The sequence below is a fragment of the Paenibacillus curdlanolyticus YK9 genome (genome assembly GCF_000179615.1).
Classification (GTDB): Bacteria; Bacillota; Bacilli; order Paenibacillales; family Paenibacillaceae; genus Paenibacillus_T; species Paenibacillus_T curdlanolyticus.
Genome location: NZ_AEDD01000012.1, coordinates 115,343 through 171,307, shown reverse-complemented (window position 1 = coordinate 171,307; position 55,965 = coordinate 115,343). Strand labels below are relative to the sequence as shown.

The 55,965-nt window shown below is 54.9% G+C and carries 57 protein-coding genes and 1 riboswitch (2 of these 58 only partly in view); of the genes, 47 read left to right on the top strand and 10 right to left on the bottom strand.

Annotated elements, in window-relative coordinates:
* Both PAECUDRAFT_RS20725 and PAECUDRAFT_RS20720 read left to right on the top strand, forming a co-directional pair.
* Positions 1 to 120, top strand: partial view of a DMT family transporter gene (locus tag PAECUDRAFT_RS20725; RefSeq protein ID WP_006040108.1) — the 3' portion only. Its footprint begins 300 nt before the window's first position; only the last 120 of its 420 coding nucleotides appear in the window; its start codon lies beyond the left edge, outside the window; its stop codon occupies positions 118 to 120.
* A complete protein-coding gene (locus tag PAECUDRAFT_RS20720; RefSeq protein WP_006040107.1) occupies positions 120 to 446 on the top strand; it encodes a DMT family transporter in 327 nt (108 codons plus the stop codon). The genes PAECUDRAFT_RS20725 and PAECUDRAFT_RS20720 overlap by 1 nt, the downstream gene beginning before the upstream one ends.
* On the opposite strand, the gene PAECUDRAFT_RS20715 is transcribed toward PAECUDRAFT_RS20720, so the two are convergent.
* On the bottom strand, positions 443 to 1,285 hold the full coding sequence (locus PAECUDRAFT_RS20715) for a MerR family transcriptional regulator (RefSeq protein WP_006040106.1): 843 nt from the start codon (positions 1,283 to 1,285) through the stop codon (positions 443 to 445). The genes PAECUDRAFT_RS20720 and PAECUDRAFT_RS20715 overlap by 4 nt on opposite strands.
* 159 nt (positions 1,286 to 1,444) lie before the next feature.
* Between PAECUDRAFT_RS20715 and PAECUDRAFT_RS20710 the strand changes: the two genes are divergently transcribed.
* Complete coding sequence (locus PAECUDRAFT_RS20710; RefSeq protein WP_006040105.1) at positions 1,445 to 2,827, top strand: APC family permease; 1,383 nt, start codon at positions 1,445 to 1,447, stop codon at positions 2,825 to 2,827.
* Positions 2,828 to 2,934: 107 nt separating this feature from the next.
* Here PAECUDRAFT_RS20710 and PAECUDRAFT_RS20705 read toward each other — a convergent pair whose 3' ends face one another.
* Entirely contained in the window at positions 2,935 to 3,588 is a 654-nt protein-coding gene (locus PAECUDRAFT_RS20705; RefSeq protein ID WP_006040104.1) for a DsbA family oxidoreductase, read from the bottom strand.
* Between the two features lie 249 nt (positions 3,589 to 3,837).
* Positions 3,838 to 4,101: a hypothetical protein gene (locus PAECUDRAFT_RS20700; RefSeq protein ID WP_006040103.1), complete on the bottom strand. Its 264-nt coding sequence runs from the start codon at positions 4,099 to 4,101 to the stop codon at positions 3,838 to 3,840.
* Positions 4,102 to 4,283: 182 nt separating this feature from the next.
* On the opposite strand from PAECUDRAFT_RS20700, the gene PAECUDRAFT_RS20695 reads away from it, so the two are divergent.
* The 5 genes from PAECUDRAFT_RS20695 (at position 4,284) to PAECUDRAFT_RS20675 (ending at position 9,875) form a co-directional block, all read left to right on the top strand.
* Positions 4,284 to 5,150 (top strand): DUF72 domain-containing protein, encoded by an 867-nt coding sequence (locus PAECUDRAFT_RS20695; protein WP_006040102.1) that lies wholly within the window; start codon positions 4,284 to 4,286, stop codon positions 5,148 to 5,150.
* 78 nt (positions 5,151 to 5,228) lie between these two features.
* Complete coding sequence (locus tag PAECUDRAFT_RS20690) at positions 5,229 to 6,059, top strand: aldo/keto reductase (RefSeq protein WP_006040101.1); 831 nt, start codon at positions 5,229 to 5,231, stop codon at positions 6,057 to 6,059.
* Positions 6,060 to 6,209: 150 nt separating this feature from the next.
* Positions 6,210 to 6,638, top strand: a complete 429-nt coding sequence (locus tag PAECUDRAFT_RS20685; protein ID WP_006040100.1) for an RrF2 family transcriptional regulator — start codon at positions 6,210 to 6,212, stop codon at positions 6,636 to 6,638.
* Positions 6,639 to 6,704: 66 nt separating this feature from the next.
* Complete coding sequence (trxA, locus tag PAECUDRAFT_RS20680; RefSeq protein ID WP_006040099.1) at positions 6,705 to 7,016, top strand: thioredoxin; 312 nt, start codon at positions 6,705 to 6,707, stop codon at positions 7,014 to 7,016.
* Between the two features lie 465 nt (positions 7,017 to 7,481).
* The gene (locus PAECUDRAFT_RS20675) at positions 7,482 to 9,875 is read left to right on the top strand and encodes an S-layer homology domain-containing protein (protein ID WP_006040098.1); all 2,394 of its coding nucleotides are present in this window, start codon (positions 7,482 to 7,484) and stop codon (positions 9,873 to 9,875) included.
* 103 nt (positions 9,876 to 9,978) lie between these two features.
* On the opposite strand, the gene PAECUDRAFT_RS26185 is transcribed toward PAECUDRAFT_RS20675, so the two are convergent.
* Positions 9,979 to 10,122, bottom strand: coding sequence for a hypothetical protein (locus tag PAECUDRAFT_RS26185; protein WP_006040097.1), 144 nt, complete (start codon positions 10,120 to 10,122; stop codon positions 9,979 to 9,981).
* Between the two features lie 90 nt (positions 10,123 to 10,212).
* On the opposite strand from PAECUDRAFT_RS26185, the gene PAECUDRAFT_RS20670 reads away from it, so the two are divergent.
* The 26 genes from PAECUDRAFT_RS20670 to PAECUDRAFT_RS20545 all read left to right on the top strand — a co-directional run bounded on the left by PAECUDRAFT_RS20670 (position 10,213) and on the right by PAECUDRAFT_RS20545 (position 35,118).
* The gene (locus PAECUDRAFT_RS20670) at positions 10,213 to 11,175 is read left to right on the top strand and encodes a DUF6612 family protein (protein ID WP_006040096.1); all 963 of its coding nucleotides are present in this window, start codon (positions 10,213 to 10,215) and stop codon (positions 11,173 to 11,175) included.
* Between the two features lie 77 nt (positions 11,176 to 11,252).
* A complete protein-coding gene (gene ychF, locus PAECUDRAFT_RS20665) occupies positions 11,253 to 12,353 on the top strand; it encodes a redox-regulated ATPase YchF (RefSeq protein ID WP_006040095.1) in 1,101 nt (366 codons plus the stop codon).
* 198 nt (positions 12,354 to 12,551) lie between these two features.
* A complete protein-coding gene (locus PAECUDRAFT_RS20660; protein WP_006040094.1) occupies positions 12,552 to 14,297 on the top strand; it encodes a methyl-accepting chemotaxis protein in 1,746 nt (581 codons plus the stop codon).
* 136 nt (positions 14,298 to 14,433) lie between these two features.
* Positions 14,434 to 15,510, top strand: a complete 1,077-nt coding sequence (gene prfA, locus PAECUDRAFT_RS20655; protein ID WP_006040093.1) for a peptide chain release factor 1 — start codon at positions 14,434 to 14,436, stop codon at positions 15,508 to 15,510.
* 62 nt (positions 15,511 to 15,572) lie between these two features.
* The gene (locus PAECUDRAFT_RS20650; protein WP_006040092.1) at positions 15,573 to 16,706 is read left to right on the top strand and encodes a N5-glutamine methyltransferase family protein; all 1,134 of its coding nucleotides are present in this window, start codon (positions 15,573 to 15,575) and stop codon (positions 16,704 to 16,706) included.
* Between the two features lie 637 nt (positions 16,707 to 17,343).
* Positions 17,344 to 18,186 carry a stage II sporulation protein R gene (spoIIR, locus tag PAECUDRAFT_RS20645; RefSeq protein ID WP_006040090.1) on the top strand — a complete coding sequence of 281 codons (843 nt, stop codon included), beginning with the start codon at positions 17,344 to 17,346 and terminating at the stop codon, positions 18,184 to 18,186.
* A 115-nt stretch (positions 18,187 to 18,301) separates the two neighbouring features.
* A complete protein-coding gene (locus tag PAECUDRAFT_RS20640; protein WP_006040089.1) occupies positions 18,302 to 19,459 on the top strand; it encodes an L-threonylcarbamoyladenylate synthase in 1,158 nt (385 codons plus the stop codon).
* A 79-nt stretch (positions 19,460 to 19,538) separates the two neighbouring features.
* The gene (locus tag PAECUDRAFT_RS20635; protein ID WP_006040088.1) at positions 19,539 to 20,099 is read left to right on the top strand and encodes a manganese efflux pump MntP; all 561 of its coding nucleotides are present in this window, start codon (positions 19,539 to 19,541) and stop codon (positions 20,097 to 20,099) included.
* A 22-nt stretch (positions 20,100 to 20,121) separates the two neighbouring features.
* Positions 20,122 to 20,712, top strand: coding sequence for a low molecular weight protein arginine phosphatase (locus PAECUDRAFT_RS20630; RefSeq protein ID WP_006040087.1), 591 nt, complete (start codon positions 20,122 to 20,124; stop codon positions 20,710 to 20,712).
* Between the two features lie 71 nt (positions 20,713 to 20,783).
* Positions 20,784 to 20,863: riboswitch (ZMP/ZTP riboswitch) on the top strand.
* A 125-nt stretch (positions 20,864 to 20,988) separates the two neighbouring features.
* Positions 20,989 to 21,447 carry a ribose 5-phosphate isomerase B gene (gene rpiB / locus PAECUDRAFT_RS20625; protein ID WP_006040086.1) on the top strand — a complete coding sequence of 153 codons (459 nt, stop codon included), beginning with the start codon at positions 20,989 to 20,991 and terminating at the stop codon, positions 21,445 to 21,447.
* A 26-nt stretch (positions 21,448 to 21,473) separates the two neighbouring features.
* A complete protein-coding gene (locus tag PAECUDRAFT_RS20620) occupies positions 21,474 to 22,079 on the top strand; it encodes a TIGR01440 family protein (protein WP_006040085.1) in 606 nt (201 codons plus the stop codon).
* Between the two features lie 104 nt (positions 22,080 to 22,183).
* On the top strand, positions 22,184 to 23,431 hold the full coding sequence (locus PAECUDRAFT_RS20615; RefSeq protein ID WP_006040084.1) for a serine hydroxymethyltransferase: 1,248 nt from the start codon (positions 22,184 to 22,186) through the stop codon (positions 23,429 to 23,431).
* A 136-nt stretch (positions 23,432 to 23,567) separates the two neighbouring features.
* Positions 23,568 to 24,641, top strand: a complete 1,074-nt coding sequence (locus PAECUDRAFT_RS20610; RefSeq protein ID WP_006040083.1) for a glycine-rich domain-containing protein — start codon at positions 23,568 to 23,570, stop codon at positions 24,639 to 24,641.
* A 132-nt stretch (positions 24,642 to 24,773) separates the two neighbouring features.
* Positions 24,774 to 25,403: a uracil phosphoribosyltransferase gene (gene upp, locus PAECUDRAFT_RS20605; protein WP_006040082.1), complete on the top strand. Its 630-nt coding sequence runs from the start codon at positions 24,774 to 24,776 to the stop codon at positions 25,401 to 25,403.
* A gap of 45 nt (positions 25,404 to 25,448) precedes the next feature.
* Positions 25,449 to 26,597 (top strand): non-hydrolyzing UDP-N-acetylglucosamine 2-epimerase, encoded by a 1,149-nt coding sequence (gene wecB, locus PAECUDRAFT_RS20600; protein ID WP_006040081.1) that lies wholly within the window; start codon positions 25,449 to 25,451, stop codon positions 26,595 to 26,597.
* A gap of 188 nt (positions 26,598 to 26,785) precedes the next feature.
* Positions 26,786 to 27,061, top strand: a complete 276-nt coding sequence (locus PAECUDRAFT_RS20595) for an AtpZ/AtpI family protein (RefSeq protein ID WP_006040080.1) — start codon at positions 26,786 to 26,788, stop codon at positions 27,059 to 27,061.
* Positions 27,058 to 27,471: an ATP synthase subunit I gene (locus tag PAECUDRAFT_RS20590; RefSeq protein WP_006040079.1), complete on the top strand. Its 414-nt coding sequence runs from the start codon at positions 27,058 to 27,060 to the stop codon at positions 27,469 to 27,471. The genes PAECUDRAFT_RS20595 and PAECUDRAFT_RS20590 overlap by 4 nt, the downstream gene beginning before the upstream one ends.
* Positions 27,471 to 28,229 (top strand): F0F1 ATP synthase subunit A, encoded by a 759-nt coding sequence (gene atpB / locus PAECUDRAFT_RS20585; protein WP_006040078.1) that lies wholly within the window; start codon positions 27,471 to 27,473, stop codon positions 28,227 to 28,229. The genes PAECUDRAFT_RS20590 and atpB overlap by 1 nt, the downstream gene beginning before the upstream one ends.
* 108 nt (positions 28,230 to 28,337) lie before the next feature.
* A complete protein-coding gene (gene atpE, locus PAECUDRAFT_RS20580; protein ID WP_006040077.1) occupies positions 28,338 to 28,562 on the top strand; it encodes a F0F1 ATP synthase subunit C in 225 nt (74 codons plus the stop codon).
* A 170-nt stretch (positions 28,563 to 28,732) separates the two neighbouring features.
* On the top strand, positions 28,733 to 29,215 hold the full coding sequence (gene atpF, locus PAECUDRAFT_RS20575) for a F0F1 ATP synthase subunit B (RefSeq protein ID WP_006040076.1): 483 nt from the start codon (positions 28,733 to 28,735) through the stop codon (positions 29,213 to 29,215).
* Positions 29,212 to 29,760 carry a F0F1 ATP synthase subunit delta gene (locus tag PAECUDRAFT_RS20570; RefSeq protein ID WP_006040075.1) on the top strand — a complete coding sequence of 183 codons (549 nt, stop codon included), beginning with the start codon at positions 29,212 to 29,214 and terminating at the stop codon, positions 29,758 to 29,760. Before atpF ends, PAECUDRAFT_RS20570 begins: the two co-directional genes overlap by 4 nt.
* A gap of 15 nt (positions 29,761 to 29,775) precedes the next feature.
* The gene (gene atpA, locus PAECUDRAFT_RS20565) at positions 29,776 to 31,290 is read left to right on the top strand and encodes a F0F1 ATP synthase subunit alpha (protein WP_006040074.1); all 1,515 of its coding nucleotides are present in this window, start codon (positions 29,776 to 29,778) and stop codon (positions 31,288 to 31,290) included.
* An 88-nt stretch (positions 31,291 to 31,378) separates the two neighbouring features.
* Positions 31,379 to 32,242 carry an ATP synthase F1 subunit gamma gene (gene atpG, locus PAECUDRAFT_RS20560; RefSeq protein WP_006040073.1) on the top strand — a complete coding sequence of 288 codons (864 nt, stop codon included), beginning with the start codon at positions 31,379 to 31,381 and terminating at the stop codon, positions 32,240 to 32,242.
* 95 nt (positions 32,243 to 32,337) lie between these two features.
* Complete coding sequence (atpD, locus tag PAECUDRAFT_RS20555; RefSeq protein ID WP_006040072.1) at positions 32,338 to 33,744, top strand: F0F1 ATP synthase subunit beta; 1,407 nt, start codon at positions 32,338 to 32,340, stop codon at positions 33,742 to 33,744.
* Positions 33,745 to 33,767: 23 nt separating this feature from the next.
* Positions 33,768 to 34,163 carry a F0F1 ATP synthase subunit epsilon gene (locus PAECUDRAFT_RS20550; RefSeq protein WP_006040071.1) on the top strand — a complete coding sequence of 132 codons (396 nt, stop codon included), beginning with the start codon at positions 33,768 to 33,770 and terminating at the stop codon, positions 34,161 to 34,163.
* Positions 34,164 to 34,323: 160 nt separating this feature from the next.
* On the top strand, positions 34,324 to 35,118 hold the full coding sequence (locus tag PAECUDRAFT_RS20545; RefSeq protein WP_006040070.1) for a tyrosine-protein phosphatase: 795 nt from the start codon (positions 34,324 to 34,326) through the stop codon (positions 35,116 to 35,118).
* A gap of 60 nt (positions 35,119 to 35,178) precedes the next feature.
* Here the strand turns inward: PAECUDRAFT_RS20545 and PAECUDRAFT_RS20540 are convergent, their stop codons facing one another.
* The 6 genes from PAECUDRAFT_RS20540 to PAECUDRAFT_RS20515 all read right to left on the bottom strand — a co-directional run bounded on the left by PAECUDRAFT_RS20540 (position 35,179) and on the right by PAECUDRAFT_RS20515 (position 42,010).
* On the bottom strand, positions 35,179 to 36,321 hold the full coding sequence (locus PAECUDRAFT_RS20540) for a GerAB/ArcD/ProY family transporter (RefSeq protein ID WP_006040069.1): 1,143 nt from the start codon (positions 36,319 to 36,321) through the stop codon (positions 35,179 to 35,181).
* Complete coding sequence (locus PAECUDRAFT_RS20535; RefSeq protein WP_006040068.1) at positions 36,308 to 37,450, bottom strand: GerAB/ArcD/ProY family transporter; 1,143 nt, start codon at positions 37,448 to 37,450, stop codon at positions 36,308 to 36,310. The genes PAECUDRAFT_RS20540 and PAECUDRAFT_RS20535 overlap by 14 nt, the downstream gene beginning before the upstream one ends.
* Positions 37,451 to 37,484: 34 nt before the next feature.
* A complete protein-coding gene (locus PAECUDRAFT_RS20530) occupies positions 37,485 to 37,712 on the bottom strand; it encodes a hypothetical protein (protein WP_006040067.1) in 228 nt (75 codons plus the stop codon).
* Positions 37,709 to 38,824 carry a GerAB/ArcD/ProY family transporter gene (locus tag PAECUDRAFT_RS20525; protein WP_006040066.1) on the bottom strand — a complete coding sequence of 372 codons (1,116 nt, stop codon included), beginning with the start codon at positions 38,822 to 38,824 and terminating at the stop codon, positions 37,709 to 37,711. Before PAECUDRAFT_RS20525 ends, PAECUDRAFT_RS20530 begins: the two co-directional genes overlap by 4 nt.
* A 257-nt stretch (positions 38,825 to 39,081) precedes the next feature.
* Complete coding sequence (locus PAECUDRAFT_RS20520; protein WP_006040064.1) at positions 39,082 to 40,245, bottom strand: Ger(x)C family spore germination protein; 1,164 nt, start codon at positions 40,243 to 40,245, stop codon at positions 39,082 to 39,084.
* A gap of 1 nt (position 40,246) precedes the next feature.
* Complete coding sequence (locus PAECUDRAFT_RS20515; protein WP_006040063.1) at positions 40,247 to 42,010, bottom strand: spore germination protein; 1,764 nt, start codon at positions 42,008 to 42,010, stop codon at positions 40,247 to 40,249.
* 123 nt (positions 42,011 to 42,133) lie between these two features.
* Between PAECUDRAFT_RS20515 and PAECUDRAFT_RS20510 the strand changes: the two genes are divergently transcribed.
* The 13 genes from PAECUDRAFT_RS20510 to PAECUDRAFT_RS20450 all read left to right on the top strand — a co-directional run.
* Positions 42,134 to 42,607, top strand: a complete 474-nt coding sequence (locus PAECUDRAFT_RS20510) for a Dps family protein (RefSeq protein ID WP_006040062.1) — start codon at positions 42,134 to 42,136, stop codon at positions 42,605 to 42,607.
* Between the two features lie 321 nt (positions 42,608 to 42,928).
* Positions 42,929 to 43,300, top strand: a complete 372-nt coding sequence (locus PAECUDRAFT_RS20505; protein WP_006040061.1) for an NADH-quinone oxidoreductase subunit A — start codon at positions 42,929 to 42,931, stop codon at positions 43,298 to 43,300.
* On the top strand, positions 43,285 to 43,797 hold the full coding sequence (locus PAECUDRAFT_RS20500; protein WP_006040060.1) for a NuoB/complex I 20 kDa subunit family protein: 513 nt from the start codon (positions 43,285 to 43,287) through the stop codon (positions 43,795 to 43,797). Before PAECUDRAFT_RS20505 ends, PAECUDRAFT_RS20500 begins: the two co-directional genes overlap by 16 nt.
* Positions 43,798 to 43,800: 3 nt before the next feature.
* Positions 43,801 to 44,382, top strand: a complete 582-nt coding sequence (locus PAECUDRAFT_RS20495) for an NADH-quinone oxidoreductase subunit C (protein ID WP_006040059.1) — start codon at positions 43,801 to 43,803, stop codon at positions 44,380 to 44,382.
* A gap of 2 nt (positions 44,383 to 44,384) precedes the next feature.
* Positions 44,385 to 45,491, top strand: a complete 1,107-nt coding sequence (locus PAECUDRAFT_RS20490) for an NADH-quinone oxidoreductase subunit D (RefSeq protein WP_006040058.1) — start codon at positions 44,385 to 44,387, stop codon at positions 45,489 to 45,491.
* Positions 45,491 to 46,504 carry an NADH-quinone oxidoreductase subunit NuoH gene (gene nuoH, locus PAECUDRAFT_RS20485; RefSeq protein ID WP_006040057.1) on the top strand — a complete coding sequence of 338 codons (1,014 nt, stop codon included), beginning with the start codon at positions 45,491 to 45,493 and terminating at the stop codon, positions 46,502 to 46,504. The genes PAECUDRAFT_RS20490 and nuoH overlap by 1 nt, the downstream gene beginning before the upstream one ends.
* 39 nt (positions 46,505 to 46,543) lie before the next feature.
* A complete protein-coding gene (gene nuoI, locus PAECUDRAFT_RS20480) occupies positions 46,544 to 46,993 on the top strand; it encodes an NADH-quinone oxidoreductase subunit NuoI (protein WP_006040056.1) in 450 nt (149 codons plus the stop codon).
* Positions 46,994 to 47,515, top strand: a complete 522-nt coding sequence (locus PAECUDRAFT_RS20475; RefSeq protein WP_006040055.1) for an NADH-quinone oxidoreductase subunit J — start codon at positions 46,994 to 46,996, stop codon at positions 47,513 to 47,515.
* 1 nt (position 47,516) lies between these two features.
* On the top strand, positions 47,517 to 47,819 hold the full coding sequence (gene nuoK / locus PAECUDRAFT_RS20470) for an NADH-quinone oxidoreductase subunit NuoK (protein WP_006040054.1): 303 nt from the start codon (positions 47,517 to 47,519) through the stop codon (positions 47,817 to 47,819).
* 7 nt (positions 47,820 to 47,826) lie between these two features.
* Positions 47,827 to 49,686, top strand: coding sequence for an NADH-quinone oxidoreductase subunit L (gene nuoL, locus PAECUDRAFT_RS20465; protein ID WP_006040053.1), 1,860 nt, complete (start codon positions 47,827 to 47,829; stop codon positions 49,684 to 49,686).
* Positions 49,683 to 51,308 (top strand): complex I subunit 4 family protein, encoded by a 1,626-nt coding sequence (locus PAECUDRAFT_RS20460; RefSeq protein WP_006040052.1) that lies wholly within the window; start codon positions 49,683 to 49,685, stop codon positions 51,306 to 51,308. The genes nuoL and PAECUDRAFT_RS20460 overlap by 4 nt, the downstream gene beginning before the upstream one ends.
* Before the next feature lie 4 nt (positions 51,309 to 51,312).
* Positions 51,313 to 52,953, top strand: a complete 1,641-nt coding sequence (locus PAECUDRAFT_RS20455; protein WP_006040051.1) for an NADH-quinone oxidoreductase subunit N — start codon at positions 51,313 to 51,315, stop codon at positions 52,951 to 52,953.
* 456 nt (positions 52,954 to 53,409) lie between these two features.
* Positions 53,410 to 55,965: the 5' portion of a S8 family peptidase gene (locus tag PAECUDRAFT_RS20450; RefSeq protein WP_006040050.1), read on the top strand. The gene runs 354 nt beyond the window's last position; the window shows 2,556 of its 2,910 coding nt (coding positions 1-2,556); its start codon is at positions 53,410 to 53,412; the stop codon falls past the right edge of the window.

The following is a 55,965-nucleotide window of genomic DNA, read 5'->3' as shown; positions in this document are numbered from 1 at the left end:
AAGGTTGTGGCCAAGGAGAAGCAGCCGCAAGAGCAGTCTGTACAGCAGCGGTCTGAGGTTGAACGGCAGCAAGAGCATGAGCATGAGCATGAGCATGAGCAAGTGAAGGAGGTGCAGTGATGGCTTGGTTGTTTTTGATTATATCCGGTCTTGGCGAAGTTAGCGGCGTGACGTTCACGAAGCTGTCGGACGGCTTCCGCAAGTGGCAGGGGACGGTCGGTGCGATCCTATCGGGCATCGTCAGCTTCTACTGCTTATCGCGCGCCTTGCAAGAAATCCCGATCAGTACGGCGTATGGCATATGGACCGGGATTGGCTCGGCTGGCAGTGTCGTGCTGGGGATGGTGCTGTTCCGTGAATCCAAGGACTGGCGCAAGCTTGTGTTTATCGGCATGATTATCGTCGGCGTTATCGGTTTGAAAATGGTTGGCGGTGCAGCGCACTAATCGAGCGGCTGTCCGATAGGGATTTGGATTTCGAACATGGCTTCGCTCGGCTGATCTGTAATCGTAATGTCAATTTGCACGACCTGCAGCGCATCGCCAGCGATCTGGTAACCGTTCTGCTCGATATAATCGCATAAGGTCTCTAGCCCTTCGGTTCGTTCCCAGAACTCGCCGATGCAGCGGAGACAGGCATATGAGCCGCCCGGGGCGAGATAGACTGACCCTTCGGGCGGCTTTGCTGCGTCCTTGTAGGAAACAAACAGCGTGGAGGGTTGATCGAATTGCCGCAGGGCCAGATGCTCGCGGCGAATGAGTACGCCTAGCCGATTGCTTGCGAGAATAGGCGCACGCTCTGATAAGTTATTCTCAAGATCTAATATACCGTAGCACAGCTCCAGGTTGTTGCGGACCGGTCGCTCCAGCGTTAGCAGCGCGCGTTCGGGAAATTCGCGCAGGACGACTTGCTGAGGCTGGTGTTGCTGCTCAGCACGAGTAACCTCCTCGAGGAATGCGATCTTCTCGCGCACGTTCCGTTCGAGCTCTACCCACTCCTTAAGCTTCGTTTGAAGCTCCTCGTGCTTGCTTTTCAGCATTGCCAGTGACTTACTCACATGCCGATCGCGGAAAAACAGCTTAACCTCGTCGGTGTTCATGCCAAGCTGGCGCAGCTCCTTGATGGTCCCTAATATTTCGAATTGAAAGATCGAGTAGTAACGATAGCCGGTAGATGGGTCGGTATGAGCTGGCTTGAACAAGTCGATTCGATCGTAATGGCGGAGCGTTTCGGTTGTCAGACGGCGTAGGCGTGCCATTTCGCTAATTGTAAGCTTTTCTTTCATGAGTGAGCCTCAACCTCGCTTTTATCCGCAGACTTTATGTTATATAACCTAACATATATATTGACTTTTGTGTAGCACAAAGGTTTATATTGAGGTTAAATTTATTTCGGAAGCTTCTATGGCATGTAACATGACGTAGATTTAGAGGGGGAATCGAGCGTGCAGAGTTCAGGAGAGTTGAGGGGAACGAGAAAGCTGTCGCTGCTGCAATTGGTTTTTCTAGGCATGGCGTGGACGATGCCGTTGATCGTATTCGCAAACTATGGCATTGCAAGCGAGGCGGCGCATGGTTATTTGCCTACCGCGTATGCGATCGCGCTTCTTGCGATGTCCTTCACCGCCTATAGCTACGGCAGAATGGCGAAGCAGCTGCCTCATGCGGGCTCTGCTTACGGCTATGCCGCGAAGACGTTCCGTCCGGAAGCGGGCTTTATGGTCGGCTGGGCGCTGCTGCTGGATTACTTATTTAATCCGATCGTGTGCTGTATTCTGTTCAGCTTGTATTTGGAAGCGTTATTCCCTGCTGTGCCGTTCTTCTTATGGGTAGCGGCATTCGTGGCGCTTGTCTGCGTGATCAACTACTTCGGCATCCAGCTCTCGGCAGCCGTCAGCAAATATTCCGTGATCATTCAGCTAGCCATTATCGGCATCTTCTGCGCAGGCAGCTTCTATCATATTCTCGCTGGCGTAAATGCCGATGGAGTGGGCGGCTTCACCATGCAGCCATTTTTCGGTGATGAATTGACGCTTCCGTCACTGCTGGCGGGCGCCTCGCTGCTCTGCTTCTCGTTCCTCGGGTTCGATACGGTTAGCATCATGTCGGAGGAAGCGGATAAGCCCCAACGGAACATTCCGCGCGCCATGCTCATCATCATCGTTGTATGCGGCGTAGTAGACATAACGGTTACCTATTTAGGGCAGCTGGTGCTGCCGGGCTACAGCTATGAGGATCCGGATACGGCCTCGCTGGCGTTGGCTTTGCTTGTTGGGGGCGGATTGCTTAAAGCTGTGTTCGTCGGTTCGATGATCGGAGCGATGTTTACAGGGGCGGTTTCCAGCGTGGCAAGCGTTTCTCGCCTGCTGTATATTATGGGGCGCGATGGCGTGCTTCCGCGGCGGATTTTCGGCTATCTGCATCCGAAGCATCAGACGCCGGTGCGCAATGTGCTGCTCGTCGGAGCGATCTGCCTGCTGGCTGCGGTTCTGCCGCTCGGCACGACCATTTCATTCGTTAACTTTGGCGCCTTGCTGGCATTCGGTTGTGTGAACCTGTGTGTCATCAAATACGAGTTTGTTAATCTGCGGCGTAGCGGATGGCAAGCTTGGCTTGCGAGCGGGCTATTGCCAGGGGCCGGTTTTATCGCAATCGGATGGCTATTCAGCAACTTGAACGGTCGGGCTGTGTTTTTGGGATTAGGCTGGTTAGCGATTGGCGCAATTATGATGGGGCTGCAAAAATATCGCGAAGCGCCGAAGGGCGGTACGGTTGCTAACAACTCAACCATTCGCGGTGAAGGAGGAGCAAGCAAAGTTGGCGCATGAACGGTTAATCATGAAGATAACGAAACGCCTCTGGGACGCAGCTTCCGAAATAACGGATGCCGCCCAGGGGCGTTTTGTTTAGGTTGCTGCTTCTATTGGGCTTGCTGCTAACGCTCGCCAGCCGACGGATCGAAAGCGAGCCGGCTGAGCAGCGCGGCGAAATCCACTTTGGGATAGGCGCCGGATAACGCGTATTTGCCGTCAAAGACGAAGAACGGCACGCCGGTTACGCCGATTCGTTCGGCGCGCTGCAGGTCAGCGGCAACGTCTTCCTCGCCGTCGCCGAGAAGCAGCTTCGCGGCCAGCTCATCGGTGTCTTCTATGCCGATACCGTCTGCGATTCGCATGAGATGCTCGATGCTGCCGATATCAATTCCCTCTTCAAAATAAGCCTTAAACAGCGCATCCACAGCGGCAGTCTGCTGCTGCAGCGGCGTAAGGGCGATCATGCGATGGGCGAGCCGTGTGCTCGGATAGATGGAGATGCGGTCGAATTGCATCGTTAGGCCGACAGCCGCTGCGGCTTGGGTTACTTGAGCGGTTGCGCGCTCCGATGGGGCGGAGCCGCCCATTTTACGGTTAATCCAGTCTTGGAAGGGCGATCCCTGTTCCGGTACACTGGGGTCTAACAGAAAGGCGCGATATGTAAGAGTGGGTTGAATGCCATGCTCGGCAGTCCAATCGGCCAGCGCGTCGAACAGATTTTTTTTGCCTATACGGCACCATGGACATACGTAATCGCTATAAATCTCGATGTGCATGCAAGTCAGTCTCCTTGTCTGTGCGGGTAGTCCGATAGTCGGCGGATTATGCGATTCATTGTGTGCTTAGTATCCCATATTAAGCGTCGGACCACAAATAAAGGCTTCGCCCGCGCAGCGGCTTTTATGGACATGAGAAAAAGAGCGACCGCCGATCTGACTGGCGACGCTCGAAGAGGCGGGTGGAGCTTGTAAGACCAGATGCCAAGGTTTATGGCAAGTAGGTGTAAATGTCCTAGTCGGACGCGGCTACACTTCCGCTTGAAACGATTGCACCAGACGCCTCGCCCGGTCCTCATCCCGCTTATGCACAAGCAGTCGTCGGAGGTTGGCATCGCCGGACAGCTTGGTTTTCACGCCCTGCGACTTTAGGTAAGCGTATAAACGGTCGACGAGGTCGACCCGCGTGCCTCCTTCGGTCAGAATGACGGTCCAGCGCGAACTTGAAGAAGCAATTGTAGCGATGATTGCGGCTATAACGATCACGAAGAGCGCGCTCCACAGCCATAACATCGGACATGCACCACCTTTTGAGCATTAATGGATGACGTTCTGGTTCATTGTATTCGCCACCCGCTTGTTCACATGCCATGAAAATGCGTCAAAATAAGCGTATTTGCAAACTTGTATCCCGGTATTGGTTTCCTGTAAAGTCAAGGGATGGACGATAGTCGCTCAATAAGGAGCTGACGGATATGATTCGAATTGGATTGGCGGGCTGGGGCGATCAAGACAAGCTGTATGGTACGCCTGAGGCGGCTCGTCAGAAGCTGGTGACCTATGGAAAGCTGTTTTCGGTAGTGGAGGTGGATAGCTCCTACTATGCCGTTCAGCCGGTACGCAATATGGAAAAATGGACGAGCGAAACGCCGGAGGGCTTCTCCTTCGTGGTCAAAGCCTACCAAGGGATGACGGGGCATACACGAGGGCGCATTCCGTTTCCGAATGAGGGAGCGATGTTTCGTGCGTTCCGCGAATCGCTGGCACCGATGCAGGAGAAGGGCAAGCTGGCAGGCGCCTTATTTCAGTACCCGCCGTGGTTTGATTGCACGCGTGAGCATGTGCGGCTGCTGCGCGAAGCTCGGGTGCGGATGGGGGACGTGCCGTGCATGTTGGAGTTTCGCCATCGGAGCTGGTTCGAAGCGGATATGCGGGAGCGAACACTCGATTATATGAGGCGAGACGGCTGGATGCATAGCGTCTGCGACGAGCCGCAGGTGGGGGATGGATGCGTGCCGATTGTAGAGGCGGTGACGGATGAGAAGCTGACGTTAGTCCGATTCCATGGCCGGCATGCGGCGGGTTGGCATTCATCGGGCCAGCCGAATTGGCGCGACGTACGGTATTTGTATCGATATAGCGAGGAGGAGCTGTCGAAGTGGGCGAAGCGTCTGAGACGCTTGGAAGAGCAGACGGGCGAGCTGCTCGTTATCTTCAATAATAATTCGGGCGGCGATGCCGCTGATAATGCGAGGCAGCTGATGGCGATGCTGGGGCAGCCTGTTCCGCCGCTGCCGGAGCTCCCGCCGCCTGCGGGGGAGCAGCTGAGCTTGTTCGATTGATTTTAGGCGATTAAATATGGGTAAATAATGAAGAACGTTTTTTGAAGGGCATGTTCATAAGAAAAGGAGACGATGACGATGAGCGTGGCGAAGCATATTGCGGATACGGTTGAACTGGCGAACGGCGTAACAATGCCGTGGTTAGGGCTCGGCGTGTGGCAGGCTGCAGATGGGGCGGAGGTTGAAACGGCTGTTCGAGCGGCAATCGAAGCGGGATACCGAAGCATTGACACGGCAGCGGTATACGGGAACGAAGAAGGCGTAGGGCGCGCGATCCGGGAGACCGGCGTGAAGCGGGACGAGCTGTTCATCACGACGAAGGTTTGGAATGCGGACCAGGGCTATGAGTCGACGCTGCAAGCGTTCGAGACGAGCCGCCGCAAGCTAGGGCTGGATGTTATCGATCTCTATCTCGTGCATTGGCCCGTTACCGGCAAATATAAAGAAACGTATCGCGCGCTAGAAAAGCTATACCGTGACGGCAGCATCCGCGCGATTGGCGTAAGCAACTTTTTGGAGCCGCAGCTTCATGACCTGTTGGGCGAATGCGAAGTGAAACCGATGGTGAATCAAGTGGAGTTTCACCCGCTGCTTACGCAGCCTTCGCTCTATTCGCTGTGCAAGGAGCATGGCATTCGACTAGAAGCATGGAGTCCGCTTATGCAAGGGAATCTCGATCTGCCGCTGCTGCGGCAGTTGGCGGACAAATACGGCAAGTCGCCTGCCCAAATCGTGTTGCGATGGGATTTGCAGCGCGGCGTCATTACGATTCCTAAATCGGTCACGCCTGCGCGCATTGCGGAGAATGCGAATGTGTTTGACTTTAACTTGTCGGATGCGGATGTTGCGGCGCTTGATGCGTTGGATGAGGGACGGCGGTTTGGTCCTGACCCGATGACGTTCGTCTAGGCAAAGCGGCTGTTGGCATCGGCTATTCGATTAACAGAATGTTCATGGGATAGGAACTTGCGACGAGCTGCAAAATAAGGGAAGCCGCCTGCTTGACACGGTGAACTGTAACTGATATTATTACAGTACAAAGCGGGGTGGCAACCGGCAATGAACAGTGAATTTACGATAGCCGTACACAGCTTGGTTTACCTGGCCTACGTGCCGGAACGAATGGCTTCAAGTGAAGCGCTCGCCGACAATGTCGGCACGCATCCAGCTCGCATTCGCAAAGTGATGAGCGTCCTTCGCAAGTCGGGCTACGTCGCAACGCGGGAAGGCGCGGGCGGCGGTTACCGGCTCACGGCTGAGCCCAATGAGGTTTCGCTTGGCGATATTTATCGCGTAATGGCGCAAGGCTCATTGATGCCAAGCTGGTGCTCGGGCGACCCGGAGATGGATTGCGTCGTCGGCTCGAACATGAAGCAAGTGATGTTCGGCATTTTCTGCACTGCGGAGAAGCGGCTTGAGACTCACTTTAATGCGATTACGATTCGGGATGTGCTTGGGCAAATTCATGATTGTGTAGACTGTGAGTAAGCAATCAGCAGCGGTATGAAGGGGTTCACCCATCCCATACAATTTAGTGGAGAGGAATGATCCGACATGGCAGTAGCATTGACTAAGGAAAATTTCACGCAAAGCATTGAGAGCGGCGTATCGCTCGTAGACTTCTGGGCGCCTTGGTGCGGACCTTGCAAAATGCAGCTTCCAATCGTTGAGGAGCTCGCAGGCGAGCTTGCAGGCCAAGCAACGATTGCAAAAATCAACGTTGACGAGCAACCGGAGCTCGCTTCCCAATTCGGCGTAATGAGCATCCCTACGCTGATTCTGTTCAAAGACGGCCAACCGATCGACAAGCTCGTTGGTCTGCAAAGCAAAGACGCTCTGAAAACGAAAATCCAAAACAACCTGTAAGGTTGAGCGGATAAGCGAGAAAAAGGCGGTGCAGAAGATTGTTTCTGCGCCGCCTTTTTGTATTTGAGAGCGAGAATAGGGCAGAAAAAAGTGCGCTATGCGGGAGTTTGATGCACACGAGCGGGAATAGGGCAGAAAAAAGTGCGCTATGCGGGAGTTTGATGCGCACGAGCGGGAATAGGGCAGAAAAAAGTGCGCTATGCGGGAGTTTGGTGCGTACGAGCGAGAATAGGGCAGAAAAAAGTGCGCTATGCGGGAGTTTGATGCGCACGAGCGGGAATAGGGCAGAACATTCTGCCCTATTTTGGTGTGCATCCTATTCGGCGTCCATGCCAAAGTTTTAAAGCTGCAAGAAAATTTACCCTCCGCAAGAAACCTTTTGATTGGAGGCTGCGTTTAAAGAAGCAGAAGAGTTGAACAGCATCGAATAAACGCCATTCCAAACGTTTTAGGAGGGTTACACGCATGACAATGAAAAAGAACAAAAAGCCACGCGTCTCCAGCGCATCGCGCAAACTAATTGCGCTCGCGACTATGGTAGCGCTTACGGCTTCGCTGCCAACGGCGGCTTTTGCCGATAAAGCCGTTAATCCAAGCGTGGTCAGCGGCGCGCCGAGCACGGCAGCGGCCACATCCAGCGACTCCGCAGCATCTCAGCCGGCAAGCGGCGATGATGCATCGGTCAAAGCAGAGATTACGAAAGCAAAGGCGATTGAGCTGGCTCGCAAGTATTTGTCCATCCCAGACGCTTATACGCTTCAAAGCTCGCGTCTATCGACGAATATGCAAGAAAACGGACTTTATATCGTATGGAACCTGTCGTTCATTAATAAGGTGAATGGCAAAGTGAAGGGGACGATTGAGGCCGGGCTAGATGGCACGACGGGCGAGCTGCTCTCGTACTACTCGAGTACGGACAATTCGAATGCAAAGCCTTCTTACCCGCCGAAGGTAAATCGCGAGAAAGCGACGGGGGTCGCATTAGCGTTTCTTAACAAAATCGCGCCCGATTACGTGAAGCAAGTTGAGTTGGATGCCTATGTTGGCGTAGGCACGAAGCCGCCGCTATCTGGCCAAGTGGTTCACTCGCTCCGTTATGACCGTATCGTGAACGGCGTGCCTTATGTTCAAAACTACATCGATTTTCAAATCGACGGTGAAGGCCATATTTTAAGCTATCAGCTCAATTGGGAGCGGGTCGTGAATTTTGAGAAAGCGAAGCCGGCGTTCGCCCTCGACGAGGCCACTGCCAAAATCTCTGCACTCGCCAAGCCGGTTTTATCGTACACGGTTCCATACCAAAGCAAGTCGCGCAAGCCGGTGCTGGTCTACAACATGCCGGCCTTAGCAATCTCTGCTGTAACGGGGGGACCGATCGATTCGCAGCAAGTGAAGCAAACCGAAACGCAGGTTAGCGCGAAGCCATCGGGCACGAAGCCGGTTGCGGGCAAGGAAGTGCTGACGAAGGAGCAGGCATCCGACAGAGTGAAGGCGGCGTTCGATGTGCCCGCTAATGCGAAGCTGAACAGCTCGGATTTCAGCGAGTACACAGACGAGAATGGCAAGGCGCGTGCCAGCTGGCAGCTTGCTTACTCGCTCGACCAAGAGAAGGAGGTTGGGCAATCGGCTTGGGCAGAGGTTGATGCTTGGACAGGCGAGGTGCGCACCTACAATGCGTACAATTCCTCTACGCGAACAGGCGCAGGCATTACGTATGACCAGGCAAAGGCGAAAGCCATTAAGGTGCTGCAGGAACGCGTCTCTTGGAAAGCGGACCAGTATTATTTGGTCGAAGGAGATCCTTCTCGTTATACGGACAAAAAGCCGGAGGAGATTGGCGAGTTTTATTTTAGTGCGGTGCGTAAGGTGCATGGCGCAGTTGCGGAAGATGAGAATTTGCAAGTATCGATTAGTGCATTTAACGGGTCTGTAACTAGCTACTGGTCATATTCCGGAGGTTATGATTATCCGGCTCAGGCGCCGTCTGTCATCGGGGATGCCAAGGCGATTGCGGCGTGGATGAATTTTTATCGCGTGGAGCTGACGTATCAATCGAACTATTCGTATTACTGGAACGGCCAACCAATCCCTGTGGAAAAATACAGAGTGATGCTCGCTTCGGGGGAGGCTAAGCCTTCCGAGATCGAGACCAAAGGAGAGGCGAAGCTCGTTTACCGACTCGTCCCGCGTTATGTCATGGACCAATCGGTTACGCTCGATGCGCAGACCGGGAAGTGGATTAGCGCCGAGGATGGCACAGCGGCAACGCTTGAGCGTCCTATGGCGACCGATATTGACGGGCACTGGGCTCAGCGTGAGCTAGAGCTGATGGTTGCGTATAAAGCGCTTGATCTCAAGGATGGCAAAGTAAATCCGAATGCGGTCATTACACGCGGCGAAATGATCAAAATGCTCGTGCTGGCGATGAATCAAGGCTCGCAGCCGATGTATGGCGCAGCGGACGAGAAGACGGAAGCGTCCTTCGCTGATGTGGCGGCGAACTCGCAATACTTTGCTTACGTCGAGACGGCATTAGGCCAGCAGCTCATCGACATCGGGGACGGCACGTTCGACCCTAACGGCAAAGTGGACCGTGAGGAGATGGCGGAGTTGATCGTTCGCGCACTGGGCTTCAACGCGCTGGCGGAGCATAACGATCTGTTCAAGGTCACGTTCAAGGATGCTTCGAAAACCAAGCAGCGGGGCCAAGCGGCGATTGCTGTAGGGTTAGGCATTATGTCGCTGCAAAATGGAAATTTCTTGCCGGAAAAGCAAGTGACGAGAGCTGAAGCGGCTGCGGCATTCTTCCGCTTCCTGCAAGCGCGCGCTGATCTGCAAGAGGCGCCGCTGCGCAATTAGATTTGCAGCACGATTCGTATTCCAAAGCCCGCCAAGCCGATTGCGAATCGGATGGCGGGCTTTATTTTGCTCATAAATGGGTAAGTAGGCTATGGGAGGCAGGCTAGTCGGATTTTTTCTTCTTGCCGCTGTAGTTCGTAACGGATTTTGCATCTTCAATCGTATCATTGACGAAGGCCATATCTTGATTTTTGGCTTTCATGTGGGTAGTGCCTTTGTAATTGCCCTTATGCGACTGATTTTCCATGTGGCTACACCTCCTTGAGACGTAGTATCCCCTGCCGCGGGCGGGACATTCTAGAGGTACGGCATTCAAGAGCGGGGAGTGAGTGAAACAATGGATAAATTGGACCAACGACGAAATCATCAAATAAAAGGTATGCGAGCGCTGCTAGCTGTGGTGCTGCTTCTGGCGGGCATTGTTCTGCTGGCTGCGTGCTCGTCAGAGCAACCGGCGCAACAGGACAAGCGGGCCGTGCCGTCTGCAAGCAAAGCGGAGGAATCGGTCGCAGCATCCGAGGCCGCTGCGATTCGCGAGGAGCTGGCACAATCGGCGCAGGCTGCTTCAAATCCGGCAGGGTGGGCGATCACGCTGAAGCTGGACCAGCAGCTGGACGAGAATGGACAGCCCTCCAAGATGAATATGACATCCGAGGGTCCTGTTCGGCGGGAGCCGCTGCAGTTGAAGCAGACGATCATTTCGGAGTACGGGGGAGAAACGTCTAAGATGGAAACCATTTTAACCCCGGACGGCTATTACATGCATGACATGACGAGCGACGATTGGACGCGCATGGCCAAATCGGTCATTCCGCAAGTAAAGGAAACGCTGTCGGATTATCAAATCATGCCGTCTGAGCCGATTGAGCGGCTGGCTACCGCGTCTGAGAAGCTGCAACGCACGACAACGGCAGATGGCGGCCAGATCCAGTATGTATACACAGGAGACGGCAAGGATGCGGGCGCGCGCGCGTTGATTGACGATATTTTGCGTGGCACGTTCGGCGGCAGCGCCATGACGCAAGAGGTTGTGGACAGCATCGCGGTCGAACAGTTCGAATATAAGCAGTCGATTGATGCACAAACGAAGCTTCCCGCGAAAGTGGGCCTGAAGCTGGAGCTGACGATTGAGCTGCAAGCAGGGCATCGTTCCAAGCTGAGCGAAACGCTGGACGTATCGTACAGCAAGTGGAATGAAAGCACGGCAATAACGGTGCCGGACAGCGCCAAGCAGGCAGAGGAGGTCACGCCGCCGACGCCGGAGCAGCTGGAAGAAGTGGATCGGCTGTTGGGACAATAGGCGATATGCTTTCCATGTGCGCAAGGTTCGGGTATAATGACCATTATTGATAAGACAGTTAGGAGTTGTTATGCGTCATGGCGCTTTCTTGTGGAATAGTCGGACTGCCGAACGTCGGCAAATCGACGCTGTTTAACGCAATCACGCAAGCCGGTGCGGAATCGGCGAACTATCCATTCTGCACAATCGACCCGAACGTCGGCGTTGTCGAAGTGCCGGATGAGCGGCTGATTAAGCTGACGGAGCTTGTTACACCGAACAAGACCGTACCGACTGCTTTTGAATTCGTAGATATTGCCGGCCTCGTGGCAGGCGCAAGTAAAGGCGAGGGCCTGGGCAACAAGTTCCTCGCGCATATCCGTGAAGTGGATGCGATCGTGCATGTCGTTCGCTGCTTCGTGGACGAGAACATTACGCACGTAGCGGGCAAAGTCGATCCGCTGGGCGACATTCAGACGATTAACCTTGAGCTGATTTTGTCCGACATCGATTCCGTTGACCGCCGTATCGACCGTTCCCGCAAGAATATGAAGGGCGGAGACAAGAAATACGCGCAGGAAATCGAAGTGCTGGAGCGTCTGAAAGAAGCGCTGTACAACGATCAGCCAGCTCGCAGCGTCGAGCTTAGCGACGATGAGCGCCAATTGATTCGTGACCTGCATTTGCTGACGATTAAGCCCGTGCTGTATGCAGCTAACGTGAGCGAGGCGGAAGTGGCGAATGCTGATGAGAACCCTTACGTGAATATCGTGCGTGAATTTGCTGCAGCGGAAGGCGCGGCAGTCGTGCCGATCAGCGCGAAGGTAGAGTCCGAGATCGCAGAGCTCGAGGGCGAAGACAAGGCGATGTTCCTTGAGGAGCTGGGACTGCAGGAATCCGGCTTGAACCGACTGATCAATGCGGCGTACAAGCTGCTTGGCCTGTACACGTATTTCACAGCAGGCGTTCAAGAGGTTCGGGCATGGACGATTCGCAAAGGCATGAAAGCGCCGCAAGCGGCGGGCGTTATCCATACTGATTTCGAGCGTGGTTTCATTCGCGCCGAAGTTGTTTCGTATAACGATCTGGTTGCAGCGGGCTCGATGAATGCGGCCAAGGAGAAGGGGCAGCTTCGTCTGGAGGGCAAGGAATATGTTGTGCAAGACGGCGACGTTATGCACTTCCGCTTTAATGTATAGTTGAATCCTTCCAAATAAGAGACGCTTCCGGCAGTCCTGCTGCCGGGGCGTCTTTTTTTGAAAAAATAAGGCGCTTCGCTAATAGATGGCGTGCTGTCGGCCGTTAACATAAGAAAAAGGTCATTTGCGATTGAAGCATAAAGCGTGAATTTAACGAAATTCATTCATGTGACCGCGTGAACAGAGAGGATGAACATCATGAGATTGTGGCGCAACATGAGTCTGGTATGGAAAAGCTCGTTAGTCGTGTCTGTATTAATTATTGTCATTGTGAGCGTGATGACGATGGAGAGCAGCATGCGGTGGCGGAAGGATTACATGAGCGATATGAAAGAAAAGGGCAGGCTGCTGAGCACGCAGCTCGCCGCCGAGAGCGCAGAGGTGCAGCTGGCGGCCGATCGATTGTACAAGGGCGAGAATGACGGCAAAGATCCGGCCTCCGTCGCGATGCAGCGCCGGCTCGTTGCGATGGCGGGCCAAGCCAACGTAGAGCATGCGTATTTGCTGCTTCCGGAGGTGGAGAAGGATGCGCAAGGAAGTACGATGACCTACTTGCTTAGCGATAATTTTACCGGGACGGATGGCAGGCTGGGCGATGTATATCCAATTACTGAACATTTTGAAAGGGCTATTGAGCAGGCGAATAAGTATGGGGAAGCACTGTCGGACGCCTATGCGAACAAGAATGGCACTTACCGAACGTATTTGACGCCGATCGTCAGTTCTGACGGAGATCGGATCGCTTGGTTCGGGATCGATTATTCGGAGTCAAAGATGCAGCAAGAGCTGAATGCTAGCCTGAGGGGCGAGCTTCTGATTGCGGTGGGGACGGAAGCGGCAGGCATCTTGGTCATCGTACTGTTCCTGCTGCGCATGCTCGCGCCATTGAAGAAGCTGACGAAGCTGTCAGAGCAAGCGGCGGGCGGCGATTTGACCGTTTCTGCGCAAGTGCTCTCCCGCAATGAGATTGGCAGATTGTCCGGCTCATTCAACGATATGATTGCTAGCCTTAATCAACTAACCAAGCATGTGCAGGCGTTATCGAGCGATGTAAGCGGCAATGCGAATGCCGTGAATGCGAATGCCGGGGAGTCGTCGGAGCAGACGAGACTGGTAGCGGAGGCGGTTCGAGAGGTTGCTGAAGGCTCGGCCCAGCAGCTGCAAAGCTCGCAGGAAAGCCAGCGTGCGATGACGGAGATGGCGATCGGGATTCAACGGATCGCGGAATCGTCCTCTGTCGTATCCGAGCTTGCGGTAGAGACGTCGGACAAAGCGAAGGATGGCGGCCAATTGATCGAAGGCACGGTCGTTCAGATGAGAGCGATCGAATCGGATCTGCTGGAAACGAACGCCGCAATGAATGAGCTGCAAGAGGAGACGGCCCGCATTCGCGAAGCGATGGAGCTGATTAGCGACGTGGCGGCGCAAACCCATTTGCTTGCGTTGAATGCATCGATCGAGGCAGCTCGCGCAGGCGAGCAAGGGCGCGGCTTTGCAGTAGTTGCGCAGGAAATTCGGAAGCTAGCGGAACGGACTGGCGAATCTTCTCTGCAGGTCAGTGACATGCTAGGCAGTATCGTGTTGCGTACGAATTCGACGGCGTATGCGATAAGCCGTTCGCTGGAAGAGGCGCGGCATGGCTCGGGCGTAGCGGCAGAAGCAGGCCAATCGTTCCTGTCCATCGCAGATGGCATTCGCACGCTGGTGGATCAGATCCAAGAGGTGTCGGCTTCGACTGAGCAAATGTCAGCGGGCAGCGAACAAATCGCCGCTTCGCTGGATGAATTGGAGCGGATTGCGGAACGTTCCTCGGATCATGCATCCTCGGCAGCGGATGCCGCAGAGCGCCAGCTGTCGTTAATGCGGAAGGTTGAGGCGGCTTCGCAATCGATGAAAGCATCGGCTGAGGAGCTGCTGATGGCTGTCGGAACGTTCAAAGTGTAGAGGAATTACGCAAATTGGGCGTGAATCCGGTCGTTTCCATGGGCAAACTAGTTTATACAGTGGCACTCCTGTGTTATAATTACCGGATGAATACAAGGTTGCGGCTTTTGCCGAACCTTATAGGGGTGAAGATACGGTGTTAGACCGTTTATCAGTATTAGCCGACCGTTACGAGAAATTGAGCGAGCTTCTGTGCGACCCAGACGTTGCTGGTGATCCGAAGCGACTGCGTGAATATTCGAAGGAACAGTCCAGTCTGCAAGAAGCATACGAAGCTTTTACGGAATATAAGCAGGTTTGCGAGCAGCTGGATGATGCCAAGCTGATGCTTGGCGAGAAACTGGACGACGAGATGCGCGAGATGGTCAAAATGGAGATCGGCGAGCTGGATGAACGCAAGACGGCGCTCGACGAACGCATTCGCATTTTGCTCCTGCCTAAGGACCCGAATGATGACAAGAACGTTATCGTCGAGATCCGCGGCGCGGCTGGCGGCGATGAGGCTGCTTTGTTCGCGTATGACCTGTACCGGATGTACAACAAATATGCGGATAGCCAAGGCTGGCGCGTAGAGCTGATGGATATGAACGAGAGCGATCTCGGCGGCTTCAAGGAAGTCGTGTTCATGATCATCGGCAAGGGCGCTTACAGCAAGCTGAAGTTCGAGAGCGGTGCTCATCGCGTGCAGCGAATTCCAGCAACGGAGTCGGGCGGCCGCATTCATACGTCCACTTCGACGGTTGCGGTTATGCCGGAGATTGAGGAAGTGGATATCGAGATTCATGACAAGGATATCCGTATCGATACGTTCTGCTCCAGCGGCGCTGGCGGCCAGTCCGTTAATACGACGAAATCCGCTGTCCGCGTATTGCATGTGCCGACAGGCATCATGGCGACCTGCCAAGACGGCAAATCGCAGAACGAGAACAAAGCGAAGGCGCTGCAAGTGCTTCGCGCTCGGATCTATGAGATTCACCGTCAAGAAGAGGAAGCGAAATATGCTGGCGAGCGTAAAAGCAAAGTCGGTACGGGCGACCGCAGCGAGCGAATCCGGACGTACAACTATCCGCAGAGTCGGGTGACGGATCATCGTATCGGCTTGACGCTGCACCGCCTTGATGCCATCATGAACGGCGATATCGAGGAAATCGTGCAGACGCTGACGATCACAGAGCAAGCGGAGCTGCTGGAACAGGAAAACTCGAACGCATAAGCAGCGTTTGGGAGGAACGGGCGAGCGCATTCGCAGTTTAATAAAAGGAGTGTCATGCGAAGATGACGAACATGGAGACGGGAACGAATGAGTCCGTCGCCTATCGGCCCGGCATGACCATTGGAGAAGCCTGCTTGCAGGCTTCTTCTTTGCTTGCTGGGCATGGAATCGGCGAGCCGCGCTCGAATGCCGAGCTGCTGATCGGACACGTGCTTGGTTTTGGCAAGGCAGAGCTGCTCCGTGATTGGCGCGAGCCGATGCCGGAGGAGGCATTCGCGCGATGGGCGAAGCTTGTGGCGCGCAAAGCTGCGGGGGAGCCGGTGCAATATTTGCTGGGCGAGCAATGGTTTTATGGGCGGCCGTTTGCAGTGACGGCGGCCGTGCTTATTCCGCGCCCTGAGACGGAGCTGCTCGTCGAAGCGGTGCTGGCGGAGGCGGATGCGTTGTGGCCGCGCGGAGAGGCTGCGGCTGCCGGGCAGGAAGCGAGAGTCAGGGAACTGACGGTGCTGGATGTTGGCACGGGGAGCGGCGCGATTGCGGTCACGCTTGCTGCGGAGCGAAGCGACTGGCGCGTGTACGCGTCAGATTTGTCGCCGGACGCGCTGCAAGTTGCGCTGGGCAACGCGTGGCGACATGCGGGAGCGGGGCGTATTGCGTTTGTCGAGGGCGATTTGCTGACGCCGTTTCTTGCTGTTCCGGAGACGGAGGCGGATAGAGCCTCGGCAGGGCGAAAGCCGTCGCCAGCTGCGGATGCGTCGTCTGTGTCTGCGGTGGATACTGATGGGGAACATCGTGATTTGGAGCATTCCGATGCAGATCAGCGTAATGCGCATCGTACATCGCACCTTACGCAAGCTGCTGGATTGCGAATCGATGTGCTCGTATCGAATCCGCCATATATACCGGCTGGAGACCTGCCTGATCTACAGACGGAGGTTCGCGACTATGAGCCGCGGCTCGCGCTAGACGGCGGCATGGACGGGCTGGACCCTTATCGCCGGATGGCAGAACAGCTGCTGCGCCTTGCGGAGCTGCCTCGCATCGTCGCGTTCGAGCTGGGCATGGGGCAGGCGGAGGACGTGGCGGAGCTGCTGCGTTCGATCGGTTATTGGGATCATATTCGGATCATTACCGATTACGGCGGCATCGACAGGCATGTCGTTGCCGTAAAACGGGCGAGCGGCGGCTCGCATTAAATAGGGATGGATGTGTCGAAGAGGGACCTCGGCACATCCATTTTTTTGTGACGCCCGCGCGCGAGCGAATAGGGCACACGGAATCTGCCCTATTGGCGCACCGCGCCCGCGCGCGAGCGGATAGGGCACAAGAATGTGCCCTATTGGCGCATCGCGCCCGCGCGCGAGCGGATAGGGCACAAGAATGTGCCCTATTGGCGCACCGCGCCCGCGTGCGAGCGAATAGGGCACAAGAATCTGCCCTATTGGCGCACCGCGCCTGCGCGCGAGCGAATAGGGCACAAGAATCTGCCCTATTGGCGCACCGCGCCCCGCGCGAGAGCGGATAGGGCGCAAAAATCTGCCCTATTGGCGCACCGCGCCCGCGCGCGAGCGAATAGGGCGCAAAAATCTGCCCTATTGGCGCACCGCGCCCGCGCGCGAGCGAATAGGGCACAAGAATCTGCCCTAGTGGCGCACCGCGCCCGCGCGCGAGCGGGTAGGGCACAAGAATGTGCCCTATTGGCACACTGCTCCGCAACGCCCACATTTTTTCAAATTGATAGGTTTATAGATTCTATCCCCCGGACATAATAGGGATAGATTCGTTCCGGAACGCAAGCTAGCACCGACGGGTGCCTGAGAGGGGCTTGTGTCTATGATTCGCCATCATTCCTATTATTCGGTTGATTCTTCCACTCCTAACGTTCGTTCTGAAGCGCGTTCTATTGAATTGGACAAACCGCGGCGCAGCCGTTTTGCATATCGCCCAATGTATGGATACCTTATTATTGCACTGTTCGTGCTAGTCATGAGCTGGGAGCAAGTGCGGACGGACGCTGCAGCTGTTGAAGGCGCAATTCCGGAGCAGTCGATCCGGCTGCGCATTCTCGCCAACTCCGATAATCCGGTTGATCAGGCGGTAAAGCGGCATGTGCGCGACGCTGTCGTTCAAGCGATGAACAGCTGGGTCGCGGGTCCTTCTACGATTGAAGCTGCGCGCGAGACGATTCGTTCGCACATGGGGGAAATCGAGAAGATCGTTGCGCATGAGCTGGAGATTCGCGGGTTCGATTACGGCTTCAAAGCCGAGCTGGCTGTTGTTCCGTTCCCTACTAAAATGTACGGCAATCGCATCTACCCCGCCGGCGATTATGAAGCGCTCCGCATCACGCTCGGCAAAGGCGCCGGGCAAAACTGGTGGTGCGTGCTATTCCCGCCACTGTGCTTTGTGGATGCGGCATCGGGCGAGGCTGAGCCTGTAGCAGCGGCGGCGGCCGAACAAGACGGCAAGCAGCCTGCGGCAGCTAAGACGTCCAAGTCGAAGTCGACAGCGGATAGCAAAAATCAGCAGGCGCACGTACAGCAGGCGAAACTAGATCAAGCAGACAAAGCAGTTAGCGCACAGGCGGACCAATCGACTGAGACGCCGCAAGCGAAATTTTTCATCGTTGAGATTTTTGAAGCAATCATTGGATTCTTCCGGTCTTTATTCGCGTGATTCATTTCTTGCAGGGTCTCATTGTTTAAGTGATTACAGCCGGCATGCGCAAGCAGCCGGCTTTGGTGTGTTATACTAGCATAAAATGCAAAATGACAAGGATTGAATCGCTTCTATGACAATAAAGACGCAATTCTGGCAGGTGAAGGCGGACTTGCAGGAGCAAACGGCAGCGGATGAGGCTGCAATTGCAGCGGCTGCGGAGCTGCTGCGTACAGGCGGAACGGTCGCCTTTCCGACAGAGACCGTGTATGGGCTGGGTGCAGATGCGCGGCAGACATCGGCAGTGGAAAATGTGTTTGTTGCCAAAGGCCGTCCCTCTGACAACCCGCTAATCGTTCATATCGCTGACGAAGCGCAGCTTCGAACGCTTGTAAAGCCGTATGGCGACACGGAGCGGGCGCTCATGCGCCGGTTTTGGCCGGGGCCGCTAACGCTCGTGCTGCCTGCCCTTGAGGGCGCGGTATCGCCGCGCGTAACCGCAGGGTTGGATACCGTAGCGGTGCGAATGCCGGATCACGCGGTGGCGCTGCGTTTGATTGCCGAATCCGGCTGTCCCGTTGCCGCGCCTAGCGCCAATCGCTCCGGGCGGCCGAGTCCGACGGTTGCTGAGCATGTGCGCGAAGATTTGAATGGCCGGATCGACGGCATTGTAGATGGCGGCCCGACGGGAGTCGGGCTTGAATCGACGGTTGTGCAAGTCGAGGCGCCAGGCGTTGTTCGCATTTTGCGGCCAGGCGGGATTACTCCGGTACAGCTGCGTGAAGCAGCGCCGACTGTTTTGCTGGACGAATCGTTGGAAGCACTGGAGCGAAAGGACGCCACGATGGTCCCGCAGGAGCGGGCCGTCGTATCGGACTCCCCCGCAGTTGGTACTGCAACTGCCGTTCCAGCCGCAGCGCCACGGTCGCCCGGAATGAAATATACGCATTACGCGCCGCGCGGCAGCATGCAGCTGGTCCATGGCGAGCCGGACGACGTTCGCGCATACATTACAAAAGCGCTTCAGGCTGCGGCAGCCGAAGGCGAGATAACAGGCGTGCTGACCTACGATGAGCATGCAGCGAGCTATCATGCGGACGCTGTTATTTCATGCGGCAGCCTGATGAAGCTGGAGACAGCGGCGCAAGGGCTATACGCTGCCTTGCGCGAGTTCGATGCCAGAGGCGTCCAGCGCATTTGGGCAGAGGCTTGCTCGAGCGACGGAATTGGCTTGGCGCTGATGAATCGGCTGGAGAAGGCAGCAGGCCACCAGATCGTTTATTTAACCTAGAGGCGGAGCCTCCGAACATGTTTCAGCGCTCGTCCGCATAAAGTGGTACAACTAAGGGCCACGCGGGGGAGATGGATGAATGCTGGGTTCGAGTATGGGTGCCGGAGAATGGTTAACACTGCTTATTATGGCGGTAGCGCTTGGGATGGATGCTTTCTCGCTGGGCGTTGGAATAGGGATGAAAGGCATCGGGCTAAAGCGGATTTTGCTGCTTAGCGCGATTATAGCGTTGTTCCATGTGCTTATGCCGCTGCTCGGCATGACGGCCGGACAATATGTCAGCGACCTATTGGGCAGCGTGGCATCGCGTGCGGCGGGCGTTCTTTTGCTGCTGCTGGGCGGTCATATGGTTTACAACTCATTTCGGGGCGGCGATAGCCCTGCGGTGAATCATCAGACGATTTGGGGCATGCTGCTGTTCGCTTTTAGCGTAAGCGTCGATTCGTTCTCGGTCGGTGTTTCATTGGGCATGTTTGCGGCAGACGTGCTGTACACGGTGCTTTTATTCGGGTTTTTCGGCGGTCTCATGTCTGTGCTTGGGCTGCTGCTGGGACGCCGCGCAAGCCGGAGCCTTGGGGAATACGGGGAGGCGTGCGGCGGCATCATTTTGCTGACGTTCGGATTATTATTTGTGTTCTAACGGAAAGGAGATTGGCATCTAAGTGAAACGGATATTGTTCGTTTGTACTGGCAATACATGTCGGTCACCGATGGCAGAGGCCATCATGCGCGATCGGGCGGCAAGCCGCTCCATGAACCTCGAAATCCGCTCTGCGGGCGTTTCGACCGTAGACGGGCTGCCGATTTCGGCCAATGCGGCGGAGACGCTCAGACGCAAGCGTGTCTCCCACGAAGGGGCAAGCCGCGCGCTCGGCAAATCATTCGTGGAATGGGCGGATCTGATTTTGACGATGACCTCGGCGCATAAACGGGGATTGATTGGCCGGTTTCCCGAGGCGATTGACAAGACGCATACGCTGATGGAATACGCGGCGCTTAGTGCGGATACGGTGGCGGATCTCGAGGAGCTGGAGCGTTTATATACGGAATGGCAAATGAAGCAGGCGCTCGGGCAGCAGATGCCTGAAGCGGAGCGTTCGCGCATGCTGGAGCTGGAGAAGCGTATCCCCAACTTCGATATTGCTGATCCGTTCGGCGGCCCGCTGCAGGTGTATGAGAGCTGCGCGGCGGAGATCGAAGCGGCTGTGGACAAGCTTTTGGACAAACTGGGCGAGGCTGGAACCGAACGCTGATTTGGGTGTCGAGTCATGCGTTTTAGGATTGATTTTGCCGATAGGTTGGAGTAAAATGAAATCAAATTAACGGTTTCCGATGTAACTGGCGACGAAGTGGGATACCACGGTGGAGCATCGGAATATACGGCCGGTCGCCTGGGCAAAGAGCATCGTGCATGAGCACGCTATGCTCTTTTTGCTTTTTTTCGGGCGTAAGGGCTGTCGTGTAACTCGGACAAATTAGGTATACTAAGGCTAGCGCAAATCGCACAATCCTAAGGAGGATCCACGTTCATGAAAATCTCGATTGGAGCCGACCATGGCGGCTACCGCTTGAAAGAAGTTTTAGTTCCGATCATCCAATCGCTCGGCCATGAAGTGCAAGATGTCGGCTGCAGCTGCGACCAATCCGTCGATTATCCGGATTATGCGCTTCCCGTATGCGAAGCAGTCGTTAAGGGCGAAGCGGATCGCGGCATTTTGATCTGCGGCACGGGAATTGGGATGTCCATCGCAGCGAACAAAGTGCAAGGCATTCGCTGTGCACTCGTGCAGGACACGTTCTCGGCGAAAGCGACGCGCGACCACAACGATACGAACGTCCTTGCATTGGGCGAGCGCGTACTTGGCTTCGGTATCGCGGAAGAGATTGTTCGCATTTGGCTGGAAACGCCGTTCTCCAATGGCGAACGCCATGTCGGACGCATCAATAAAGTGATGAATATTGAAAAGCAGGTTTCGAATCGCGTCTAGCCCGCATCGAATCGGAGGTAATGGCCATGAGTGCTGCGGCATTTGACCATGTACAAGCTAAGTCGGTTGAGCAATCTGTTACAACGGCGCTTCGCGAGCTGGTTGCCGCCGGCGGGTTAAAGCGCGGCCAGTTGGTCGTCATTGGCGTTAGCACGAGCGAGGTGCTCGGCCAGCGAATAGGGACATCCGGCACGACGTCGGCGGCGGAAGCGATCTTCGCAGGCGTGGAGGCGGTTCGCGGCGAAATCGGCTTTTATCCTTTGTTCCAGTGCTGCGAGCATCTCAATCGCGCGCTCGTCGTCGAGCGTGAAGCGGCTGATCGCTATGGACTGGAGGAGGTTGCAGCCGTGCCTGTGCCGAAGGCGGGCGGCTCGATGGCTGCACACGCGTATCGGGCGCTGCCGGATGCTGTGCTCGTCGAAAGCGTACGCGCGCATGCCGGCATTGACATTGGCGACACGTTTATCGGGATGCATCTGCGCGCGGTAGCGGTCCCTGTTCGTCCATCCGTGCGTACTATTGGGGCGGCCCATTTGACGATGGCGTTCGCGCGGCCGAAGCTGATCGGCGGAGCAAGGGCCGTTTATGAGCGGGAGCAGACAGCTGAACAAGCAAGCGGCACTTGCGACTAATAGGCAGTTACTGCGAGAGTTATAGATTCGAGTTTGACGGAGATTCAGCTTGCGCTTTTTGAGCTTAACCATATAAGCAAGGACATTAGAGGAGGATATTGAGAATGGAAAACCTACGTAAGCAAGACCCAGCAGTTTTAGAAGCACTTGGACTTGAATTGCAACGCCAACGCGACAACATCGAGCTGATCGCATCCGAGAATATCGTTAGTGAAGCTGTAATCGAAGCAATGGGCACGGTTCTGACGAACAAATATGCAGAAGGCTACCCAGGCAAACGCTACTATGGCGGCTGTGAGCATGTCGATATCGTTGAAAATATCGCACGCGACCGCGCAAAAGAGCTGTTCGGCGCCGAGCACGCGAACGTGCAGCCGCATTCCGGCGCACAAGCAAACATGGCTGTTTACCTGGCATGCCTCAACCCAGGCGATACGGTTCTTGGTATGAACCTGGCGCATGGCGGACACTTGACGCACGGCAGCCCAGTTAACGCATCGGGCCTTCTTTACAACTTCGTTCCTTATGGCGTACAAGAGGACTCTTCCACGATCGATTATGAAGAAGTTCGCAAGCTGGCGTTTAAGCACCGTCCACGCCTGATCGTCGCTGGCGCAAGTGCATACCCGCGCATCATCGATTTCGAGAAGCTTGGCCAAATCGCACAAGACGTAGGCGCGCTGTTCATGGTTGATATGGCGCACATCGCGGGCCTTGTTGCTGCTGGTCTGCATCCGAACCCAGTGCCGCATGCACACTTCGTAACGACAACGACGCACAAAACGCTTCGCGGACCGCGCGGCGGTATGATCCTTTGCCGCAAGCCTTGGGCTGCAGCAATCGACAAAGCGGTATTCCCAGGCTCCCAAGGCGGACCGCTCATGCACGTTATCGCAGCTAAAGCAGTTGCATTGGGCGAAGCGCTCCAGCCTTCGTTCAAGGAATATGGCCAAAACGTTGTCAACAACGCTCGCGTGCTTGCTGACGCGCTCGTTGGACACGGCCTGAACCTTGTATCGGGCGGTACGGACAACCACCTCATGCTGATCGACCTTCGCAACCTGAACATCACAGGTAAAGAAGCCGAGCATGTACTGGATTCCGTTCAAATTACGTGTAACAAAAATGCGATTCCATTCGACCCAACAAGCCCGTTCGTTACAAGCGGCATCCGGATCGGTACGCCAGCGGCTACGGCTCGCGGCATGAACGAGGACGCGATGAAAGTGATCGCGGAAGTTATCGCAATGACGCTCAAAAATCCGAAGGACGAAGCGGTTCTGGCAGAAGCGCGCGGTAAAGTTCAAGCGCTGACGGCACAATTCCCGCTCTACCCAGGAATGACTTACTAATCGCCTGCGCGCTTTGACGCGCTTGGCTTTAAGCCCCCTCTCCTCGAATGGAGCAGGGGGCTTTTTGTATCCTCCGGTCGGGATTGTCATGATATACTAATGTCAATCATGGGAATGATTGGGGAGGCAGCTTCATATGGAGGTTTTATTGTTCGTTGGCGGCATCATTTTAATTGCTATAGTGATGGGCAGTCTATCGAATCGAAACAAGCAGCAAGGCCGTGGAAGAGGACTCGGCAGAGGGTTCCCCCAGGAGCTTCCGCCGGCAGCGTTAGGGCTGCCTGTGGGTCATCCTGCGCGCAGTGCGGCTGAACGTTTGGAAGCAGCGCTGGATGAGGGCTTCGAATCGCGGGTGCACGATCGCGTGCTTCAAGCGCGCCCTGCAGTGGCAGCCGCGGAGTGGCAGTGGACGTGGTTTGAGCTTAAACGGTTTTTCTTGATGTGCGCATTGCTGCGGAATGTGCCGATGTACAGCAACAAGGTCGATGAGGTCTGGCATGAAATGCTTATGTTTACGCGGGAATACGAAACGTTCTGCCAACGGTTTTGCGGCGTTTACATTCATCATGCGCCGCATGCTCCGGGGGAGAATAAGCCGGATGCTGGCGGCAGGGCATGGTTCGATTGGGTTTATGCGGAGCTATTCGGTATGTCGCCGGCCAGCGGTAAGCTGTGGGGCTCCTTTTATCGGCATCCGTTAAAGGAGAGTCAATTGGCAGAGCTGGAGTCCAGCGACGAGCAAACGCTTCGAGAGTCGTTATTCCGGCGCGATACAGCGGCGGTTCATAGCGATCTGGATGCGACGATCACTGCTTTGATCGCAGCGGCGAAGCAGCAGGTGGCGGGCGCTCGCGCACGGCAATCGTCCTCGGGGCGTAGCGCAAGCAGGACGGACGATTCGCTCATCGGCATGGCAGGGGGCGGGTTGCTGCTGTATTATTCCGTTTTGGAGCCGAACCATCTCTCGCAGCGCGTAGACGAATCGCTTCAGGAAGAGCATAGGCGCAACGCCTCCGGGGGCGCCCATACGAATCAATGCTCGACAGGCAGCGATTCTGGCGGCAGCTCGAACCATCATCATCATAACCACCACCATGGAGATGACGGCGGATCCTCTTCCTCCTGCGGAGGCGGAGGCAATAGCTCTTGCAGCAGCGGCTCGTCCTGCGGGTCCTCTTGCGGGTCCTCCTGCGGCGGCGGTGGAGATTAGCTTGTCCAGTGGCTGAAATCCGCATGAATTAACGCTTTTTTGCGAGTGGACAGCTGAGGATGCAACGTGCCTTTTACAATGCTATAATAAACGGGGTATTTACCCAAGGCATAATCAGGGAGGCAGCACAGCATGAGCAAATTGGTCATTTGCGACCATCCGTTGATCCAGCATAAGCTCACCTTTATCCGCGACAAAAACACGAATACGAAGGACTTTCGGGAGCTCGTCGACGAAGTCGGCACCTTGATGGCCTATGAAATTACGCGAAACGTAAAGCTTGAAACGGTGCAGGTGGAAACGCCTGTTCAAGTGACGGAATCGAAGGTCGTATCCGGCCGCATGCTGGGGCTAATCCCGATTTTGCGCGCGGGTCTTGGCATGGTGGACGGGATGCTGAAGCTGATTCCGGCTGCCAAGGTTGGCCATATCGGCTTGTTCCGCGACCCGCAGACGCTCCAGCCTGTCGAGTATTATATTAATCTGCCTACGGATGCGACGAACCGTCTGCTCATTGTCATCGACCCGATGCTGGCAACGGGCGGCTCCGCCATTGCGGCAATCGATTCGCTGAAGAAGCGGGGCTGCGAGCAGATCAAGATGATGTGCCTGATCGCTGCTCCAGAGGGCGTAGACGCGCTTCAGAAAGCGCATCCCGATGTCGATATTTATACCGCGGCGCTCGATGAGAAGCTGAATGACCATGGCTATATCGTGCCAGGTCTTGGCGATGCGGGCGACCGAATGTTTGGCACCCATTAATTTTGATTTTATTTGCAAGCATGCTAAGGGAGATGAAGATTCGTTTTGTCTAAATTAAAAGTAATGACCATATTCGGCGTTCGGCCGGAAGCGATTAAGATGGCGCCCCTCATTTTGGAACTGCAGCGCCACCCTGAACAAATTGAGTCGATTGTTTGCGTAACGGCGCAGCATCGCCAGATGCTCGATCAGGTGCTTGAAGTGTTCAACATCCAGCCTGATTATGATCTGGACGTGATGAAGGACCGCCAGACGCTGAACGAGATTACGATTCGCGTTCTGCAAGGCTTGGAGCCGGTTCTCCGCGAAGCGAAGCCGGACATCGTGCTCGTGCATGGCGACACGCTGACGACGTTCCTCGCGAGCTATGCGGCGTTCCTGCAGCAGATTCAAGTGGGACATGTAGAGGCGGGCCTGCGGACATGGAACAAGCTCTCGCCATATCCGGAAGAGATGAACCGCCAGCTGACGGGCGTGCTCGCGGACGTTCATTTTGCCCCAACGCAATGGTCGGCAGGCAATCTGCGCAAGGAGAACAAGGCGGAGGAACGCATTTACGTAACGGGCAACACCGTGACGGACGTGTTCCAATACACGGTTAAAAAGGACTTCACGCATCCCGTGCTCGATTGGGCGGAGGGCAAGCGCCTCGTGCTTATGACAGCCCATCGCCGCGAATCGCAGGGCGAGCCGCATCGCAACATTTTCAATGCGGTACGCCGCATTGCAGACGAGTTCGAGGATATTGCGATCGTTTATCCGGTGCACCCGAGCCCGGCGGTCAAGGAGCCTGCACAGGAGATTCTCGGCGACCATCCGCGCATCAAGCTGATCGATCCGCTCGACGTGGTCGATTTGCATAACTTCTACCCGCATACCCACCTGATTCTGACGGATTCGGGCGGCTTGCAGGAGGAAGCGCCATCCTACGGTGTGCCTGTTCTTGTCCTGCGTGACACGACGGAGCGTCCGGAAGGTGTAGAAGCGGGCACGCTGGAGCTCGTGGGAACAGAGGAAGCGGCTGTTTATGAGCGGACGAGAGCGCTGCTTAGCGATTCCGAGCTGTATGACCGGATGAGCAAATCGGCCAATCCGTATGGCGATGGACAAGCATCTGTTCGCATCGTGCAAGGGCTGCTGCACCATTTTGGAAAAGCGGACAACCGTCCGGAGTCGTTCACACAACGTTCATAGTTTTGAGGCGGAAGCGGGTCATTGCTAGAAGACTACAGCATACAGTTGTACTGTACGGTTTGAAAATCCGGAAATCCTTGCTGCATAAGGGTTTTCGGAGCACCGTTCACTAAATGTTTGAATTTATATGAATTGACAGAACGGTGGGCGCTTCGCTAAAATAAATGAGAGTTTTGGAGTGATTCCCAATGAATCCGTCCAATGAAAAACCACCTTCGGAAAATAATCGAAACGCGCGGGACAGTGGCCTTGGGGACAATCCTTGGCGCGCAATGGGGCTGGTCGGCACCGTAGGGGCTGACCTTGCCGTATGTTTAGGGGTAGGCGTTTGGCTCGGTTCCAAAGCGGATGCCGCACAAGGCACGAACTATTGGTACTTGGTCGGACTGCTTGCAGGCCTTGGCGTCGGCGTCGTGACGATTTATTTTCTAATACGGGTGTTCACGGGGGGCAGAGGATCTTGATCGACAACTTGTCGGCCTACCTGAAAACCGTTACACGATTGACGTTCTTTTTTTTGTCCGTTTGCTGTGTGTGTTGGGCTGTTTTTCCGGCGCAGCAAGCATGGTGGGGCGGTCTTGTCATTGGAACAATCGCAAGCTTGGTGAATGCGCTTCACCTGGGCTGGAAAGTGATCCGTATCGGGGAAAACGCGGCGGCGGGCGGGAACAGGCGTTCAACGCTTGGCTACGTCACACGCGCCTGTATCGGGGTACTCGCGGCAGTTATCGCGACAAGAACGTTCGATTTCCGTATTGAGGCAGTTGCCGCTGGATTAATTGTCGCCCAATTGGCAACACTCTTACTGGGATTTTGGACCATACGCAAGCGGGAGCGTACGCAATCCCTCGATGAAAGGGGTGAAAACAACTAATGGATCATATTTTTCCTGTCGTTCACAAATGGGGAATTGAATTTGACCTCGCGGCCATCTTCATGATCATTGTCACCAGCATCATCGTGCTCGTGCTGGCGCTCGTATCCGTGCGCGGTATGTCGGTGGATAAGCCTACCAAGATGCAGAATTTCCTGGAATGGGTTATCGAATTTGTTATCAACATTATTGGTACGACGATGGACTTCAAGAAGGGCAAACCGTATTTGATTCTGGGTCTTTCCCTGATCATGTATATCTTTGTCGGCAACATGCTCGGACTGCCGTTCGGCATTGCGACGGAAGTGCATCATGGCGCAACGATTTTCGGCATGGAGCTGGACTTGGGAGGCGAGAGCGAAGCTCACGTCGCTTGGTGGAAATCGCCTACGGCTGACGTAGCGGTTACGGCTGCATTGACGGTTATCGTTATCCTGCTCACGCACATCGAAGGTATGCGTCGCAACACGAAGCATTACTTCAAACACTACTTCGAGCCGTATGTTCCTTTCCTGCCATTGAACCTGATCAAGGAAGTGTCCAAGCCGCTGTCGCTTGCGCTTCGTCTCTACGGTAATATCTTTGCCGGCGAGGTTATGATCGGCGTTATCGTAAGCGGTCTGGGATGGGTCGGGATTATCCCGCTCGTCGTATGGCAAGGCTTCAGCGTATTCGTCGGCGCGATTCAAGCTTTCGTCTTCGTCATGTTGACGATGGTTTACATGTCGCAATCGATCGTACACGAAGAGAAGCATTAATCCGTATTCCACGGATGCTCGCAACAGGGTTATTTTCGGAAGTACAGGAACAACGGCCTGTCTTGCAGGCCTCAATACATTCAAACATATTTAAGGAGGATTTTTCTAATGGGAGCTTTAGCATTGGTTGCAGCAGCAATCGTATTCGGTTTGGGCGCACTTGGCGCAGGTATTGGTAACGGTCTGATCGTAGGTCGCACGGTTGAGGGTATCTCCCGTCAGCCTGAGCTCCGCGGTACGCTTCAAACGACGATGTTCATCGGTGTCGCGCTCGTCGAGGCACTTCCAGTTATCACGCTCGTCTTGGCATTCATGTTCCAAGGCAAAGCTTAATAACCGTATAAACGGGAATGGCGGGGAGTGCCTTAGCCTCCGCGCCTTCCTTATGTTCGACAGGAAAGTCCGGTTCATCCGCAAGATGCAATACGGGCTTTCCTCCTAAACAATGAATGATCCGTGTACGCACGTGTAATACCGATTGCTAAAGAAGGGAGTGACGCCCAGTGCATATCACTTGGTCCACGTTTTTCATCCAATTAGCGGCGTTTCTGATTCTCTTCCTGCTGTTGAAGCGTTACGCGTTCGGTCCTCTGCTTGGCATTATGGAGCAGCGTAAAGAGCTGATCCAAGGCCAGCTTGACAATGCAGAGAATAGCCGCAACCAAGCAGCGCAGCACCTGGAAGAACAGAAACAAGCACTTCAACAAGCGCGTAAAGAAGCTTATGACATCATCGAGCAGGCGAAAGCGACGAGCTCCAAACAAGCGGACGACATCATCGTTACCGCGAAGACGGAAGCGTCCCGCCTGAAAGACGATGCGGTTAAAGATATCGAGAGCGAGAAAAACAAAGCAATTGCAGCGCTTCGCGGCGAAGTCGGCGGCATGTCCGTTAAAATCGCTTCGAAGATCATCGAGAAACAAATCGATGAGAAGTCGCAAGAGCAGCTCGTTAACCAATACCTGAAAGAGGTAGGAAGCAAATGAGCCGCGATGTCGTAGTAGCGAAGCGCTACGCCAAAGCTTTGTTTGATATTGCACAGCAGCAGCAGGTTGTCGCAGAAGTCGAAGACCAGCTGAAGCTGATCGTACAGGCGATCACGAGCGATTCGGACGTTCAGAAGTTTCTGGCGCTTCCATCGGTCGACGCCGCTCGCAAGAGCGAACTGCTCCGCAGCGTGTTTGCGGATCGGGTTTCATACATCGTACTGAATACGCTGGAGCTGCTCCTCGCGAACGGCCGTCAAAATGTCGTCAGCGACGTTTACGGCGCTTACGTGAAAATCGCGGGCGAGGCGCTCGGTCAAGCACGAGCGACTGTATATACGGCGCAAGCGCTTAGCGAAGAGGAACTCGGCAACGTAGCCGCGCAATTCAGCGGATTGACTGGCAAGAAAATTACGGCGGAGCAAGTGGTTGAACCAGCTTTGCTCGGCGGTATTCAAGTTCGCATCGGCGACCGTCTGTATGATGGCAGCTTGGCGGGCAAATTGGATCGTTTGCAAAAATCGTTGAACAAACGAGCACTGTAGATAGGGGTGAGCGAATTGAGTATCAGACCTGATGAAATCAGCACATTGCTGAAGCAACAGATCGAACAATATAAATCCGAAATTCAAGTGGTTGACGTTGGTACGGTAATTTCCGTCGGTGACGGTATCGCCCGCGTTCACGGCCTTGAGAATGCGATGCAAGGTGAGCTCTTGGAGTTCTCCAACGGCGTAATCGGCATGGCACTCAACCTCGAGGAAAGCAATGTCGGTGTCGTAATCATGGGCCAATACAAAGGCATCCGTGAAGGCGACCAAGTAAAACGCACTGGCCGCATCATGGAAGTACCTGTAGGCGAAGCGCTGCTCGGCCGCGTTGTTAACGCACTGGGCGAGCCAGTTGACGGCAACGGTCCGATCAACACGACGGCTACGCGTCCAATCGAATCGCCAGCTCCGGGCGTTATGGCCCGTAAATCGGTATTCGAGCCAATGCAAACCGGTATCAAAGCAATTGACGCGATGATCCCAGTCGGCCGCGGCCAACGGGAATTGATCATCGGCGACCGTCAAACGGGTAAAACGCAAATCGCGATCGACACGATTGTTAACCAAAAAGGCAACGGCGTTATCTGTATCTACGTTGCAATCGGCCAAAAACAATCGACGGTTCGTACCGTTGTTGAATCGTTGCGTAAACAAGGCGCTTTGGATTACACGATCGTCGTAACGGCGAGCGCATCCGAGCCGTCCCCGCTCTTGTACATCGCGCCTTACACGGGTTGCTCGATGGGCGAGTACTTCATGTACAACGGCAAGCACGTTCTCGTTGTTTATGATGACCTGTCCAAACAAGCGGCTGCATACCGTGAGCTTTCGCTCTTGCTCCGCCGTCCTCCAGGTCGGGAAGCATACCCAGGTGACGTATTCTACCTGCATTCCCGTCTTCTTGAGCGCGCAGCTAAGCTGAACGACGAATTGGGTGGCGGTTCCTTGACTGCTCTTCCATTCATCGAGACGCAAGCAGGCGATATCTCTGCCTATATTCCTACGAACGTAATCTCGATTACGGACGGACAGATCTTCCTCGAGTCCGACCTGTTCTACTCCGGCCAGCGTCCTGCGGTTAACGTAGGTAACTCTGTATCCCGTGTAGGTAGCTCGGCTCAAATCAAAGCGATGAAAAAAGTTGCGGGCACGCTCAAAACTGACCTTGCTCAGTACCGTGAACTCGCAGCATTCGCCGCTTTCGGCTCCGACCTTGATAAAGTAACGCAATCCCGTCTGAACCGCGGCGAGCGCACGCTTGAAATTCTGAAGCAAGGGATCAATGCTCCGCTTGCTGTAGAACGTCAAGTCGTTGCAATCTACGCTGTTACGCGCGGACATGTTGACGATATTCCTGTACAGGACGTACGTCGCTTCGAAGCAGAATTCCTTGCTTACGTGGATGCAAACAAGCCAGAAATCTTCGCTTCCATCCGCGACACGAAGGATTTGACTTCCGACAACGAGAAGGCGCTTGTTGATGCGATCAACGCATTCAAGAAAAGCTTTGCAGCGTCGGTATAAACCATTTCTTCACAATAACGCGGAATAGAACCAGGCATGGCGAAATTTCGATTTCGCCCCCTGTCCGGTAATAAGGTGGTGACAACGAATGGCTAAAGGTATGCGCGAAATCAAGCGTTCGATCAAGAGCACGCAGAATACGAAACAGATTACGAAGGCAATGGAGATGGTATCATCCGCAAAGCTCAAAAGAGCCCAGGATGCTGCACTAGCATCACGTCCATATACCGACAAAATCAAAGAAGTCGTAGCGAGCATTGCATCGGGCGGAGGCACGGTTAAGCATCCCATGCTGCAAAGCCGCGAAGTGAAGCGTTCGGCTTACTTGGTCGTCACTTCGGACCGCGGTCTGGCAGGTGGTTACAATGCCAACTTGCTTCGTAAAGTATGGACGACGATTCAGGAGAAGCATAAGTCTCCTGCTGAGTACGACCTTTTCGTCATCGGACGTAAAGGCCGCGATTACTTCAAGCGTCGCAACATTGCGATCGTTGAAGAAGTGATCGGGCTTTCCGACTCTCCGAGATTTGCTGACATCAAGACTTTGGCAGCAGCAGCTGTTCAAGGCTTCGAATCAGGCAAATATGACGAGCTTTATCTGGTGTACAACCAATTTATTAACGCAATCTCGCAAGTGCCTACCCTGAAGCAGCTGCTTCCATTGGATCAGTCGCAATTGACGGGTACAACGAGCGCGAGCTATGAATATGAGCCGTCACCTGAGAAGGTGCTCGACAATCTCCTTCCGAAATATGCAGAGACTGTTATTTACAGCGCTGTATTGGAAGGCAAAGCGAGTGAGCACGGCGCACGTATGACCGCGATGGGCAATGCAACGAAGAACGCGACGAAGATGATTGCAAGCTTGACGTTGACGTACAACCGTGCACGTCAGGCAGCAATTACACAGGAAATCGCGGAAATTGTTGGCGGAGCGAACGCGCAGCAATAAGGTTTCGTTCAATGCAGCCTCATAAGAGACTGGTTCCGCTCAAACAGCTGGAACGGTAATGAGGCTGCGAATGACAACAATAAGGAGGTACAGGAATGAGCAAGGGACGTGTAGTCCAGGTAATGGGTCCGGTTGTTGACATTGCGTTCGACAACGGCCATCTGCCTGAGATTCTTAATGCGATAAAGATTGAAAAGAAAGCTCAAAACCCGGGCGAAGTCGACATCAACCTGACGGTTGAAGTTGCAACTCACCTTGGCGACAACCTGGTTCGTTGCGTAGCAATGTCGACGACGGACGGATTGGTACGGGGGACGGAAGCGGTAGACCAAGGCGCTCCAATCACAGTACCAGTAGGTCCTGCAACGCTTGGCCGCGTATTCAACGTTCTTGGCGATCCAATCGACAACAACGGCGCGGTAGATCGTTCGATCGCGAACCCGATTCACCGTCAAGCTCCTGAATTCGAAGAGCTGTCGACGCAGCAAGAAATGCTGGAAACAGGTATCAAAGTTATCGACTTGATGGCTCCATACGCGAAGGGCGGTAAAATCGGCCTCTTCGGCGGTGCAGGCGTAGGTAAAACGGTAACGATGCAAGAATTGATCAACAACATCGCACAGGAGCACGGCGGTATCTCCGTATTCGCCGGCGTTGGTGAGCGTACTCGTGAAGGTAATGACCTTTACCACGAGATGAGCGACTCCGGCGTTATTGCAAAAACGGCGATGGTATTCGGTCAGATGAATGAGCCTCCAGGCGCGCGTCTTCGCGTAGCACTGACAGGCCTGACGATGGCAGAATATTTCCGTGACGTAGAAGGCCGCGACGTACTTCTGTTCGTCGATAACATCTTCCGCTTCACGCAAGCAGGTTCCGAAGTATCCGCATTGCTCGGCCGTATGCCGTCCGCGGTAGGTTACCAGCCTACGCTCGCAACGGAAATGGGTCAGCTGCAAGAGCGGATCACGTCGACGAAAAAAGGTTCCGTTACTTCCATTCAAGCAATCTACGTTCCTGCCGATGACTATACGGACCCGGCTCCAGCTACGGCGTTTGCTCACTTGGATGCAACGACAAACCTTGAGCGTAACATCGCAGCAATGGGTATCTTCCCGGCTGTTGACCCGCTTGCTTCGTCTTCGCGTATCCTGACGCCAGAAATTCTCGGTGAAGAGCACTACCAAGTTGCTCAATCCGTTAAGAAAATTTTGCAGCGTTACAAAGAGCTTCTTGATATCATCGCGATCCTCGGTATGGACGAGTTGTCTGAAGAAGACAAACTCACCGTTCTTCGTGCGCGTCGTATCCAGAACTTCTTGTCGCAGCCGCTCCACGTTGCTGAAGCGTTCAACGGCATTCCGGGCGTTTACGTACCGGTTAAAGAAACGGTTCGCAGCTTCAAAGAAATTCTCGAAGGTAAGCATGACAATCTTCCAGAACCAGCATTCCATAACGTCGGTACGATTGAAGATGCTGTGGCGAAAGCTAAAACGCTGTAAAGCGATAGGCGGGAGGATTCCACATGAGCACCCTTTTATTAGAGATTGTTACGCCTGAGCGTAAAGTGTACGCGCAGGAAGTCAATATGGTGAGCGTAAAGGGCGCGGACGGCGAGCTCGGCATTTTGCCGAATCACATTCCGCTCGTAACCCCTCTTCGGATCGCCCCGGTTGTCATCAAGAAGGACGGCGCTACGGAAACGTTGGCTGTCTCTGGCGGCTTCATCGAAATTCGCAAGGATAAAGTTGTTATCCTCGCGGAGAGCGCTGAGCTGGCTGGCGACATCGACCTTGCCCGTGCAGAAGCGTCGAAAGAGCGCGCAGAGCAGCGTCTCAGCGCGAAGCGCGACGAGGTTGACTATCGCCGTGCCGAGCTTGCCCTTCAACGTGCATTGAACCGGATTAGCATCAAAAAATAATCGGCTCTTACCGTATCGCGGTATTCCGATGAAAAGAAACACCGTCCTTAGGGGCGGTGTTTCTTTTTGGTTATATCTGTATTTGGACACTTCTGTGCTATAATGACGTACATAATTATCAGCAACAAAATAAAAGATGTATGTCGAGCGAGGTGTCCGTATGATTGATATCCACACGCATATTCTTCCTGGTATTGATGATGGAGCTAGTGATTGGGAGGAATCCTTGGCGCTTGCACGGGCAGCCGTTGCAGGGGGAATTACGACGGTCGTCGCGACACCGCATCATGCGGATGAACGCTATTACAACAAGGCAGTGGATGTAGTCGCGTTGACCGCACAGTTGAATGAACGGCTGCATGAAGCCGGCATTCCGCTGTCCGTTCGACATGGACAAGAAGTACGGTATCACAAGGAGCTGCTGGACAATTTGGAGCAAGGGGAGTTAGTGACGCTAGCAGGATCGCGTTATTTGCTGCTCGAGCTTCCTTCGGGTTCTGTGCCGGACGGCGTTCCTGAGCTGATCTATGAGTTGTCCCTTAAAGGGGTCATCCCCGTCATTGCTCATCCCGAGCGTAATCGCGAGCTGGCGGGCGATACGAACAAGCTGTTGCGTCTCATCGAGCTTGGCGCGTTGGCGCAGGTTACAGCTCACTCGCTGATTGGCTCATTCGGCAAAGGCATTGAACGAGCAGCTTGGATGATGTGCAGACAGGGACTCATCCATTTGGTTTCTTCAGACGCCCATCATTGCGATCGGAGAAGCTTCCGCTTGGAGGAAGCTTATGAGAAGGTCGCAGATAAGCTGGGTAGCCGTATTGCAACGGCATATAAGCGCAACGCTCAGCTGCTGGTCGATGATCAACCGATACCTTCTTTAGCTGTACCGGTTGTAGATGCAACAGGAGCGTGGGGTAAAATGAAACGGCTGTTTGGCAGAGGAGCTGCTGAATAAAGGGCGAACAGAATGAAACCGCAAGTCTCTCGATGAAGAGAGGCCTGCGGTTTTTTTGTGTTAGGAAGGAGCGTTCGCCCCCGTTGTGCCTAGCGCATGATCGTTCGCGTTAGAATCGGAGGCCGGGGGGCGAAACCCTCGCAATACGGCAATAGCAAGGAGCAGGCAGGGATATATCATGTTCATAACAACGTAGGAAAGCGTGTAAGTAGAGGTCATAGACCGGAATGCGGTCAAATCAGGTATCGACCAGAAAGAAAAACAAAGGATCAGCAGGCCGACAGGCATCACAATCGCGCGTATATTGGCGGTGCCGAACAATTGGGCAAAGCCGGCTGTGATAGCGAAATAGGTCATGCAGGTTCTCAAAAAAACATCCAGCACCCAAAATAGCATAAGTAAGGAATCCAAGTGCTCGATAAATTCGAATATCTCTACATAACGGCTAAGAATCATGAAGGGGTACATGTAGTTGGGTACCGCTTCGCCAAGTGTGCCGATGATATAGACGAAGGCGCTTAAGAAAGTAGCAGCCGTCCAAAGGGCAGCCATAAAGCCCCAATGAAAGAGACGCTTCGCATTCGAAACAAAGGGCAGAAAAAATGACATATAGGCATACATCGAAAACCAGGTCTGCAGCGCGAACGTGCCTTTGGCCACAGGAACAAACCCGTTTTCCATTATGGGAAGCAGTCGATTAAGATCAATCTCCTTCGTAAGCGGCAGGATGATCGCGAATACGATCAAAATAATAAGCGGCGTCAGCAGCATGGCAATCCGGCAGATGATTTCGACCCCGCAGCGAATGGCAATGGCTCCGATAAGCGTCATGCTTGCGGCAAAAAGGATGCCAGGCGTTTTAGTGAAATAATTTTGCGACATGAAGTCGAAAAACTGTCTGGTCTGGATGCCGTTGAGAATGAGCAGGTTAAACAGGAACAGCAGGCTGAGCGGCGTGCCTATGACTTTGCCGAGCAGGGTACGATTATACTGAATGATCGTTTGGCCGGGAAATAGCTTATGCAGGAAAATGATGATGAATATGAGCGGTATCCCAACAAGCGGCGAGAGAATGGCGGATAGCCACATGTCACGACCGGCAAGGTTGAAGATGAAAGAAGGTCCTGTGAGCATGGATGTAGATAATGTCGCCATAAAAAACAGGCAGGCTACCTGGGCGCTAGATATTTTACCTTGTTCCATTCGGTTGCACTCCTTGGTTGTTCGTTGCGGGCGGCTGCTTGTTGGACGCGGTCATCTTCCTGAGCAACGCCGCAACGTACAGGATGATTGGGATGACAAGATGGGCATAGCTATAAACGAAAATAAGCAGCTTTCCGATGTTCTCGTTAAAGGTGGAGATATCGGGTACGGACCAGAAGGACAGAATGACGATCCACAAGCCGATCGGCAAAATAAGCGGTTTGTAGGACGGCAGCTTGCATAATTGGGCTATGCCAGAAGCAGCAGCGTAGTACATGACAATCGTACGTATAAACACGTCAAGCACCCACATGATCATAATTAATGAATCCAAATGCGTCATGAAGCTCGCGATGACGACGTATCGGCTGAGCAGCAGGAATGGATAGGAAAACAGCTGGGTGGCGGCCCCGATCGACATGATCACGTAGAAGAACGTAATGATGAATGTGAGAGTTGCCCAGCAAACGGAGTACGATAACCATCGAGCAGCCTTGTTGATATTCGATACATAGGGCAAGAACATGGCGGAATAAATGAAAAGCGGAAACCAAATTTGCAGAATGGCAGCTCCTTTAACAACCGGCATAACCCCTTTATCCAGAAAAGGCAGCAATTGATCGGGCTCCATGCCCTGTATGAGCGGCAGCACGAGAATGACAACGATAACGACAATGATAGGCGTAAACAGCAGCGACAGCCTGCCTATAATCTCGACGCCAAGCCGAACGGCAATTGATCCGACGAGCACCATGGTGCAGGAGAATACGGCAGGAGGCGAAAGGGCCATGAAGGCAAGATTCATCAGCTCTGAAAACTGGCGAAGCTGATAGGCATTCATCAACAGGCATACGAGCAGAAAAGAGAGACTGGCCAGCTTGCCGAGCCATGGGCCGAGTATCGATTCGCTATATTGGACGAGCGTCTGGCCGGGATACTGCCGTTGGAGGAACATCGCAATATAAACGGTCAGGAAGCCGCCCAGGCAGCCTAACAATGGCGTAAGGTACATGTCGTTCTGAGAAATGCCGTAAACTAGCGCAGGCGAAGCCAGCGTGGCCGTAGCTTGAAGCGACAGATACATCATGCATGCCAGCTGGGCTGCGCTTATTTTGCCTTTCTCCATCATCCCCGCCGACCTCCTCTCTCATTATTTTGCAAACCTATTTCAAAAGCAGCTTAGCAGCCGGGGCGAAAATGGGCCGCAGCAAATCGGAAGGACCAGGCAGCTCCGGATAAAAAAGCAGCGTAACGGAGAGCGTGAAGCCGCAGCCGAACAGCACAAGATAGACCGCTTTGGTCCGAATGTCCTTCATGCTGCGCCAATCGTAGGCGACCATCGCAATTCCGGCAACGACCAGCGCAAACAAGCTGTTCAATGAGATATTCATGTCGCAGGCTTACCTCCTTCCAAGCCGCTGGCGGCTGGGCGCAATATTCGATGGCGGATAAGACCGACTCCAAGCAGCACTGCGGGAATGACAAGTCCAAAAAGCAAATAAAACAAAATCATTTGCGGCGAGGAAACAAAGTACGAATTCGATATGCCCCAATAGCTGAATAAGACGAGCAGCATGCCCAGAGGAATAACAACCGGCTTGTAATCGGGTAGATTAAGCCACTGGGCGAGTCCGAGGGATGTGCCGTATATGCCGAACGAAATTCGTATCACAATCTCGAGCGTCCAAATCATCATCACAATCGATTCGAGATGCTCGAAAAATTCAGTAAAGCTCACGAAACGCGCGATGACCATGAAGGGATAGGCGTAATTCGCTGTTGCGGAACCTAAGACCGCATATATGATCACGAAGGTGATGCACATCACCGAAGTAAACAGCGCAACGGACAGACAAGCCCAGCGAAGCATATGCCGTTTGTTTGCGACGTAGGGCAAGTAGTAGCTTGTGAACGTAAAGCCGGGCAGCCAAGACATCAGCTTGAACGCGCCGATTAAGGAAGGAGGGACTCCATCACCTAGAAAGGGCTGAAATTTGCTCATCTTCAGCTCAAAAATGCTTGGCATGTAGATCATCAGAATAAATGCTGCAATGAATGGAAGCAGCAGCATGGGAAGCCGGCCAACCATTTCGATACCGCCTCTGACGCATAACGCGCAGATGAGCGCCATACTGCTCGAAATGACGAAAGAAGGCGTTTTGAGCAGGAAGGTCAATTTTACAAAGTCAGTAAACTGGCGCAGAACGCTGCTCGTCGTATAGATGGTGAAGAAGAGGTAGAACCCGCCGACAAGCTTGCCGATTGGACGGCCGAGCAAGGTGACGGCATATTGAATCAGCGTTTCATTCGGGTGCAGCTGGTTAAGCTTCACTAGCATCCACATGACGAGAAAGCCCACGCTGGACGCCCATAAAGGAGACAGCCACATATCTTGGTGAGCCGCACCCGCGACGATCCCGGGGGCGGCTAGCAGGGATGTCGCCAAGACGGACATGAACGCAAGAATCGATAGCTGCGCTGCAGATATGCGTCCTTTTTCCATAAGCCGAAGTCTCCTCTCCGTGAGCAGAGCTGGCTAAGACTTCATCCAATCGCTTACTAACGGAGCTAGTAAGTGCTCGTACAATTGGAAAGGCCCAGGCAGCTCGGGTTTTAATGTGATGGCGACCGTTAATCCGTAGGTGAGGAAAATGATCGTAGCGAAAGTCGTTTTGGTTCGGAGATCCGGCAAAGAAGGCCATTCGAACCAACTGAATGCAACGATGCAGAATCCAAGAGCAAAAAGAAATAAAAAAGTCGTCATGGCTTCTCACTGCGCTGCAGCGCCGTATTTTTTCCTGTCAAGCCGTTGCGAGCAATGGTCAGCTTAATGTCATAAGTGACCGTAACCTCTGGGAAGCGCTCATCCCAGTTCGCTTTGGCTTTACGCCATTGCTTCGGGTAGTGGCGATGAAATTGCTCCGCGAAGCCGAGATAATCGGTTCTGTTTTGCTGAGCCTTGCGTACCGATTCGTCGATCCGTTTTTGCAGTGCAGCTTGGAAAATCTGTTGAAGCTTCTTAATGGTCGGTTCCTTGGTTACATCGATGCCGTCAGCCGTTTCATTCAAGTTGCCGATTGCTTTGATATGAACGTTGATCGACCACTTGCCGTTCTTGATGGATGGAACAAGATTCGAGCTCGCTTTAAAAATATAGACGGAAGCAAAATCGCCGCTTGGCGGGACTGGCGCAGTGATGGTTGCCGTTTTGATTTCGTTACGGAGCCACTGCAGCCCTCGCGTTTGCATGGTGTCTAGCTTGTCAGCTGCCTTCAAGTCCTTAAACGCGACCGTGCCGCCGATAAAAGGCACCATGGTCTTGTCGCGTTTTTTTACGACGACCATTGGAATAACCGCGGTGTGCGCTTCCTCTGACAGCTCTTCGACCGCTTGCAGCATCGTTATATTCAGACCGGATTGCAGGATCGCCATCTCGCGCAGCAACTCCGCCGTGTTGCGCTCTGTCGGCGTGCGCAGCTCGAGCACCTCTGTGGCCTCTCCTTCACTGACGAACAGGTTCGCGCGCTCGCGAGGGTGAGGATGGCGCGTGAGGAAGTCCATCGGTTCATTAATGCCTCGCTCGGCAAGCTTTTGTCCGAAGATGAAGACGTCGGCTTGTCCCCAGAACACTCGCCTTGATAATGTTTCTTGCAATCGCGCAGTCGCATCAGCGAGATTAAGCCCGATTGCTGACCGTACGATCGTTTGGTTGCTTCCTCCCGTGAAAGCGGAGGACGTGGGATCCGAAGTAGATGCGCTAGGTACGAAGATCTGAACGGATAGCTTGATTTTTCCATCATCCGCCAAGTCCATGCCTGCAGCAGTGACGATAGCTAAGTCGTTGATCTCCGTTCGGTCCCAGCAGCCAGTGAGCAGGACAGCAGACAGGAGCAGCGCAGGCGCAAGGCGGATGAAAGGAAACATGTCAGTAGTTCCTCCTTGATTTGTATAGATCAGCACGCGAGCGGATTCGGTTGAAGAAGGAACCGGTCAAATGCGGACGTGTTTTCATATGCCACCGGTTAGCCCGAATGAGCGTGTCCTTGAATTGGCTCGACTGGACCGGCGCGATCGGCGACAGATAAGGTACGCCGAATGAACGCAGCGTCATTAAGTGAAGCAGGATCACAAGTGCGGCCAGCACGATGCCGTAGAGTCCAAGAAAGCCCGCGCAGAGCATAATCGGAAACCGAATGAATCGAATGGCGATGCCAAGCGCGTAATTCGGAATGAGGAACGAGGACACGGCCGTGACGGCTACGACCATTACCATCGGCGATGAGACGATGCCAGCAGCGATGGCAGCTTGGCCGATCACGAGCGCGCCTACGATACTGACGGCAGAGCCGACTTGGCGAGGCAGCCGTATGCCCGCTTCGCGCAGCGCCTCGAAGGTGATTTCCATGAGCAGCGCCTCTACAAGCGCAGGGAACGGGATTTGCTCCCGCGATCTGGCGATGGTCAGCAATAGCGTCGTTGGAATCATTTCTTGGTGGTACGACAGCACGGCAACGTAAAGCGATGGGCCGAATACCGTGATGAACGAGAAAAGCATGCGCAGCCAGCGGATGAAGGTTGCGACAAGCGAACGCTGGTAAAAGTCCTCCGGCGATTGCATCATGCTCATGAGCAGCGCTGGAGCTATCAATGCTACCGGCGACCCGTCGGTAAACACGACGATTTTCCCTTCTAATAAGTGGGCAGTGACGACATCTGGACGTTCCGTCGACATGAGTTGGGGGAAGGGGGAAAAGGGATTGTCCTCCACCCATTCCTCAATATGCGAAGAGTCCATGAAACCATCGATATCGATAACAGATAAGCGCTGCTCCATTTCCTTGACCAGATTAGGGTCCGTGATGCCCTCGATATAGGCAATGACGGTTGCCGTTTTCGTATAGCGCCCGATATAAACGCTCTTCATCTTCATGGCAGGCGAATGAATTCTGCGGCGAAGCAGCGAAATATTGGTTTGAATGTTCTCGACGAAGCCCTCGCGAGGCCCGCGGACGACCGTCTCCGCCTGCGGCTCTTCAATCGAACGCAGCGTCAGATGCATAAGCGAGTAGACGAGCGCAGAGGTTTCGCCATTTATAAATAAGAGGACGTTGCCATAGCCGATTTTGTCAGTGGCGTCCTGCATGCTTGAGACCTCTAGCATGGAAGATAGGGTTACGCATTTCACGATCGCGCCCTTATCCGCTGCTCCGGATGTGCCAGTATGCTGAAGCGGGTTCAGAATATGAAGATCAATCTCTTTGGTATCACATAGGCCATCAAGATAGATGACAGCAACAGCCGGGCCCTCTCGTACATCAAACTCATGTATGATCACATCCGAGCAATCCGAGTAAATTTGGCGCATCACGTCGATATCGGCAGCAAGCTTGCCGGCAATCGGCTTAGCAAGCAGCTCGCGCTGGTGATCCAGCACCTGCTGGACGCTCGGCGTCGGCTGAGCTTGAATGCCATTGCCAGCAGGGGCAGACGGGGGAGCAGGGGCAGGAGCTGCTGCGCCTCCAGCTGTGCTGTTCGCAGCCCCTGTTGCGCTGTTCACCGTACTCCCCGCAGCCTGCTGAGTCTGGGCCTGCTCCCCCTGCGGGGGCTGCTGGCCTGGCGCCGGTTCGGAGGATCCAGGCGGGGCTCCGGTGTCCGGTTGCAGGCTTCGTTCGTCTTTTGGATTGGACATCGGGAGCACCCCTTTCCTGATTTGCGGTTATTTTGTTCATTTTTCCAGCTGAATAATCCATCGATTTGTATAAAATGCTAAATTCGTTCAGGAACGAACAATACGAAGGGAGTAGAGGACAACGTGGCAAACGAAACGATGACAGCAACGAAGGTAGGGAACAGCGGGGGCGTCATTGCAGCGCTCAATAGCCAGCTAGCGGATTGGAGCGTACTGTACGTGAAGCTTCATGATTATCATTGGCATGTGAAGGGGCCGAATTTCTATACGCTGCATGCGAAGTTCGAGGAGCTGTACACAGAGGCGGCGGCATTCGTCGACGAGGTGGCCGAACGCATCCTTGCGCTAGGCGGCAAGCCGACATCGACGATGAAGAAGTATCTGGAGCAGTCGGCCATAGCTGAAGCAGCGGGCAATGAGGATGCGACGGGCATGGTTCGCACGTTGGCCAGCGATTTGTCGGGCATAGCGGATCGGCTGCAGCAAGGGGTGGAGGCGGCAGAAGCGGCAAGCGATGGCCCGACCGCGGATTTGCTCGTTACGAAGCGCGAAGCGGTTCAGAAGCATTTGTGGATGCTGAAGGCTTTTCTTGGCTAACGCCAGCCAAAGCAGGAAGAGGGAGGGGCATCCCGTCCGCGCAAGCGGAACGGGGCATGCTCCTCCTTTTCGTAGGAGAGCTTGCTGAAGGAAGCTGCTTCTGCTTGCATAGAGCTTGCATAGATCGTCCGAGAGGCGAATAGGCATAACAGCATAAGGCGTCGCTTGGCTGCGGGCCGACGAAGGCGGCAGTAACGCTGCATAGCAGCGCTGCAACGGCAGCATAGACGCTTGTGGTAGCATTTGTTATAATTATGAGGTAAATTTGTCCAGTACATCGTGTTCGTAATGTTCCCTGCAAGGGCTAATGGAGGCGATTGGGTGAATCATGTTTTGAACCAGTATGTTGTCGTCGTGATCTTCCTGCTGCTTGGTATTTTGCTTCCGGCTGTTGCATTGACGGTAGGGCGCTTGCTCCGGCCGCATAAGCCGACTGAACCGAAGGAGATGACCTACGAGAGCGGCAACGAGCCGGTAGGAGAGGGACAAGTACGGTTTAATATCCGCTATTATCACTTCGCCCTCATGTTCGTCATCTTTGATGTGGAAACCGTTTTCTTATATCCTTGGGCCGTTGCTTACGGGAAGCTCGGCCTTTTTGCGCTGGTGGAGATGCTGATCTTCGCTGGCATGCTCGTTCTTGGACTTGCCTATGCCTGGAAAAAGAAGGTGCTGACATGGAATTCCGTTTAGACTGGATTTCGCAAGAAGAACGGTTGGAGCTGGAGCGCAATGTGTTTCTCGGCACATTGGAGCAGGTGAAAGCGTGGGCGCGCAGCAATTCCTTATGGCCGCTTACGTTCGGCCTTGCTTGCTGTGCGATTGAGATGATGGGAACGGGAGCTTCCCATTATGATTTGGATCGATTCGGGGTGATGTTCCGTACGTCTCCGCGCCAAGCGGATGTCATGATTGTAGCGGGCACTGTGACGAAAAAGATGGGGCCGCTTCTTCGCCGCCTATATGATCAAATGCCGGAGCCGAAGTGGGTCATTGCGATGGGCTCCTGCGCAACTGCTGGCGGCCCATATGTGAAATCGTATGCCGTGATTAAAGGAGTCGACCAGATCGTGCCGGTCGACGTGTATATTCCAGGCTGCCCGCCTAGCCCGGCGGCGCTGATCTATGGCATTAACAAGCTGCAGGAGAAAATCCGCTACGAAGCCAAAACCGGGAAGCAGGTGAATTAAAGGATGAACGAAGATACGCCAATCGAAAAGCCGAGGCGTCCAAGAGCGGACGCTTCGGCGGTGTCGGCTGAAGCTGACGGGCCTCCGGCCGAGCCCAAACCGGCCTCCCCGCTTCAGCCGCTGCTCGACGAGGCGGTAGCGCTTGTCCGCGAAGCGATAGGCGAGGAAGCGATTGAAGAGGCTTATGTGAATGAGCTGGGCTCAGAGGCGCCAACCCTTGTTGTCCGGCCGGAATATTTGCTGCGGACGGCGGAGCTGTTCAAGGAGCACGCGTCGCTTAGCTGTCGCTATCTGCGCAATGTGTCAGGCGTGGACTACGAGACGCATCTGGAAGTGGTTTATCATCTGGTTAATCTGGAAACGGGCGAGAATTACACGATCAAATCGCGTGCTGATCGCCAGGATCCGATCGTAGATTCCGTGACGCCCGTCTGGGAGACGGCCAATTGGAACGAACGCGAGATTTATGATCTGCTGGGCGTCCAATTTAAGGGGCATCCCGATATGCGCCGCATTATGATGCCGGATGACTGGGTGGGCTACCCCCTGCGCAAAGACTACGAGCCGTTAGATCCGGAGGTGTAGCGATGGGCGCCATTCGAACCGAAGAGCTGCTGTTGAACGTTGGTCCGCAGCATCCGAGCACGCACGGCGTGTTTCGCATTATTGTAAAGCTGGATGGCGAGGTCATTAAGGAAGCCATCCCTGTGATGGGCTATTTGCACCGCGGGACGGAGAAGCTTGCGGAGAATCTCAATTTTACGCAAATCATTCCCTATACCGATCGAATGGACTACGTGTCGGCGATGACGAACAACTACGTGCTCTGCCATGCGGTAGAGAAGATGATGGGCCTGGAGGTGCCGGAGCGGGCAGAGTTTCTGCGGTTGATCGTAATGGAACTTCAGCGCGTCGCCAGCCACCTCGTCTGGTGGGGAACGTATCTGCTCGACATCGGCGCGATGAGCCCGTTTTTGTATGCTTTCCGCGACAGGGAGACGATTGTCCAGCTGTTCAACGAGCTGTGCGGCGCTAGGCTGACTTACAACTATATGCGAGTCGGCGGGGTAAAATGGGATGCGCCGCCCGGCTGGCTGGATAAGGTGCGCGAGTTCATCCCTTACATGGAGCAGAAGCTCGAGGAGTATGACCGCCTCGTGTCAGGCAACGAAATATTTCTCGCGCGTATTCGCGGCGTCGGCCGTTATGATGCCGAAACAGCCATCAGCTTCGGCTTATCTGGCGCCAATCTTCGCTGCACCGGCGTGCAATGGGATCTGCGGCGCAAGGAGCCGTACAGCTTGTACGACCGGTTCGAATTTGACGTGCCCGTCGGCACAAACGGCGATTGTTATGACCGTTATGTGCTGCGATTAGAAGAAATCCGGCAGAGCCTGCGCATTCTGCGGCAGGCGTTGGAGCAGTTTCCTGAAGGCGGCGAGACGATGGGCAAGGTGCCGCGCGCCATTCGGCCGCCAGCGGGCGAAATTTACGTGAGCATCGAGTCGCCCCGCGGGGAGATCGGCTGCCATATCGTGTCCAAAGGCAAGGCGGAGCCCTATCGGCTCAAGTTCCGGCGGCCTTCGTTCGTGAACCTTCAAATTTTGCCGAAGCTGCTCGTCGGCGAAACGATGACGAACCTGATTACGATACTGGGCGGCATCGACATTGTCGTCGGGGAGGTCGACTGCTAATGGGCTCGCTGCTTGCTTCGCCTATGACCTGGAGCACAGCCTTGATCATCTTCCTCTGGGGCGTCGTGCTGATGCTCGCCGTGCTTGGTTTTGTAACGTATGCCATCTATTTCGAGCGCAAAGTCATCGGCTGGATGCAGTATCGAATCGGACCGAATCGGGTAGGCCCGCTCGGCCTTCTGCAGTCCGTTGCCGATATCTTGAAGCTGCTCATCAAGGAAGATACGATTCCTCGCAAAGCCGACCGGGCGCTGTTCATGTTCGCGCCAGTGCTGGCCTTCGTTCCTTCGTTTGCCGTGCTGGCCGTTATCCCGTACACGCAGAAGCTTTATTTCGCTGACCTTAACGTCGGGCTGCTCTATTATGTCGCGTTGTCCGGCATTTCCACGCTCGCGATCGTGCTTGGCGGCTGGGCGTCCAACAACAAGTACGCGCTGCTCGGCGGGATGCGCTCGGCTGCGCAAATGATCAGCTATGAGGTGCCGCTCGTCATCTCGGTGACGGGCGTTGTCATGATGAGCGGAACGCTCAATTTGCGGGGCATCGTAGACGGGCAATCCGGCGGCTGGTTCTGGGACTGGAACTTCCTGCCCCAGATTATCGGCTTCGCCGTCTTCATCGTAGCGGCGGTGTCGGAGCTGAATCGGACGCCGTTCGATCTGCCGGAGGCGGAATCGGAGCTGGTAGCAGGCTACCATGTCGAGTACAGCGGCTTCCGCTTCGCGTTCTTCATGCTGACGGAATATGTATACGTCTATGCGATTGCGGGGCTTGCGACGACGCTGTTTCTCGGCGGCTGGCATGCGCCAGCGCCATTTCTTGATTTTGTGCCGGGCATTATCTGGTTCGGGCTGAAGTTTGCGTTTATCGTTTTTTTCTTGTTCTGGCTGCGGGCGACATTGCCGCGTATCCGCGTCGATCAGCTGATGGGACTGGGCTGGAAGGTGCTGCTCCCGCTGTCGCTGGCCAATGTATTCGTCACGGCGGTGTTTATCGAGCTGTTTCAGCGCTAGCAAGAATTGCACCTACCCGACAATGGAGGAGGGCATCGGATGAAAGGGATTTTCAAAGGCATGGGCGTCACGCTCAAAGCGATGACCGCCCCGAAGGTAACGACCTCATACCCCGACGCGCCATACTTTATGCCGGAGCGATACAGGGGTATTCAGCATTTTGAACCGGATCTATGCATCGTTTGCAACCAGTGCGTGCGCATTTGCCCGACGGATTGCATTACGCTGACCGGCAAGCCCAATCCTGATCCCGATAAAAAAGGCAAAGTCATCGACACGTTTGATCTTAATTTTGAAATTTGCATCCTATGCGATCTGTGCACAGAGGTGTGTCCGACGGAAGCGATCGTCATGACCGGCAATTTTGAGCTGGCTTCGTACAGTCGTGACGAGCTCTTCAAGGATAAGCAATGGCTGACGGATAACGATACGCGCGTTCGCGAGGACAATAACAATATAGGAGCACCGCAGAAGGGGGGAGCCAAATGAATGGGCAGCATCGACTGGAACGGTGAATTTGTCGCGTTCTTCGTGCTCTCGGTATTGATGATCACCGGTTCGGTGCTTATGGTCAGCTTCACGAAGGTCGTGCATATGGTGTTGTCGCTGGCAGCCGTCTTCTTGGGCGTTGGCGGCATGTTCATTATGTTGGATGCGGAGTTTCTTGCTTTCGTGCAGGTGCTGATCTATGCGGGGGCGGTCTCTATTTTGATGATATTCGGCATCATGATGACGAACCATCAGGAGGCGTCCGGCGAATCGGTAAAGCCGCTGCGCGAAACGCTTGCGGCTGTAGCGGCGATCGCGTTGTTCGGCCTGCTGTTCTTCGTCATTCAGGCAGCGGATTTTACGGATACGTCAGGCGCGGCGCCGCCGCCTGCGGCTGACAATACGCTAGCGATTGGCGAGCTCCTGTTCCATGGATACATCGTACCGTTCGAGCTTGTCTCCGTGCTGCTGACGGTTGCATTCATCGGGGCGATCGTGCTGGCGAGGAAGGAGGCGGACTAGAATGCTCGGATCTTATTTGACAATCGCAGCTATTCTGTTTTGCATCGGCTTATATGGGGCGCTGGCGAAGCGGAATGCGATTATCGTGCTCTTATCGATTGAACTGATGCTCAATGCCGTCAATTTGAATTTAGTCGCCTTCTCCAAATATGGCGTTGTGCCGTCGCTAAGCGGCCAAATGTTCGCGCTGTTCACGATCGCGGTAGCCGCTGCAGAAGCGGCGGTGGGCGTTGCGGTGCTGGTGGCGCTGTTCCGAGCGCGCGGGACGATTAAGACGGATGAAATCGATGAGCTGAGGGGGTGAGCAGACAATGGCATATTCACAAGCAGCTTGGCTCATTCCGGTGTTCCCGTTAGCCGCCTTCCTCGTACTGACGGCATTAGGGCGCAGCTTCCGGCGCTCGGCGCCCATCATTGCCTCGATCGGGACGCTTGGCTCCCTTGCGCTATCCGTTCTCGTCATGGTGGAGGGCGTCGAGTATCGGGATCGGATCAATTGGATCAAAATCGGCGATTTATCGCTCTCCATTGGCTTTGACGTCAACCATCTGACCTCACTCATGCTCGTTATCGTGTCGATCGTCAGCTTCCTCGTGTGCATGTATTCCGCTGGCTATATGAGAGATGATGAGCGGCTGACCGTCTTCTATGGCTACGTGTCGCTGTTCGTCTTCGCCATGATGGGGCTCGTGCTGGCGGATAACATGCTGATGCTGTACCTGTTCTGGGAGCTGGTCGGCGTTTGCTCCTTCCTGTTGGTGGGCTTTTGGTACCATAAGCCGGAAGCGAAAGCCGCTGCGAAGAAAGCGTTCATCGTTACGCGCATTGGCGATGCCGGTCTGCTGCTGGCAGTGCTGCTGCTCTTCTGGTATATGCCGAACCATGCGCTTGACTTCGTCGGCATCCAGAACGTGTTTCAAGGCCAGTCAGGCGCGGTGGACGCCCAAATTACAACGCTGATCGCGCTTCTCGTCTTTATGGGCGCAATCGGCAAATCGGGCCAATTCCCGCTGCATGTCTGGCTGCCTGATGCGATGGAAGGCCCGACGCCGATCAGTGCGCTTATCCATGCGGCCACTATGGTAGCGGCAGGCGTGTTCTTGATCGCACGGACATTCGTTCTATTTGAAGCATCGGCTGTTGCCATGGATACAGTAGCTTACATAGGCGCCTTCACTGCGCTGTTTGCCGCATCGATCGCGCTCGTCCAGCATGATGTGAAACGCATCCTGGCCTACTCCACCATCAGCCAGCTTGGCTACATGATGATGGCGCTTGGCGTCGGCTCGCTGACAGGCGCGATCTTCCATCTCATGACGCATGCATTCTTCAAAGCGCTGCTGTTCTTAGGCGCAGGAAGCATCATTCATGCGACCAAAACGCAGGACATTCGAGAGCTGGGCGGATTGGGCGGCCGCATGCGATTGACCGCGCTGCTGTTCGGCGTCGGGGCGCTGGCGCTGTCCGGCATTCCGCCATTTGCAGGCTTCTGGTCCAAGGATACGATTCTCGCGGCAGCGCTCGACAGCAATCCCGCGCTGTTCGCGGCAGGCCTGCTGGGCGCCTTGTTGACGGCCTTGTATATGGCTAGGCTGTTCTTCCGCGTTTTCGCGGGCAAACCGAGCGCGATATCCGAGGCGGCGCACGAATCGCCAGCGGTCATGACGATTCCGATGCTCGCATTAGCGGTGCTGGCGCTTGGAGCGGGATTTGTCGAGACGCCATGGTATGACGGGCTTAGCCAATGGCTGCTTGGCGATGAAGCGCCTGCACATGCAGCAGACGGCTATACTGTGCCGATAATCGGTGCCGCAGTCGCTTTACTCGGCCTTTATATCGGCTGGCTTGCCTACGTGAAGCGGACGATACGGCTCTCCGCTGCGCTGGACGCCATGCCAAGCGCGAGAAGGCTGCTCGAGAACGGCTACGGCCTCGATGCGCTATATACTCATTTGATCGTGAAGCCATATCGCCTGCTGGGCTCTTGCGTACAGCTATTTGACCGCTATGTCGTCGATGGGCTTGTCCAGCTGGCTGCATTCGGTGTGTCCGCGCTTGGCCGCGGAACGGCTCGCCTGCAAAATGGCCAAGTGCAGACCTACGGGCTGGCAGCCGTCATTGGCCTGCTTGTGCTCATCGTCGTGCTGGCGGGAAGGAGGCTGTGGTCATGATGATCCCGGATTGGCCGATTTTATCGCTTATCGTCTTCTCCCCGCTTGCCGGCGCAGCCGTACTGTTGGCCATGCCAAAGCAACGTGCGCGTCTGCTGCGGATCACCGCCATTATTGCGACGCTGCTGCCTTTGGCTCTGACATTGTGGTTATATGCGGACTTTGACGCGAACCGGGTTGGCGATTCCTTCGAGGAGTACGCCGCATGGGTGAACATCCCGCTCGATCAAGCAGGGCTTGGCGGCGGCGCGGCGTCTTATGGGCTGCATCTGGATTATCGGCTCGGCATTGACGGGCTGTCGCTGCCGCTCGTACTGCTGGCGACCGTCATCACGGCGATGGCGGCGCTCGCCTCTGTCACGATCCGAAAGCGGTGGAAGGCGTACTACATCTGGCTGCTCGTGCTGGAATGCGGGATGCTGGGCGTTTTCTTGGCCCGGGACTTATTCCTGTTTTTCATCTTTTTCGAAATCACCTTAATTCCGATGCTGTTCCTCATTGGCATCTGGGGGCTGTTTAACCGCGAGAAGGCGGCTACCCGATTCCTGATCTACAACGGGCTCGGTTCAGCCGTTATGCTCATCGTGTTCGCAATCGTGGTGATGACAGCTGGCTTCTCGATTGGCGACACCCAGGGCGGCGGTGCGGTGTTCAGCTACAGCGGCAGCTACGAAACCATTCTTGCGAATCTGAGCGACCCGCAGGCTGTCGTTAATCAAGTGGCGGCAGGCAATGTGAATCCGTTCTACTTGTCTAATGGGATGGAAACGGCATTATTCGTTCTCCTGCTAATTGCATTCGGCATCAAGCTGCCGATCTTCCCGTTCCATAGCTGGATGCTGAGCGTCCACCGTGAAGCGCCGGCGCCAGTCGTGATGATTCATTCGGGCATCTTGCTCAAAATGGGCGCTTACGGGCTTATCCGCTTCGGCTTCTTCCTGTTCCCGGAGCAAGCGGAACGGTTCGCGCCAACGCTGGCGGTGCTGGGCCTGATCAACCTGCTTTATGGCGCGGTCATCGCCTATCGGCAGCAGGAGCTGCGAAGCATGCTCGCCTATTCTTCGCTCAGCCATATGGGTATTGTGCTGCTGGGCCTCGCTTCGCTTCATGTCATCGGTATGCAGGGCGCGGTATTCCAGCTCGTATCGCATGGCCTCATCTCTGCGCTGCTGTTTCTCCTTATCGGCAGCTTCTACGAACGAACGGGGACGTCGCGCATCGATGAGCTTGGCGGCTTAGCCAAGGCAGCGCCGTTCATGGCGGGCGCATTGCTCGCCGGGGGATTGGCTTCGCTCGGCTTGCCCGGGCTGTCTGGCTTCGTTGGAGAGCTGCTTGCGCTCTTGGGGCTGTTCGATACGCACAAAGTGATCGTTTCCATCGCGCTGCTGGGGATCATCCTCACGGCCGCATATGTGCTGCGAGCCATAATGGGGATAACGTTCGGAGAGCTTCCAGCCAAGTACGGGAGCATGAAGGATGCGCGGTTCATTGAGGCGCTGCCCATTGTCGTCCTGCTTGCGTTCGTTCTGCTGCTTGGCATCTATCCGTCGTTCCTGACGGAGCTGATGAAGCACGGCTTCGATCCGCTTCTGCATCACATCAACATGAGGGTAGGGGGATAAAGGCATGGCTGCTGAACATACGTTGCTGCCCATGACATGGGCGGATGCCGGATATATGGCTCCCGAGCTTATCCTCCTGGCGATGATGGCGCTGCTGATCATTGTGGATCTTGTGCTGCCTAGACGATTCGATCGCGCGGTCATCGGCTGGCTGTCGTTGGCAAGCCTGCTGGGGTCGGCCGCAAGTCTCGTCTGGCGTTTAGTAGAACGCAACAGCACTGACGGGGGAGAACAGGCGAAGCAGACGATTAGCATTTTGCATGACAGCTACCGGATGGATGATTTCGGCTCTATGCTGAAGCTTCTTCTTCTGGCGGCTACTGCGCTTATCGTGCTGTGGAGCCTCGGCGCAATGAAGCAGGGGGCGTCCGAGCGCGTAGCGCACTTAGGCGAATATTATTATTTGCTGCTGCCTGCTGCGGCAGGGGCGATGATCATGGTCTCGACCGGCGACCTCGTAACGCTGTACGTAGGCCTCGAGCTGCTGAGCATGTCCACTTATATTCTGGTAGGCTTGCGGAGCCGCTCGGCACTTACTGCACAGTCTGCGGCATTCGCATCGGCTGCGTCGTCAGACGGCACGGGCGCGCAGACCTATTCAGCGAAGCCAGCGGAAGCGGCATTCAAATATGTCGTGACCGGCGGCATTTCGTCCGCGCTAATTTTGTTCGGCATGTCCTATATTTACGGGCTGACAGGCTCGACGAATATCGGTGAGATCGCCTTCGGGCTGCTGCAGGTCAAGGCTTCCTTCGAAGAGCTGCTGATTGTAGCGTTCTTCTTCCTGCTGGCGGGCTTCGGGATCAAAATCGCCGCAGCGCCCTTCCATGCCTGGGCGCCTGATGTATACGACGGAGCGCCGACGCCGATCAGCGCCTTGCTCGCTGTTGTCACGAAGACAGCGGCAGTCGCAGCCTTGCTCCGGTTGTTTTACAATCTCGTCTATTCGGCGGGCGGCGTACATGGCAAGATCGGCACGACGATGTTCCGCGCCGTACTCGTTATCGCGGCTTGCGCCATGGTTGTCGGCACAGTCAGCGCGCTTGGCCAACGGAACGTGAAGCGACTGCTGGCCCTATCTGGCGTGGCTAATGCCGGTTATCTGCTCGTCCCGATCGGGTTATCCTTCTACGGGGTGCATACGAATAATGCAGCGGAGCTGTACTTTTATGCCGCGGCGTACTTGTTTATGAACATCGGTGCTTTCGCAGTGGTATCTATTGTAGGAGGCACGGGAGAGCGGGTCATCGAGCTGCGCGCCTTCGAAGGGCTGTATTACCGAGCGCCGTGGACGGCAGGGGCGATGATTGCGCTTGTGCTTTCCTTGGCCGGGCTTCCCGTATCAGGAGGATTCTTCGGCAAGCTGTTTATCTTGTTTGGCGCAGCAAGCACGCATGCATACTGGCTGGTTGCGGTTATGGTTGCGACGAGCGTCGTCTCCTACGCTGTCTATTTCGGTATCGTGCGCCAGATGTTCATGCGTTCCTCCGGCAGCGAAGCGGTGAAGGTGCCGACAGCGACAGGCGCCGCCATTTGGTTGTGTACGCTGGCAACGCTTGCGCTGGGCGTCTATCCGAACGGGCTGATGGAAGCTTTCGAGCACGTATTCACGCTAGCTGGCGATTTGTTCGTTTACATGCAATAGCGGAGGGCAAATCTCCGTCGCGATCATTCAACGCCTGATCGATGCGGCTTACAGCCGCTCGGTCGGGCGTTTTTTAGCGCAGCTGGACAAGTTTACTCAGAATTAGGATTGGGACGCCGACATCGGCCATATGGATAGAGTAAGGCGGAATTTGCCATGTAGGAAAGCGGAGGGGGAGTCGTCGTCCGCGCGGTGCTTCATAGAGAAAATCGCCGCGTGCGGAACTCGGAAAGACCGGTCATTTTTCGGCTATAGAAACGGACGGATAGGGCGAAAGTCATTATTTCTTTATCAGCAAGGAAAATATGCGGATGGATCGAAACTATAGGTGGGGGAAGGCGTTTAACCTTGTAGACACTGCAATGGTCGATAACCGGCCGTGGACTTGACTAAGGACGAGGTCACATGTGGAATCAGAAGCGTACACAGACACGAATCTCAATGGAGATCCAGCATATGGGGCAAGGCATAGACGGTGACAACCGCGGATATGGGCAAAAGAAACCGAGATTTCGCGCCATTCTTTTTGGGCTGCTGGCTGTTTCACTGCTGGTCGGCCTGTTCAGCGCCGCTGCGCCTGAAGCATCCCAATCGGCAGCAGCAGCTGTTGCCGCTGACGAAGCTGCGAACGCGAAGGGCAGCAAGAGCGATGAAGCGAGCCTGCCAGCAACAAGCTGGCTGCTTCGTTGGAAGGACGCATCGAGCGCGAAACGGCTGCCTGACACTGTTCTTATTCAGCGGCAGGTAGAGCCGCCAGTCGATGTGATCGCACCCGCGGATGCGAACGCGGTTGATGTGGCCAAGTGGCTGGAGATGCTTCGCGGGAATGAGGATGTTTCCTACGTCGTGCCGAACGCAGCGGTGCATGCGCTTGGAGCGACGGCAGCTCCGGGCCAGGCGAACGATCCGAATTTAGCGAAACAGCGTTATCTCGATCTGATTGGCGCCAAGCAGGCATGGGCAACGGTCCATGACCAAACCAGCATGACGATTGCGCTCGTCGATACGGGTGTTGATTTGGATCACCCTGATCTGAAGGGCAATCTGGTCGAGGGGGTAAACCTCGTCCGGCCGGGAACGCCGCCGGAGGACGACAATGGTCATGGAACGAGCGTGGCAGGCGTCTTGTCTGCTGTCGGCAATAATGGAGTAGGCGTGACAGGGCTGCTATGGCGCGCCAAAATTATGCCGATCAAGGCGCTGGACGAAAACGGATCAGGCGATGAGAGCAAACTGGGCGAGGCGATTTTGTATGCGGTGCGCAAAGGGGCTCGCATCGTCGTATTGTCCGTCGGGCTCTATCGCTACTCGCCGTACATGCGGGATATCGCACAGTATGCGGAAGGCAAAGGCGTCCTGCTGGTGGCGGCAAGCGGCAATGACGGGGAGCAGCTCGGCAACAAAGCGGCAGTAAAGTATCCGGCGGCATATCCAACCGTTCTAGCGGTAGGGGGCGTTATGCCAAGCGGCAAGCCGGAGCCGCGTTCTAGCGCGGGACCGGAGGTTGACCTCGCAGCCCCGTGGGATGTATTTACGACTGCAGTAGGAGGCGGCTACAAATACGAGGAAGGTACCTCTATGGCATCGCCGCAGGTAGCTGCTGCTGCCGCATTGGTGCTGGCGATGCATCCGTCCTATAAGCCATATCAGGTGCGCGAGCTGCTGCGCCAGACGGCGAAGGATATCGGGGCAGACGGCGTGGATGAGCAATCGGGCTATGGTTTGCTGCAGGTGAATCGTGCGGTGACGGGAAGCTTGAAGGTCGACGCGTATGAGCCGAATGATTCGCGTGATCGCGCTGCCAGATTTCCCGTGCCGACACGCCTCTCAGCGCAGCTAACGGGCGGCAAGGATAAGGATTGGTATGTGATCGACGCGCCGTACGACGGAACGCTCTCCATCCAATTGCAAGGCTTGAACGGCCCGAATACGACGATGCCGCCCGTGCGCTTGACGATGTATGCGGGCGACCGTGCCGCTAGCTCGCAGGATGCGAAGCTGGGGAATACGACGGTGGAGTGGAAGGTTAAGAAGGGACGCAACTATATTGAATTGCAGCTTTATGACCGGACACGGACGGATAAGCTGCCGTATTTGCTGACCTCGGATTTTCGAATTTATTCCGATCCATACGAGAGCAATGACAAGTCCTATGAGGCATCCGTATTGCAGGCAAGATCGCAAGTGATTGCAGGGACATTCGATAAGCAGGGCGATCGCGACTGGTTCGTCGTCGATTTTCAGCGCAGCGGGACGCTTCGGTTGCAACTCTCGACCGATACGGTGCGCATTGATCCTAGCTTAGCTGTTCAACGGGCGGGCCAGCAGCTGGTATCGTATGACGATAACGGCGACGGGGAGCAGGAGCAATCGCCGCTCATCACCGTCACGCCAGGCAAGTACTATATTCGGGTATTCAATGCGGCGGCTTCGGACGCGAGTCCCGTTGTCGGAACCTATAGCCTGCGGATGGAAGTCGTGAGCAAATATGATGATCCGAACGAACCCAATGACAAATCGTATGCTTCAACCGTCATGCGGTCGGGTACGGAATACGTAGGCGTAATCGATAAGTCTTCGGATGAGGATTGGTTCCAGCTTCGATTGGATCGGCAAAGCTACGCGTCATTGGCGCTTAGCGGCATTCCGTCGGGACGGACAATGACGGTAACGGTATACGATAAGCGCCAAGCGAAGGTGAAGACGATCAAATCCGTTGCGGGCCATGCCCAACTGTCGGCGGGTCTGTTATTGAACCAAGGGCAGTACACGTTCAAACTCACCTCGGATGCGCCGTTTGACTCGCAATACTATCGGTTTAAGGTTAAGACAGCGCCATTAGTGGCCGGATACCGAGATATTGACGGTCATTGGGCGGAAACCGCAATAGCGTCGTTAACCAAGGAGGGCATTCTCTCCGGGTATTCGGACTATCGCTTCGCGCCTGATCGCGCCATTACCCGTGCGGAAGGCGCAGCGCTGCTCGTTCGCGCTTTTGCATCGAAAGCAGAG

Bases quoted from the DNA above. Each gene is read 5' to 3' on its own strand.
- PAECUDRAFT_RS20550 (WP_006040071.1), top strand. From the start codon at position 33,768: ATGAGCACCCTTTTATTAGAGATTGTTACGCCTGAGCGTAAAGTGTAC.
- spoIIR (WP_006040090.1), top strand. From the start codon at position 17,344: ATGATTCGCCATCATTCCTATTATTCGGTTGATTCTTCCACTCCTAAC.
- PAECUDRAFT_RS20500 (WP_006040060.1), top strand. From the start codon at position 43,285: ATGGAATTCCGTTTAGACTGGATTTCGCAAGAAGAACGGTTGGAGCTG.
- PAECUDRAFT_RS20570 (WP_006040075.1), top strand. From the start codon at position 29,212: ATGAGCCGCGATGTCGTAGTAGCGAAGCGCTACGCCAAAGCTTTGTTT.
- PAECUDRAFT_RS20530 (WP_006040067.1), bottom strand. From the start codon at position 37,712: ATGAATATCTCATTGAACAGCTTGTTTGCGCTGGTCGTTGCCGGAATT.
- ychF (WP_006040095.1), top strand. From the start codon at position 11,253: ATGGCGCTTTCTTGTGGAATAGTCGGACTGCCGAACGTCGGCAAATCG.
- upp (WP_006040082.1), top strand. From the start codon at position 24,774: ATGAGCAAATTGGTCATTTGCGACCATCCGTTGATCCAGCATAAGCTC.
- PAECUDRAFT_RS20515 (WP_006040063.1), bottom strand. From the start codon at position 42,010: ATGTCCAATCCAAAAGACGAACGAAGCCTGCAACCGGACACCGGAGCC.
- nuoK (WP_006040054.1), top strand. From the start codon at position 47,517: ATGCTCGGATCTTATTTGACAATCGCAGCTATTCTGTTTTGCATCGGC.
- atpG (WP_006040073.1), top strand. From the start codon at position 31,379: ATGGCTAAAGGTATGCGCGAAATCAAGCGTTCGATCAAGAGCACGCAG.
- PAECUDRAFT_RS20715 (WP_006040106.1), bottom strand. From the start codon at position 1,285: ATGAAAGAAAAGCTTACAATTAGCGAAATGGCACGCCTACGCCGTCTG.
- PAECUDRAFT_RS20490 (WP_006040058.1), top strand. From the start codon at position 44,385: ATGGGCGCCATTCGAACCGAAGAGCTGCTGTTGAACGTTGGTCCGCAG.
- PAECUDRAFT_RS20455 (WP_006040051.1), top strand. From the start codon at position 51,313: ATGGCTGCTGAACATACGTTGCTGCCCATGACATGGGCGGATGCCGGA.
- PAECUDRAFT_RS20690 (WP_006040101.1), top strand. From the start codon at position 5,229: ATGAGCGTGGCGAAGCATATTGCGGATACGGTTGAACTGGCGAACGGC.
- nuoI (WP_006040056.1), top strand. From the start codon at position 46,544: ATGAAAGGGATTTTCAAAGGCATGGGCGTCACGCTCAAAGCGATGACC.
- PAECUDRAFT_RS20650 (WP_006040092.1), top strand. From the start codon at position 15,573: ATGACGAACATGGAGACGGGAACGAATGAGTCCGTCGCCTATCGGCCC.
- PAECUDRAFT_RS20610 (WP_006040083.1), top strand. From the start codon at position 23,568: ATGGAGGTTTTATTGTTCGTTGGCGGCATCATTTTAATTGCTATAGTG.
- PAECUDRAFT_RS20525 (WP_006040066.1), bottom strand. From the start codon at position 38,824: ATGGAAAAAGGACGCATATCTGCAGCGCAGCTATCGATTCTTGCGTTC.
- PAECUDRAFT_RS26185 (WP_006040097.1), bottom strand. From the start codon at position 10,122: ATGGAAAATCAGTCGCATAAGGGCAATTACAAAGGCACTACCCACATG.
- nuoH (WP_006040057.1), top strand. From the start codon at position 45,491: ATGGGCTCGCTGCTTGCTTCGCCTATGACCTGGAGCACAGCCTTGATC.
- PAECUDRAFT_RS20670 (WP_006040096.1), top strand. From the start codon at position 10,213: ATGGATAAATTGGACCAACGACGAAATCATCAAATAAAAGGTATGCGA.
- trxA (WP_006040099.1), top strand. From the start codon at position 6,705: ATGGCAGTAGCATTGACTAAGGAAAATTTCACGCAAAGCATTGAGAGC.
- atpB (WP_006040078.1), top strand. From the start codon at position 27,471: ATGGATCATATTTTTCCTGTCGTTCACAAATGGGGAATTGAATTTGAC.
- PAECUDRAFT_RS20620 (WP_006040085.1), top strand. From the start codon at position 21,474: ATGAGTGCTGCGGCATTTGACCATGTACAAGCTAAGTCGGTTGAGCAA.
- PAECUDRAFT_RS20495 (WP_006040059.1), top strand. From the start codon at position 43,801: ATGAACGAAGATACGCCAATCGAAAAGCCGAGGCGTCCAAGAGCGGAC.
- PAECUDRAFT_RS20685 (WP_006040100.1), top strand. From the start codon at position 6,210: ATGAACAGTGAATTTACGATAGCCGTACACAGCTTGGTTTACCTGGCC.
- nuoL (WP_006040053.1), top strand. From the start codon at position 47,827: ATGGCATATTCACAAGCAGCTTGGCTCATTCCGGTGTTCCCGTTAGCC.
- atpE (WP_006040077.1), top strand. From the start codon at position 28,338: ATGGGAGCTTTAGCATTGGTTGCAGCAGCAATCGTATTCGGTTTGGGC.
- PAECUDRAFT_RS20535 (WP_006040068.1), bottom strand. From the start codon at position 37,450: ATGATGGAGAAAGGCAAAATAAGCGCAGCCCAGCTGGCATGCATGATG.
- PAECUDRAFT_RS20545 (WP_006040070.1), top strand. From the start codon at position 34,324: ATGATTGATATCCACACGCATATTCTTCCTGGTATTGATGATGGAGCT.
- PAECUDRAFT_RS20695 (WP_006040102.1), top strand. From the start codon at position 4,284: ATGATTCGAATTGGATTGGCGGGCTGGGGCGATCAAGACAAGCTGTAT.
- PAECUDRAFT_RS20660 (WP_006040094.1), top strand. From the start codon at position 12,552: ATGAGATTGTGGCGCAACATGAGTCTGGTATGGAAAAGCTCGTTAGTC.
- PAECUDRAFT_RS20640 (WP_006040089.1), top strand. From the start codon at position 18,302: ATGACAATAAAGACGCAATTCTGGCAGGTGAAGGCGGACTTGCAGGAG.
- PAECUDRAFT_RS20615 (WP_006040084.1), top strand. From the start codon at position 22,184: ATGGAAAACCTACGTAAGCAAGACCCAGCAGTTTTAGAAGCACTTGGA.
- PAECUDRAFT_RS20540 (WP_006040069.1), bottom strand. From the start codon at position 36,321: ATGGAACAAGGTAAAATATCTAGCGCCCAGGTAGCCTGCCTGTTTTTT.
- PAECUDRAFT_RS20675 (WP_006040098.1), top strand. From the start codon at position 7,482: ATGACAATGAAAAAGAACAAAAAGCCACGCGTCTCCAGCGCATCGCGC.
- PAECUDRAFT_RS20705 (WP_006040104.1), bottom strand. From the start codon at position 3,588: ATGCACATCGAGATTTATAGCGATTACGTATGTCCATGGTGCCGTATA.
- PAECUDRAFT_RS20460 (WP_006040052.1), top strand. From the start codon at position 49,683: ATGATGATCCCGGATTGGCCGATTTTATCGCTTATCGTCTTCTCCCCG.
- PAECUDRAFT_RS20720 (WP_006040107.1), top strand. From the start codon at position 120: ATGGCTTGGTTGTTTTTGATTATATCCGGTCTTGGCGAAGTTAGCGGC.
- PAECUDRAFT_RS20635 (WP_006040088.1), top strand. From the start codon at position 19,539: ATGCTGGGTTCGAGTATGGGTGCCGGAGAATGGTTAACACTGCTTATT.
- PAECUDRAFT_RS20700 (WP_006040103.1), bottom strand. From the start codon at position 4,101: ATGTTATGGCTGTGGAGCGCGCTCTTCGTGATCGTTATAGCCGCAATC.
- rpiB (WP_006040086.1), top strand. From the start codon at position 20,989: ATGAAAATCTCGATTGGAGCCGACCATGGCGGCTACCGCTTGAAAGAA.
- PAECUDRAFT_RS20595 (WP_006040080.1), top strand. From the start codon at position 26,786: ATGAATCCGTCCAATGAAAAACCACCTTCGGAAAATAATCGAAACGCG.
- PAECUDRAFT_RS20475 (WP_006040055.1), top strand. From the start codon at position 46,994: ATGGGCAGCATCGACTGGAACGGTGAATTTGTCGCGTTCTTCGTGCTC.
- PAECUDRAFT_RS20520 (WP_006040064.1), bottom strand. From the start codon at position 40,245: ATGTTTCCTTTCATCCGCCTTGCGCCTGCGCTGCTCCTGTCTGCTGTC.
- atpD (WP_006040072.1), top strand. From the start codon at position 32,338: ATGAGCAAGGGACGTGTAGTCCAGGTAATGGGTCCGGTTGTTGACATT.